The sequence below is a fragment of the Streptomyces sp. NPDC002851 genome, assembly GCF_053591935.1.
In genome coordinates this window covers 338,242-383,838 of sequence record NZ_JBSFUT010000001.1, presented here as the reverse complement: position 1 = coordinate 383,838, position 45,597 = coordinate 338,242, and the positions used below count along the sequence as shown (strand labels likewise).

The window sequence follows — 45,597 nt, the reverse complement described above, 5'->3', positions numbered from 1 at the left end:
GTCCTCGCCGTGGTGGGTGTCGAGGGCGCCGAGGACGTGGTCGCAGACGTCCTCGAGCGGACGCTTCTGTTCCGTTATGGCGCGGCGCAGCGCGCCCCGGGACACTCCCCTGGCCGGGTCGCTGCTCGGCACCCTCGCGGAGAGTGTCGCTCCGGTGGTAGGGGCCCGCGCCGTGATGGGGATCGGGACGGCGCTCGTGATGCCGCTCGGCCCGGCCGTGCCGCCCTCGCTGTTCCCGCCGCGTTCCCGCCGCACGAGCGCGCCCGGGCGATCTCGCTCGTCACCGCCGCCTCCACCGCCTCCGCGCTCGGCCTGCCGCTCGGGCCGATCCTCGGCGGCTGGCTGCGCCCGAGACCCGCGACCCGGCGACCCCGCGGGTCGACGCCGTCTCGACGGCGCTCACGGCCGTCGGCCTCGGCGTCCTGACGTACGGGATCATCGAGGCCCCTGCGCGCGGATGGGGTGACCCGCTGGTGGTCGGCGCGCTCGCGGCCGCCGTGCTCCTGATCGCCCCCCCTGGTCGCCGGGGAACCGGGCGCCCCCGGGCTCGCGGCCGCGCTGCTGCCCGGCGGACAGGCCCCGGACCGGGACGCCGAGCCGTCCTCGGGCTTGGCCGGGAGCACCGCAGATGCCCGACAATGACCTTCATGGCCGCACGCGACACCTCTGATCCGACGGATCCGACCGACAAGCGCCTCATGGACCTCGCCGGACTCGCCGGACTCGCCGACCTCGGCGCGGAGGAGCCCCGGCTCGGGCTGCGCGAGCGGAAGAAGCGCAAGACGCGCGAGGCGATCCGCCGGGCCACGTACCGGCTGATCGCCGAGCAGGGGTACGAGGCGACCAGCGTCGAGCAGATCGCCGAGGCCGCCGAGGTCTCGCCGAGCACGGTGTTCCGGTACTTCCCGACGAAGGAGGACATCGTCCTCACCGACGAGTACGACCCGGTGATGGTGGCCGCACTCCGCTCCCGCCCGGCCGACGAACCGCCCCTGGAATCCCTGCGGTTCGTGATGCACGCGGCGCTGCGGGCGATGCAGCAGTACGCGCCCGAGGAGATGGAGCAGCGCACCCGCCTGATGGTGGAGATCCCGGCGGTACGGGCCCGGATGACGCAAACGATGTCCGCCACGTCCGAACTCCTCGCGGGCGCCCTGGCGGAACGAACCCGCCGCGACCCCGGCGACCTCGAGGTCCGCGTCTTCACGGCGGCCCTGCTCGGCGGGTTGCGCGAGGCGACGCTCTACTGGGGCGAGCAGGGCTTCAAGGGGGACCTGGTGGAGCTGGTGGACCGTACGTTGGACATGTTCACGCGAGAGTTGACGCTGTAGGGGGCTGCTTGCCTGCGGCGCTTTCTCCCCGGCCCCGCCCCGCCCCTTCCCGTAACTGGGGGCCAAGCCCCCAGCCCCCCTTGTCCGCCCTGAACGGGCGTCGTCCTCAAGCGCCGGACGGGCTGTTCTTTGCCGCCTACGACAGCCGGGCCGCCAGCTCCTCCGGATCAACCGTCGGCGCGTCGCAGACGAACCCCCGGCACACGTACGCCGCCGGACGCCCGTCCACCAGCGGCCGGTCCGCCAGCAACGGCAGTTCATCGCCGCCGGGTTCGCCGGAGGCCACCACCGCGCCCGGGGCCGTCGCGAGCAGCGCCGTGCGGCGCAGCTCCGCCGTCGACGGGTCGTCCGCCGGCCCGACCACGGCGACCTCGCGCGGGCCGTCGAGCAGCGCCTCGGCCACCGCGAGGCCGTGCCCGATGAAGCGCGGGGCGCGCGGCCCGAGGGCCTGGACCACGCCCAACGCCCGCTCCGCCGCGGTCCGGTGGGGCTCCGCGCCAGTGTGGGCCGCATAGCCGAGCAGCGCGCCCGCCGCCGCGGACCAGCCGGACGGGGCCGCGTTGTCCGTCGGGTCCTGGGGCCGCCGGATCAGGGGCTCGGCGTCGTGGGCCGTGTCGTACAGGGCGCCGTCCTCGGCCACGAACTGGTCCAGGACGATGTCGAGCAGGAAGCCCGCGAACTCCAGCCAGACCCCCTCACCCGTCACCGACGCCAGCGTCACGAACCCCTCGGCGACATCCGCGTAGTCCTCGAGGACGCCCGCGTTCGCCCCGGCCCGGCCGTCCTTCGAGGTGCGCGAGAGCCGCGCGTCCGGGCCCATGTGCAGACGTACGAGAAGATCCGCCGCGCACAGAGCCGCGTCGATCAGGTCCGGGCGGTCGAAGTACGCGCCCGTCTCGGCCAGGGCCGCGATCGCCAGGCCGTTCCACGCCGCGACCACCTTGTCGTCCCGGCCCGGGCGCGGCCTCAGCTCGCGCGCCGCGAACAGCCGCTCCTTGATGGACGCGAGCCGCTCCGCGTCCACCGGCCCTTCGCCCTGCGGGAGTTGGAGCACCGAGGCGCCCTGCTCGAAGGTGCCCTCCTCGGTCACCCGGAAGTGCGCGGCGGCCAGTTCGGCGTCCGCCTCGCCGAGCACCTCGCGCAGCTGCGCGGGCGTCCAGACGTAGAAGACGCCTTCCCCGTGCCCGCCCTTGCCGTCATCGGAATCCGCGTCCAGGGCCGAGGCGAACCCGCCCTCGTTCGTACGGAGTTCGCGGACCATGAAGTCGGCCGTCTCCAGGGCGACCCGGCGGGCCAGGTCGCTGCCGGTGGCCCGCCACAGATGCGCGTACGCCCGGCAGAGCAGCGCGTTGTCGTACAGCATCTTCTCGAAGTGCGGGACCACCCACTGCCGGTCCACGGCATAGCGCGCGAAGCCGCCGCCCAGCTGGTCGTAGATACCGCCGCGGGCCATCCGCTCGCAGGTGTCGGCGGCCATCTGCAGCGCGCCCTCGGAGCCGGTACGGGCGTAGTGGCGGAGCAGGAACTCGATGACCATGGACGGCGGGAACTTCGGGGCGCCGCCGAAGCCGCCGTACGACGCGTCGTAGTCCCGGGTCAGACCGAGCAGCGCCTGACCGAGCTCGCTCTCGCCGGGCACGTCCGTGCCGCCGTACGCCAGGGTGCGCCCGGCCAGGTCCCGCACGATCTTCCCGGCCACCTCGGTGACCTCGTCGTGCCGGTCCCGCCAGGCGACGCTCACCCCTTCGAGGAGCTGCGGGAAGCCGGGCATGCCGTGCCGGGGCTCGGGCGGGAAGTAGGTGCCGAAGTAGAACGGCTCGGCGTCCGGCGTGAGGAAGACCGTCATCGGCCAGCCGCCCTGTCCGGTCGCCGCCTGCACCGCCTCCATGTAGACGGCGTCGACGTCGGGGCGCTCCTCGCGGTCGACCTTGATGTTCACGAAGTGCTCGTTCATGTACGCCGCCGTGGCGTCGTCCGCGAACGACTCGTGCGCCATCACATGACACCAATGACACGCGGCGTAGCCAACCGACAACAGTACGGGCACCTCGCGCCGCTTCGCCTCCTCGAAGGCCGCGTCCGACCAGGGCCACCAGTCGACGGGGTTGTCGGCGTGCTGAAGGAGGTACGGGGAGGTCTCTTGGGCCAGACGGTTCGCCATGCCCCCATCCTCGCGCACGGCCGGGGGCGATGCGTCCTACCCGCCGACTCCGCGTCGACTGACGAGACGGGACCGAGCGATCCCCGCCTGACGGAGGTTGTCATACCGCGGCGGACGCGAGCGGCCGGTGGGGATCCACCACGGGCAACTCCTGCTCCGCCCAGATCGTCTTGCCGGTAGGCGTATACCGCGTCCCCCACAACTGCGTCAGCTGAGCGACCAGGAACAGCCCCCGCCCACCCTCGTCATCACTGGCGGCCCGCCGCAGATGTGGCGAGGTGTGGCCGGTGTCGGAGACCTCGCAGATCAGGGTGCGGTCCCGGATGAGCCGGAGGTGGATCGGGCCGGACGCGTAGCGGACCGCGTTGGTGACCAGCTCACTGACGATCAACTCGGTGGTGAACGACAGCTCGGCCAAGCCCCACTCCTCCAGTTGCCCGGTGGCCAGCGCCCGCGCCCGGCCGACCATCGCGGGATCGGAGGTCAGCTCCCAGATCGCGACCTGGTGCGCGCCCAGCGTGCGGGTACGGGCAAGCAGCAGGGCGGCGTCGTCAAGGCGCCCGGGGCGGAGCGCACTGACCATCCGGTCGCACAACTCCTCCAGCGGAAGGGAGTTCTGGGCGGCGATCTGGCCAAGGCGCTCAAGGCGCAGCTCACTCTCGTCCGTGCCACCGGCATCTGTGGGGCCGATGAGACCCGTGGTGAACAGCACGATCAGACTGCCCTCGGGCAGCTCGATATCGGTCTTCTCGAAGGGCAGTCCGCCAAGGCCCAGCGGCGGACCGGGCGGAAGCTCCGGAAAAGTGGCCACCCCGCTGCCCGGAACGACCACCACGGGATGCAGCGTGCCGGCCCTGGCCAAGCTGCACTGCCGGGAGACCGGGTCGTAGACGGCGTAGACACAGGTCACGCCCAGCGCCTCGTCGCCCTGCGCCGCTGCGCCCTGGGATTCCGCTTCCTGCGGCTCCGCACCCGGCTCTCCATGGACGTCGCGCCAGTCCCGGGTGGCCTGACCGATGAGATCGTCAAGGCGGGAGAGGAGTTCGTCGGGAGAGAGGTCGAGCCGGCCAAGCGCGCGTACGGTCGTCCGCATCCGCCCCATGGTGGCGGCGGCCCGTACCCCGGACCCCACCACGTCACCGACGACCAACCCCACCCGGGTACCGGACAGCGGGATGACGTCGAACCAGTCCCCGCCCACCCCCGCCTGTGCGTCGGCGTGCAGATAGCGGTAGGCCACCTCGACCGCGGTCTGCGGCGGCACCACCCGGGGCAGCAGGCTGCGTTGGAGCGAAAGGGCCGCGTTCCGCTCGCGGTTGAACCGACGGGCGTTGTCCACGCAGACGGCGGTACGGGCGACCAGCTCATCGGCGAGGGACCGTTCACCGGCGTCGAAGGTCTCGCGGCCGCTCTCCCGCCGGAAGGTGACAAGACCCATGCCCACGTCACCCACCCGCAGCGGCACCACCAGGCACGAGCGGCCCTTCCCGGCCTCGAGCACGGGGCGGCCGGTGGCCAGACTTCGGCCCTGGGCGGAGAGCGCGGAGTAGTCCACCGTGGTGCCCTGCGCGGGCTCCGCACCCGCCGTGTCCGGGCGGCTTGCCACCCGTACCAGCGGCGGCGGGCCGGGGCCCGATCTCTCTCCCGGCGCCGCCCCCTCAAGGACCTCCTCCAGCAGATCGACAGTCACCCGGTCGGCGAACCGGGGTGCGGCCACCCCGGCGAGCTCCTCCGCCGTCTGTGTCACATCCAGACTGCGGCCGATCCGCGCCCCCGCCTCCACCAGCAGGGCGAGCCGCTGCTGCGCCAGATAGCGGTCGGTGATGTCGACCGCCTCCTCGCACACGCCCAGTACGTTCCCCTCGGTGTCCTGCAGCCGGTAGTAGGAGCAGGACCAGTAGCGCTCTTGTTCCGGATCGGCCGGCAGCGGGGAGCGGAAGTGCAGGTCCCGCACCGGCTCACCGGTGGTGAGCACCTCCCGCATGACGTCCTCCACCGAGTTGGGGCGCATCGGGGTCAGCACCTCGCCCACCGGGAACAACTCGTCCGCAAACCGTCCGACGTACTCCGAGGACGCCGTTCCCAACTCCTCATGCCCGGCCACATTGGTCCAGGCGAGCCGTAGCTCGGGGCTGTAGATGGTCAGGGTGACCGGCGACTGGGTGGCCAGCCCCCGCAGCATCGACTGATGCGTCTCCCAGGTGCGGAGCTCCTCAAGGTCCGCGGCCACAAGGAGCCATCCGGGACCGCTCGCCCCGCTGAGCGGGCACAGCATCGCCGCCATCCGCAGCATGCGCCCGTCCCGGTGCCGTACGTCGATGGCCTCGCCCCGCACACCGCTGAACCCCGGCCGACCGAACGGCCAGGGCTCCCCGTCGCCCTCACCGCGGGCCAACAGGGTGTCCGCATGGCGGCCGAGCGCCTCCTGCGGCGGATAGCCGAGCAGCTGCTCGGCCTGCGGGCTCCAGCCGACGATCACGCCTTCGGTGTCAAGGACCGCGGTGGCCGCTCGCGTGGCGTCGAGCGGACCACGGAAGCCGGCGTCGTCGGCCGTGTCCCATGTGCGCATGGCACCACCTTTGTCGCTCTTCCTCATGATCAGACCGGAGCTGCGGGTCCACAACCGCGCCGGACGGTCGCCGCGCCCGTTCGCGACGCGTGTGTCGCCCCGAAAAACGACGTCGCACCGACCACCTTGGGAAACACCGCGCCTCCACGCCACCGTGACCGCCGGGAGACCCCGTGAAACCTGACGACAGCACCGACGGGAACCCGCCCGCCGAATCGGACGTCCGTGCGTCCGACCTGCACGAGAAGGGCCTCCGGCATGGGGCCGTCGGACTACTGGCCAGTGTCGTCCTCAGCGTCTCCTCGGTCGCGCCGGTGTACGCGCTCACCGCGACCCTCGGCCCCACCGTGGGCGAGGTCGGCCTACGGATGCCGGCCGTGTTCCTGGCCGGCTTCGTCCCGATGTTCCTGGTCGCCTACGCCTACCGGGAGCTGAACCGGGCGATGCCGGACTGTGGCACGTCCTTCACCTGGACGGTCAAGGCGTTCGGCCCGCACATCGGCTGGATGTGCGGCTGGGGAGCGGTGGTGGCGACCATCATCGTGCTGTCCAACCTCGCCGGGGTCGCCGTCTCGTTTCTCTATCTGTTCCTGGCCGAGCTCTTCGACCGTCCCGATCTGGCGACCCTCGCCGACCACACCGCGATCAACGTACTGACCTGCCTGTTCTTCATCGCCCTCGCCACCCTGATCGCCTACCGGGGGGTCACGGTGACCAAGGAGGTGCAGTACGTCCTGGTAGGCGTCCAGATGGTGGTGCTTGCGGTGTTCACGGTGATGGCCCTGGTCAAGGCGGAGAGCGGCGACTCCGAGGTTGCCATCCCCTTCTCCTGGGAGTGGCTGGACCCGTTCGGAGTGGAGTCCTTCGGCGCCTTCACCGCCGGTATCTCACTCTCACTCTTCATCTACTGGGGCTGGGACACCTCACTGACGGTCAACGAGGAGACCAGCGGCAGCACGAGGACACCGGGCCGAGCGGCACTGCTCACCATGCTGGTGATCCTGACGACCTATCTGCTCGTCGCCGTCGCCGCCCAGCGCTTCGCGGGCATCGGCACCGAGGGGGTCGGCCTCGCCAATCCCGCCACCAGCGACAACGTCTTCGCCGCTCTGGCCCGTCCGGTCCTGGGCGGTGCGGCCATCACCCTGTTCCTCGCGGTACTGGCCAGCTCCGCGTCCAGCCTGCAGACCACCTTTCTGCCCTCGGCGAGGACCATGCTGGCCATGGGCTCCTACGACGCCGCCCCACGCCGCTTCGCCGCGGTGCACCCCCGCTTCCGCAGCCCCTCCTTCGCCACCCTGGTGGCGGGCGTCGGCACCAGCGTCTTCTATACCGTGATGACCCTGATCAGCGAGAACGTCCTCATCGACACCATCTTCGCGCTCGGCTTGATGATCAGCTTCTACTACGGCCTGACGTCCTTCGCCTGCGTCTGGTACTTCCGCAGGGAACTCACCGCCGGCGTCCGGGACTTCGTCTTCAAGGGACTCTTCCCCGGCATCGGCGGCGTGCTGATGACCCTGGTGTACGTCAACACCGCGGTGGACGCCTGGCAACCGGACTACGGCTTCGGCGGCTCGGTCTTCGGTGTCGGCACGGTCTTCCTGCTCGGCGTCGGCATGCTCGCCCTCGGAGTCGTCCTGATGTTCCTCCGGCAGCACCGCGCCCCCGCCTTCTTCCGAGGCGAAACCCTGCACCACCACACCCCACCACTCCGGAACACCGACCACCCCTGAACGCCCTGTACGCGTCCGTACCGGTGCTCCTTGGAAACATCCCAGTCCGACCAGGGCCCCGGGTCGGCCGGATCGACCTGGCCGTCGGGAATGTGCCGGATGACGGTGAGTTCCCCGGTGCCGGAGAACTCACCGCACATGCAAAGACTTGCGCGGCCATACACGTCGAGGATGAGGGAGACCACGACGATCAGGCCGGGAAACGCGTCTTATATGCCACTCCCACATTGAGGTGTGGGGTTCCCAGCGAATATCCGTCACGCTTTCCTGAACGGAGACCGACCGGCCAGAACACAGGCGGCGCGTGATCTCAGATCTTCGGGATCTTGGCGGGCGGGCATTCCCTTTGCCGCTGCCCGACGATGTCCCATGTGTTCATCACGGAAACACTGCCGTAGATGAGCTCGGTCGGGCGACCGCACACATTGACGTCGGGATTCTTGTTGATGAAGCCGAGACCGTAGGAAGGGTCGAGACCCGGCAGCAGGGCGACGCCGCCACCCTGTTGGGGGACGAGATACCACAGCAGGGCCTTCTTGTCGTTGCCTTCGACTTTCGTCGGGTCGACCCAGCGGATGCCATCGCCGACGTTGTCGGGGTTGACCGACATGTACAAAGCCGGTTCGGTCTCGTCCCTCGTTTCCAGGCTCTCGATGGAGTACAGGTTGTTGCCGGCGTGATTGGCGGCGACGTGCAGGCGGAAGAGATGCGCGTTGTCCGTGTTGTCCTTGAGCGGTTTGTTGACGACCTGGGCGTCACCCTGCTTCCTGACGTAGGTGCCGTTGAGTCGGTTCACGAACATCACCGACTCACCTCCGTATACCGAACTGGCAATGTCATCAAGCATGTTGGGCCACATGGCCATGCCTCGCTTTTCGCGCTGAGGGATTGAGTCGCCTCATGGAGGGGGCGGCCGGGCCCATCCGGTGGGCCCGCTTGCACCGATATGCCCACCCAACATTCGCCTAATTCAGTCATATGGATTGAACATTAGTGAAGAGTTGCATGCGCTACTTTGCGTGCCTCTACCGAGAGCGGGCGTACGCGGTCGTGCACCGTCTCCTCGGCCGTCCTCAATCGCCGGACCGGCTCTTTCTCGCCCTGCGCACGACCGCCTTCGCCACGTCCTTGGCGTTGTAATAAGCGTTCACGCCGTACGCCGTAACGCGCCCGCCCACGTGGCGCAGCCGCCCCGTCGGGCCCGCCCTGCACTCCAGGAGCTGCCGGAACAGTGCCTCGTACCGCGGGACGATCCGCGCCGGGTCGTAGCGGCTCCCCTTCTCCAGGGCGGCCCGGCCCATCCGCCTGCGCAGCTCCTCGTCGTCGATCAGCCGCAGCAGCGCATCCGCCAGGGCGTCCGGCTTGCGTCGCGGAACGAGCAGTCCGTCCACGCCGTGGTCGATGATCTCGCGCGGCCCGAGCGGGCAGTCGGTGCTCACCACCGGCAGGCCGACGCGCATCCCCTCGACGATGGTCATGCCGAAGGACTCCGTGTTGGAGGAGACGGCGAGCATGGAGCCCTTGGCCATCTCGGGTTCGATGGGCGCGACCGAGCCCATCAGGGTCACGCCGTCCTCGAGTTCCAGTCGCTTGACGAGCTTGGCCAGCTGGTCCCGCTGGGGTCCGAGGCCGTACAGCTTCAGCTCCCAGTCCGGCCGCTGGGCCCGTACTTTCGCGAAGGCCCGGATCAGGTCCGCGTACCGCTTCACGGGGGCGAGGCGGCCGACCGCGACCACGCATGTGGCGTCAAGGGTGCTGGGCGGAACCCCCGGATCCGGGATGCTGTTGGGGATCGCCTCGACGCGCACGCCCGGCAGCCGGAACTTGCGGCGGTAGCACGCCGCGTCGGCCTCCGTGACCGTGGTGATCGCGTCGAGCCGGGGGTATACGCGGCGCAGCTTGAGGTTCAGCCGGGTGGGGTGGACGTCGAGGGTGAGGTGTTCCTGGCCGATGCGGACCAGGCGGCGCGGGGCCGCGCGGGCGATGTGGACGTTGAGGCCGGGGCGGGTTCCGATCACGATCTCGCTGTCCAGGCGGGCGAGTTCGGCGGCGATCCGTTGGTCGGTCAGCTCGCTGTACTGGGTGTAGCGGCCGTCCTCGGGCGGGAAGACCTTCGAGGGCCGTTTGGCCAGGGGGAGGTTTCCCTCGTACGAATCGCTGTTCTTCCGCATGTCCACCAGGAAGCGCAGCCGTACCCGAGGGTCGAGAAGAAGCAGGGGCTCGGTCCGGTAGCGGAACACGGCGATGATCTCGACCTCGTGCCGCTCGGCAAGGGCGTTGGCCAGATTGAACGTGGAGCGAATGGTGCCGCCGATGCCGTCGGCGTGGTGGATCAGGAACGAAATGCGCATGGCCCCATGGTTCTGAGCGGGGTTCATAAAGCGAGCGTGACACGGTGCCCCAGGCCACAACAACCCGCAGGTGTTGCACCCCTGTGCCGCTCGCGTAGTCGCCTGCTACGCCGCACACTTGGGGCGGCAGGCGCACAGCGGAGGGGGACGTGTATGCGGATGCGGGACAGTCACCGGGGCGAGGCCGAGCGGCTCCTGGCGCGGGCCGTCGAGGAGGAGGTCAGGCGCTCCGGCGGCCGCACCGACGGGAACGTACTGCTCGGCCGGGCGCGCGGCGCCTTGGACGAGATGGCCCGGGCGGCGACCGAGGAGTACACGGCCTATCTGCGTGCTCTCGACGAGGCGGAGGCGGGCATCCGCACCTTCGGGGAGCGGCTGCGGGCCGACGGCCCGACTCCCGCCCTGGTGACCGCCGTCGCGGCACTCGCCGCCACCGTGGCCGACCTGGGGTTCGGCACCGGCGCCCCGACCGCGCTCGGCACCGGCGCGGCCGTCCTGACGGCGGGCGCGGTCGCCACGGTCGCCAAGGTGACCGCCGTGCACGTCCCGGCCGCGCACCGCCGCGCCGGGGCCCTGGGCCGCCCGGGCGGGCCCGAGCAGCTGCGGCTCCAGTGGCTGACCGCCCTCGAGGTACGGGGCATCCGCCCGTATCTGGACCAGCAGCGGCTGCTCACCGCGCGGAGCACCGGGACCGGGCGGGCGACGCGGCCGGTCCCGATGCGCGGCACCGACAAGAGCGCGGCGGCCCGGCGGCGCAGCGTCCTGGAGCGTTCCTTCGCCCAACTCCCGGAGGCCGAAGGGCCGTTCGCCGGGCGCCGGGCCGACCTCGCGCAGCTCACCCGGTGGGTGCACGCGGCCCGGGCCGCGACCGAGACCCGGCCGACGGTGGTGGTGCTGCACGGCGCGCCCGGCTCCGGCCGTACGACGCTCGCGGTGCGGGCGGCGCACGCGCTGCGGGACCAGTTCCGCGGCGCCTGCCTGGTGGATCTGCAGGGCAGCTCCGGGTCCGCCGCGCCCGTGTCGACCCGGCACGCCCTGCTTCACCTCCTGAACCGGCTCGGCGCGCCCCGCGAGCAGCTCCTCTTCCGTGAGCGCACCCCGCAGGAGCAGCAGGTGCGGCGGCTGACCGAGCTGTATCACCAGCATCTGACGGGCCTGCCGGTGACGGTCGTCCTGGACGACGCCGTCGACGCCGCGCAGGTGCGCACCCTGATCCCGGAGCGCTCCGACAGCCTGGTCCTGGTCACCGCGGAGCGCCCCCTCGACCTCGGCGACGACCTGCCCGCCTGGGTGCACCACCTGCCGGTCGAGCCCTTGGACGCGGCGGGCGCCGAGGAGCTGCTGCGGGCGGCCGCCGCGGATCCGGATCTGCCGTACGACGCCAAAGCGGCCGAAGAGATACGGGAGTTGTGCGGCGGGCTTCCACTGGCGCTGCGGGTCGCGGGCTCGGCCCTTTCTACGGAGCAGCCTGCTGCGACGGGGCAGGCGGCTGCGACGGGGCGGGCGCTCGCCGCCGACCTCGCCGCGTACAGCCCCGGGGCGGACGCGGACCCGGTGGAGCGGGTCCTGTGGCTGCGCTACACCGAACTCGCGGAGCCGGACCAGCGGCTCCTTCGGCGGCTCGCGCTCGCCGGGCGCGCCTCGCTGGGCGCGGCGGCCGCGGCAGCGCTGCTCGGCACCGACGCGCAGGAAGCGGAGCGGCAGCTGGCGGGGCTCGCCCGGGCCGGACTCGTCGACCACGTCCGCGGCACCCGCTACCGGCTGCACGACCTGGTCCGCCGCTTCGCCCGGGCCCGCCTCCTCGACGAGGAGGACCCGGCCGAGCGCACCGCCGCCCAGGAACGCCTCATCGTCTCCTACGCCGAGTTGGCCGACTCCGTGATCCGCCTGGTCGAGGGGAAGACCTCGACCCGCGCCGACCGGTTCGGGGCGCACGGCTTCACTTCGCTCGACGCGGCGCTGCGCTGGCTGGACGACGAGTCGAGCTTCATCACGGCGGCCCTGAAGCACGCGGAGGGCGTGGACCAACAGGCCGTACTGAACCTGCTCGGCGCGCTCTGCGACTACTGCCTGCTGCGCGGCGACCTCTACCGCCTGGGCGAGATCAGCGAGTTGACACAGGCCGTGGACCAGGGCCTGCTCGGCCGCTCGGTGCAGTGGCGTACCGGCATCGCGGCCCGCCAGCTCGGCGAGCTCGACAAGGCCCGTACGACCCTGTCCTCGGTGGTGGACCTGTACTTCGAGGCGCAGCACGAGGCGGGCGCCGCCCGCGCCCTGGGCTCGCTCGGCATCACGCTGCACCACCAGGGCCAGCTCGCCGAGGCCGCGGCGAAGCTGCGCGAGGCGCTGGACCTCCAGTCCGCGGCGGAACTGGCCGCCGACCGGGCGTGGACGCTGCACGCGCTCGCGGCCGTGGAGCGGGACCGGGCGCGGATCGCGGAGGCGCAGCGGCTGCTCGCCGAGGCGGTCGCGCTGCACGAGGAGAGCGAGTCGGTGCACGGCCAGGCGTGGGCGCACTTCCAGCTCGGCCAGGTCTGTCTGCGGCTCGGCGAGGTGGAGCGCGGGGAGCGGGAGTTGCGTACGGCGCTCGATCTGTACGGCCGCACCGGCGACCCGCGCGGCGCGGCCTGGGCGCTGACCCAGCTGGCCCGGGCGCGCCTGGTGGCCGGTGACCCGTCGGCGGCCGTGGACGCGCTGCGCCAGGCGGTCTCGCGACACCGCGACAACGAGGACGCGCGGGGCGAGGCGTGGAGCCTGTACTACCTCGGGCAGGCCCTGGAGGAGACCGGCAATCTCGACCAGGCGGTACGGGACCTGGAGCGGGCCCGCACGCTGTTCTCGCGGATGCGCGACGTGTACGGCCTGGCCTGCGCCCGGCACCATTCGGCGCGGGTCGCCCGGGATCTGCGCGCCGCCCAGACGGGGTCGCTGCGCAACTCGGGGTTCGCCCGGCAGCTCCTGGTGGACGCCCGGGCCGACTTCCGCCGGATCGGGGTGCCGCACGGCGAGGCGTGGACGTGTCTGGAGCTGGCGGTGGTGGACGCGGGGAACGCCCGCTGCGGTGCGGCGCTCACGCTCTGTGACGAGGCGACGGACCTGTTCTCCTCGTACGGCGACCGGCGCGGCGAGGACTGGGCCCGCTTCCTGCGCTGCACGCTCCTGCCGTACGCCTCACCGGGCGGCTCGGAGGTCGGCACGGCCGTCGCCCAGGAGGAACTGGCCCATCTCGCGGCAAGCGGCCACCCGGCCCGCGACAGCCGCCTCGGCGACATTCTGGAGGCGTACGCCCTGATCCTGGACCGCGGCATCGACCTGGACGCGGGCTGGCAGGCGTGGCGCCTGGGAATGGTCCCGAGGCGCCACGCGCGGGAGGTCATGGGCGTGCCGCAGTCGGGCTAGCCCTTCGGCTTCGCGTCCGCGTCCTTCGGCTTCGCGTCCGCCGCGTCGGAGTCCGTGCCGTCCTCAGCAGGCTCGGGCTCCCCGCCCTCGGGGGCCTCCTTGAAGTCCACCCGGGCCATGTGCCGGTTCATGGACTTCATCAGGAACCACACCCCCACCGCGAGGGCCGCAAAGACGATGAACCCGAGGACGCCGGGCGTCACCTTGTCCTTGTCCAGCTCCTTCGCCAGCGGTACGAGATGCGTCATGGCCAGATTGGCTGCGCTTGCGGTCATGTCAGGCATTGTCGCGGATGCCCGCGAAGAGGTCGTCCTCGGGGAGGGACGTATCGACGAGCGACTTCGCCAACTCGTACTCCTCGGTCGGCCAGACCTCCTTCTGGAGCTCCATCGGCACCCGGAACCACCCGCCGTCGGGGTCGATCTGCGTGCGGTGGGCGATCAGCGCCTTGTCGCGGACCTCGAAGAAGTCGGCGCACGGCACTTGCGTGGTCAGCGTCCGCTCGACCCGCTCGAACTCGGTCCAGCGCTTGAGCCACTCCCCGTACGGCGACTCCATGCCGCGGTCGAGCAGCGCCTGGTGCAGCGCCTCGGTGCGGGGACGGTTGAAGCCCTGGTTGTAGTAGAGCTTCAGCGGCTGGTAGACGGGCCCGAACTCGCTCTCGGGGTACTTCTCCGCGTCCGCCGCGCCATCGAAGGCCACCATCGTGATCTTGTGGGTCATGATGTGGTCGGGGTGCGGGTACCCGCCGTTCTCGTCGTACGTCGTGATGACCTGCGGGCGGAACGAGCGGATCTGCTTGACCAGCGCTCCGGCCGCCTTGTCCACGTCCTCGAGCGCGAAGCAGCCCTCGGGCAGCGGCGGCAGCGGGTCCCCCTCGGGCAGGCCGGAGTCGACGAAGCCGAGCCAGTCCTGCTTGACGCCCAGGATCTCGCGGGCCTCGTCCATCTCCTTGCGGCGTACCTCGTGGATGTTCTCCTCGATGTACTGATCGCCCTTGAGCCTGGGGTTGAGGATGGAGCCGCGCTCCCCGCCCGTGCAGGTCACGACGTGCACGTCCACCCCCTCGGACACGTACTTCGCCATGGTCGCCGCGCCCTTGCTCGACTCGTCGTCGGGGTGGGCATGCACGGCCATCAGTCGCAGCTGCTCAGTCAAGACTCGATCCTCAAGTAATCGCGGCGCCCCCGTGGGCAGCCCTCGGTGATTTTGCTAAGTGGTGCCGTCCCGTAGGGACGTCGTTCAGGGTGGTGGTCGGGAGACGGGCGGGCGGCTTCTATAGTGACCGAATCGGGGGCGGGATAATTCCCGGGTTCCCACACCGAGAGGACGATCATGAGTGCGGTGCGCGACGCCGGCACCGGCGCTTCCGCCGGGGGCGTGCCCGAGGGACGGTACGGCCGCTCCTCGGACGAGCGCGGCGACCGCCGTCTGAAGGCCGTCGGCGCGGTGCTCGGTGTGCTCTTTCTCGCCGTGGTCGGCTGGATCGGCTACGACTACATCGGCGCGAAGGCCGCGTTCAGCGGCGAGTTGATCACCTCGGACGTGGTGTCGGCCGAGAAGGCCGAGGCCCATCTGGAGATCCGTAAGGACGCGGCCGTGACGGGCGTGTGCACGGTGCGGGCGCTCGCCGAGAGCGGTGCCGAGGTGGGCCGCAAGGACTTCACCTTCGACCAGCGCGAGGCCGTGATCAAGGCCGATGTCTCGCTGCGGACGACGCAGCGCGCGACCGCCGTCGAGCTGGTCGGCTGCGACCGCCACTGACGTACGCCGGTCCGCGGCGCTCACCCGCCCGGGAACAACGTCCTCCCCCTTTTACGTCTGAATTGTTAGGCTCGTGGTTTCGCCCGTCCCTGAGGGAACAACCTTCTGGGTAGGGCGTGCTTTGTATTCCCAGTACCGACGAGGAGCACCTGTGACCCAGACCAGCGACAACGTCACCTGGCTGACCCAGGAGGCGTACGACCAGCTCAAGGCCGAGCTGGAGTATCTGTCTGGTCCCGCGCGCACCGAGATCGCCAAGAAGATCGCGGAGGCCCGCGAGGAGGGCGACCTGCGGGAGAACGGCGGGTATCACGCAGCCAAGGAGGAGCAGGGCAAGCAGGAGCTTCGCGTGCGCCAGCTCCAGCAGATGCTCGAGCACGCCAAGGTCGGCGAGGCGCCGACCGAGGAGGGCGTGGTCGCACCGGGAATGGTCGTGACGATCGCCTTCGACGGCGACAAGGACGACACCCTGACCTTCCTGCTCGCCTCCCGTGAGTACGCGTCGGCGGACATCGAGACGTACTCGCCGCAGTCCCCGCTCGGCTCCGGCGTGAGCGGCAAGAAGATCGGCGAGGAGGCCACGTACGAGCTGCCGAACGGCAAGTCGGCGATGGTCCAGATCCTCGAGGCCAAGCCGTACCAGAGCTGACGGCGCGCCCATCGACGACTGAGGCCCCCGGTTCCGCAGGTGCGGAGCCGGGGGCTTCGGTTTCGTACGGGTCAGGCGGTCGCGGAGCGGTACTTGCGGACCGCGAGAGTCCGGAAGACCACGATGATCACGACGGACCAGATGATCGAGGCGAGGATCGGGTGCTCCATCGGCCAGGCACCAGTGATCGACTTCGGCACGTTCGACATAGTGTTCCCGAAGAGCTCCCGGGCGCCCGCCACCGTGGCGCTGAAGGGGTTCCACTCGGCGACGTACTGCAGGAACGTCGGCATGCCCTTGACCGGTACGAAAGCGTTCGAGATGAACGTCAGCGGGAACAGCCAGATCAGGCCGCCGGAGGTCGCCGCCTCGGGCGTGCGCACCGAGAGGCCGATAAGCGCGCCGATCCACGAGAACGCGTAGCCGAGCAGGAGCAGCAGCAGGAATCCGAGGACCACCTTGCCGATGTTCTCGTGCGCCCGCCAGCCGACGATCAGGGCCACGCCCGCGAGCACCACGAGGGTCAGCGCGGTCTGTACCAGGTCAGCCAGGGTACGGCCGGTGAGAACCGCGCCACGGGCCATGGGTAGTGACCGGAAGCGGTCGATCAGACCCTTGTGCATGTCGTCGGCGATGCCCGCGCCCGCACCCGCGGTGGCGAAGGTAACGGTCTGCGCGAAGATGCCCGCCATCAGGAACTCTTTGTAGAGCTGCGGGCTGGTGGAGCCGCCGATGCTGATGGAGCCGCCGAACACGTACGTGAAGAGCACCACGAACATGATGGGCTGGATGAGCCCGAAGATCACCATCTCCGGGATCCGCATCATCCGGATCAGATTGCGTCGGGCAACGACCAGGGAGTCCCGGACGGACTGGCCGACGCCTCCCCCAGCCGCGGGTGCCGCGGGCCCGGGCTGCACGGTCTCGGTCACGGCACTCACTTCACGTCCTCCTTGATCGCACCGGCTGCTTCGGCGTCCGCCTCGCTCTGCTCGGCCGCATGCCCGGTCAGCGAGATGAACACGTCGTCGAGGGTCGGTCGGCGCAGCCCGATGTCGTCGATCTCCACGCCGCGGGCGTCGAGTTCGCGGATCACCTCGGCGAGCAGCTTGGCGCCGCCGGTGACGCCGACGGTGAGCTTGCGGGTGTGCTCCTCGACGCCGACCTCGCCCTTGCCGAAGCCGCCGAGTACCTCGCGGGCAGTCGCGATACGGTCGCGATCGTGCACGACGACCTCGACGCGCTCGCCGCCGGTGCGGGCCTTGAGCTGGTCCGAGGTGCCGCGGGCGATCACCCGGCCATGGTCGACGACGCAGATGTCATGCGCCAAGTGGTCTGCCTCTTCGAGGTATTGGGTGGTCAGGAGCAGCGTCGTACCGCCGCCGACGAGGTCCTGGATGACGTCCCACAGCGCTTGCCGGTTGCGCGGGTCGAGGCCAGTGGTCGGCTCGTCCATGAACATCACGGGCGGCTTGACGACCAGGGCCGCGGCCAGGTCGAGGCGGCGGCGCATGCCTCCCGAGTACGTCTTGGAGGGGCGGTCGGCCGCCTCGGCGAGGTTGAACCGGTCGAGCAGCTCGGCGGCCCGCTTCTTCGCGTCCCTGGCGCTCATCTGGTAGAGCTGGCCGACCATCTGCAGGTTCTCACGGCCCGTCAGATACTCGTCCACGGCGGCGAATTGGCCGGAGAGGCCGATGCTGCGCCGCACCTCGTTGGGGTGCTTCAGGACATCGATACCGGCCACCACCGCCCGGCCGCTGTCCGGCGTGAGCAGGGTGGTGAGACAGCGCACCGCGGTGGTCTTGCCCGCTCCGTTCGGACCGAGCAGGCCGAGGACGGTGCCTTCAGGGACATCGAGATCCACGCCGTCCAGAGCCTTGACGTCGCCGAAGTGCTTGACCAACCCTTCGGCATAGATGGCGCCTGGCATATGGGTTCCCCCAGTGGTCTTGGGTAAGTTCCTACGCAAATCTTAGGTATGCCGGACTTGTCCCGCCCGGCAGGGCCATTCGCAGTACCTCACTGTAACGCGATACATCGCGTCTTTCCAAGGGGTACTGCGTGAGATGCTGCGTACGCACGTAGCGCCGGGCAAAGCGATGGCACGAAAGGTCAGTCGCGCCATATCGCGAGCGATCAGGCCATCACGGTGTACCCGGCCCTGCGCAGCGCCGAAGCGACCTCCGCGCAGTGCTCCGGCCCCTTCGTCTCCAGATGCAGCTCGACCTCCGCCTCCGTGAGCCCGAGCCGTGGGTCGGTCCGGACGTGGCTCACGTCCAACACGTTGGCATCCACCACTGACAATTCGCCGAGGAGCGAAGCCAGGGCGCCCGGACGGTCGGTGAGACGCAGCCGCAGGGACAGATACCTGCCCGCCGCCGCCATCCCGTGGCGGAGGATCCGCTGCATCAGGAGCGGGTCCACGTTCCCCCCGGACAGCACCGCGACCACCGGCCCCTCGAACGACCCCGGGTCGCTGAGCAGCGCCGCCACCGGGCTGGCACCGGCGGGCTCCACCACGAGCTTGGCCCGCTCCAGGCAGAGCAACAGGGCGCTGGAGAGCGCGTCCTCGGAAACCGTACGGACCTCGTCGACCAGATCGCCAATGATTTTGAAGGGGACGTCGCCGGGGCGGCCCACCTTGATTCCGTCGGCCATCGTCGTCGGATTGTCGATCGCCACCGGGTGCCCCGCCGCCAGCGAGGGCGGGTACGCGGCCGCGCCCGCCGCCTGCACGCCGACCACCTTGACGTCCGGGCGCAGCGCCTTGACCACCACCGCGATCCCGGCCACGAGCCCGCCGCCACCGACGCCGACCACGACCGTCCGCACCTCGGGGCACTGTTCGAGCAGCTCGAGGCCCACCGTGCCCTGGCCCGCGATGATGTCCCGGTGGTCGAAGGGGTGGATGAACACGGCGCCCGTCTCGCGCGCGTACTCCTGCGCCGCGGCCAGGGTCTCGTCCACCACCTGCCCGTGCAGCCGCACCTCGGCGCCGTAGTCCCGGGTGGCCGCGACCTTCGGCAGCGGGGCTCCCTTGGGCATGAAGACCGTGGCACGCACCCCGAGCAGCGAGGAGGCGAGGGCGACGCCCTGCGCGTGGTTCCCGGCGCTGGCCGCGACCACCCCGGCCGCCCGCTGCTCGGCGCTCAGACCGGCGATCCTGACGTACGCGCCGCGCAGCTTGAAGGACCCGGTGCGCTGCAGGTTCTCGCACTTGAAGTGGACCGGCGCGCCCACCAGCTGGGACAGGTGCCGGCTGCCCTCCATGGCGGTCACCCGCGCCACCCCGGAGAGCATCTTCTGCGCGCCGCGCACGTCGTCGAGCGTCACCGTCGGCAAGGATCCAGCCGTGCTGTAGGTCATGCCGCAAGTCTCGCAGTACGGGCCCGGCGGGGCTCGGTCAGCCCTGGAGCGGGCCTGGACGGAGCCCGGGCCGGGTCTGGACGGAACCCGGAGCGGGCCTGGGCGGAGCCCTGGCCGGGTCTGGACTGGCCCTTGATTGCGCAGCGCCGGGTACGCCTCGGCCCGGGGCCGCGTACTCTGTCCCCCAACCCACCGACCACGCATGAAGTGAGCCCCCGGCCATGCCCACACATTCGGACATGACGACCGACAGCGCGCCCGCCGACCAGAGTGCCCCGAGTCTGCTCGAGCAGCTCCAGCACGAGGTCGCGGTCTTCGCCCGCCGCGCGGAGCAGACCCGCCTCGGCGGCGTCGGCCAGGCGCGCAACTCCATGGACCGCGCCGCGTATCTGTTGCTCAACCGCCTCGACAAGGAAGGCCCGATGGGCGTCAAGGCGCTGGCCGCGAGCATGGGCATCGACTCGTCCACGGTCACCCGGCAGGTCGCGCCGCTCGTCGAGTCCGGCCTGGTCAAGCGCACCTCGCACCCGGACGACGGCCGCGCCGTGGTGCTCCAGCTGTCGCCGCGCGGAAAGGCCCGCCTGGACGAAGTGCGCGCCTCGCGGCGCGAGTTGATGGCCCAGCTGACGGAGAACTGGGAACCGGAGGAGCGCGAGGCCTTCTGCACACTCCTCACGCGCTTCAATGCCGCCCTCTCGGCCCGCCAGGCGGGGATCACCGGGCCCGCGGAGGACATTCCGCCCGCGAACTCGTAGCAGCCCGGGTCCGGGAGCCAGGGCCCGCGAGCCAGGGCTCCCGTAGGGGTCCAGGGCGCCGGAGATCCCGCAAGATCCCTGGGAACCGATGTTCCCCCATGCCCTTGACCGTAGGCCCGTCCTGGCCTGATATGTGAGCTGGGTCCCCGTCCTACGGGAGGCACAGTGCGCGAGCGGTCGACGGTTCAGCAGGTGCGCCGGGCCCGGGAGTTCGAGTCCTTCGTGGCGGGCGCGGCGGGGCGGCTGCTGCATGCCGCGACGCTGCTCACCGGCGAGCCGCCCGGGGACAATCCCCGCGCCCGCCGACTCCTGACCGCCGCGCTCGCCCGGACGTACGCTTCCTGGGACCAGCTGCGCGGCGAGGACCCGTACGACCGCACCCGCCAGGAGCTCGCGGCCCGCTTCGCCCGCGCGGCCTGGCGCTCACACAGGGGCCGGGGAAGGGGCCGGAGGGGAAGGGGCAGGGGCCGGGGCGGCGATGGCGTCATTTCCCGGCTCTCTCCGCAGGAGCGACTGATTCTGGTGCTCCGGGTGCATGAAGGCGTGGCCGAGGAACAGACCGCGGCGCAGCTCGGCCTGCCCGTGGAACGGGTCCGGGCGATCTGCGCCCGCGCGACGGCCGCGGCGCTCAGCGCGCCGCGCGGTGGGGACGCCGCCCCGGCGGTGGAGGCGGTCTCCCCATGAACCCGCCGAGGGTCCCGTTGAACCCGCCGAGGATCCCGTCATGACCCCGTCCGAGCGCGCTCAGGCCCGGGTCCGGGAGCTGCTCGACGGTCCGCTGCCCGCCGTGCCCGCGGAGCTGTGCGCGGAGGCGGTACGGCGCGGGGCACGGATCGCACGGCGCCGTACCGCGCTGCGGCGGCTGCTGTGGGCGGTGCTGTTCGGGGGCGTGGTGGCCTTCGCGGTATGGGCGTCGGTGGCCCAACCGTGGGCGCCGCCACCGGCGGAGACGACGCCGCCGCTGGACGGTTGGTGAGTGGGGTACGGATGCCACGGAGATACGGACGCCACGGAGATACGGAGGTACGGAGCACGGAAGGGATCAACTCCCGTACCCGGCCCCGTACCCCCATCCGTACCCCTAGAGGAACCGTCAGCTAAAGGAACCGTCAGCCGAGCGCCTGCCGCAGGTCCGCGATTAGGTCGTCCGCCGATTCGATGCCTACAGAGAGACGGACGAGATCGGCGGGGACCTCCAGGGCCGAGCCCGCCGCGGAGGCGTGCGTCATCCGGCCCGGGTGCTCGATCAGCGACTCGACGCCGCCCAGGGACTCGCCGAGCGTGAAGACCCGGGCCCGGTTGCAGACCTCGACGGCCGCCTCCTCGCCGCCCTCGACGCGGAACGACACCATGCCGCCGTACGCCCGCATCTGCTTGGCGGCGACCTCGTGCCCGGGGTGGTCGGCCAGGCCCGGGTAGAGCACCTGCCGCACGCGCGCGTGGGCACCGAGCATCTCCGCGATCCGGGTCGCGTTCTCGCTGTGCCGGTCCATCCGTACCGCCAGGGTCTTGATGCCGCGCAGGACCAGCCAGGCGTCGAAGGGCCCTGCCACGGCGCCCATCGCGTTCTGGTGGTACGCCAACTCCGCGCCGAGGTCCGGGTCGTTGACGACGAGGGCGCCGCCGACGACGTCCGAGTGGCCGCCCATGTACTTGGTGGTGGAGTGCACCACCACGTCGGCGCCGAGCGCGAGCGGCTGCTGCAGGTAGGGGCTGGCGAAGGTGTTGTCGACGACCAGCTTCACCCCGGCCGAGCGGGCCACGGCGGCGAGCGCCGCGATGTCGCTGATGCCGAGCAGCGGGTTGGAGGGGGTCTCCACCCAGATCGCCTTCGTACGGTCGGTCAGCGCGGCCCGCACCGCGTCCGGGTCGCTGGTGTCGGCGACCGAGAAGGAGACGCCCCAGCGCGAGACGACCTTGTCGAAGAGCCGGAACGTGCCGCCGTACGCGTCGTTCGGGATCACTACGTGATCCCCGGGGACGAGCAGCGTCCGCAGCAGGCAGTCCTCGGCGGCGAGCCCGGAGGCGAACGCGAGCCCGCGCCGCCCGCCCTCGAGCGCGGCCAGATTCTCCTCCAGGGCGGTCCGGGTCGGATTGGCGCTGCGGCTGTACTCGTAGCCGCCGCGCAGCCCGCCCACGCCGTCCTGCTTGTACGTCGACACCTGGTAGATGGGCGGGACGACGGCGCCGGTCAGCGGGTCGGCGGTGTTGCCCGCGTGGATGGCGACGGTCTCGAAGCCGCGCTGTTCGCGCTGCTCATCGCCGCTCTCGCTCTCACTGTGACTGCTGCTGTTCCACTCGCTCATGGGGCGAGCGTAACCGCGCGGGGACATGGGATCCGTCGCTGATCCGGAACTTGATCCGGAACTTGATCCGGAACTTGGTTCGCGCTTTGTCACAGGCGTCTGGTTCGCTTGGAGGCATGGAGATTCTCTGGGCCCTGATGGCACTGGTCATGTTGGGGGCGGTGCTCGGTCCGATCCTGCGGCGCAGGCGCGGCGGCATCCGCCTCACGGTTCCCGGCGCACCCGACGCCGCGGACCCGGCGAATTACGGCTTCCTGCCCCAGGAAGAGCTCGACATCCGGATGCCGGGCCCCGACCAGGACCTCATGGACGTCCTGGACGTGGTGCAGAGCACCCAGGACTGGAAGTACGCGGCGCAGCTGCTCGCCGGCACCGAGAAGGAGAGCGAGGTGCGCTGGCAGCGCGTGCAGGCCTTCGCCGGCGCGGCATCGCTCGAGCTCGCGCAGCGCCCCGGCGAGGATTTCGGCACCCCCGGAGGGCAGTGGCTGCGGGCGTGGCGGGCCGAGGCGCCGAAGGACCCGGGCGGCGCGGCGGTGCACGCGGAGTTCCTGGTGCAGCAGGCGTTCCGCACGGCGACGCCGGGCACGGACGAGTACCGCATCATCCTGGAGGAGGCCAAGGCCGCCTGCGCGGAAGCGGCTCTCCTGGCACCCGGGGACCCGATCCCGTACATCATCGAACTGGCCGTGGCCCGCGGACTGGCGTACTCCCGCGAGGAGTTCGACCAGGTATGGCTGAAGATCCTGGACCGCGCGCCGCAGCACATGGGGGCGCACCTGGCGGCGCTGCACTACGCGAGCGACAAGTGGCACGGCTCGCGCGAGCAGGCGTACGAGTTCGCCGAGGCCGCGGCCGCGCGCGCCCCGCAGGGTTCCCTGCTCGCCGCGCTCCCGCTCTTCGCGGTCTACGACCACCTGCCGGAGGTGAACCTGGTGAGCGGGTTCTGGCAGAGCGAGGTGGTGCTCAAGGCCGTGGAGGGCGCGCAGTTCGCGGTGCACTCGGCCCGCTCGGACGACCCGATGCAGGCCCACGTCCGGCACCTGCTGGTCTTCTTCCTGGTCAGCTCGGAGCGCTGGGGCGAGGCCATGCACCACCTGGTGGCGGTCGACGGCCACGTGGGCGCCCTGCCGTGGACGCTGTCCCCGGACCCGGCGGCGGAGTACACGATATTCCGCAACCTGGCGGTCGGCGGCTACGAGGCCAACGGCGGCAGCCCGGCAACGCTGCCGCACTAGGAATCTCCGGACGCCGAGGAACGTTGACGAACTGAAGCTCTCCACACTCCCGCCCCACCCCGCCCGAGGAGGCCCGATGCTCTACGGCCGTACGCCCGTCCTGCCGGCGCCCGAGGAGGCCCTGTCCGGCCGCCCCGAGCCGGCCTTCACGGTCCCGGAGCGCCACACGGTCCTCGGCAACCCGCTCCTCGGCCCCTACCCCGAGGGCCTCGAGATCGCCGATTTCGGACTCGGCTGCTTCTGGGGCGCGGAACGCAAGTTCTGGCAGACGCCAGGGGTCTGGACGACCCTGGTCGGCTACCAGGGCGGCTTCACGCCCCACCCGACATACGAAGAGGTCTGCTCGGGCCTGACCGGCCACACGGAGGCGGTCCGCGTCGTCTTCGACCCGTCAACGGTCTCGTACGCGACCCTCCTGAAGCTCTTCTGGGAGTCCCACAACCCCACCCAGGGCTTCCGCCAGGGCAACGACGTAGGCACCCAGTACCGCTCAGCCATCTACACCCACACCCCCACCCAGGCCGCGGCGGCCGAGGCCTCCCGAGACGCCTACCAAAAGGTCCTGACGTCCTCCGGCTACGGCACGATCACCACAGAACTCCTCCCGGCAGAAGGCCGCCCGTTCTACCCGGCGGAGGCGTACCACCAGCAGTACTTGGACAAGAACCCCGCGGGGTACTGCGGGATCGGGGGGACGGGCGTTACCTGTCCGATCGGTGTCGCGCAGGCTGACGGGTGAGCGGTGGGGTCACCCCGGTACTGCTGGCGAGGCTGTGGCAGGCACGGCGCCCGTCGGGTCCTCCCCTCGCCCACACGTTCCGCAGTACGTACGCGGACCGCTGGGTGCGCTTCCACAGCCTCCCCGACTCGAAGCGCTACCCCGAGTCCGAGGACGAGTACGCGATCGTGCTGGACAGGTACAACACGGTCCTCGACGAACTGTTCGCGGGCACGGACGTGTTCGTGGTGACCATGGACTGGTCGGACACACCGACCGGGCCCGCGTGCTACCCGACGCCACGAGAAACACTGCACCCGGACGGCACCCGCTGGTGGACCGAGTCCGAGCAGGACGATCCCGACCCGGAGTTCCACACCCACACACGTCTGTACGCCGACCGGCGCCCGTGGGAACGCGGCTGCGGCGATGAACTGCTGCGCGCCGTCGCGGACGAGGCGCTCGTCGAAGTGTTCTGCACCGATACGGAACTTCGACGCATCCACCATCCATATGACGGCGGCGCAGACGTCATCCTCGCCACGCCTGAGGAGCGGGACCGACTGCACGGCCAGTACACCGACTGGCTCTCCAGCCACCCGGCCTGCCTCTGACAGAAAAGCGGGTACGAAAATCAGTGGCTGCCTGAACCGGCCGCCCCCCACGCTGTACGCCATGGAACAACCGCAACGCGGGATCCGTGCGGCTTATACGGACTCCACGGTCACCGTCTACCAGGCGTACTCCCCGGAAATCGGCCTGCCCGCCGTCCACGAGGGCCGTTTTCCCACCGCGTGGAAGCGCGACAGGATGACGTGGATCAAGCCGTCGTTCCTGTGGATGATGTACCGGTGCGGCTGGGCCGCCAAGGCGGGGCAGGAAATCGTCCTGGCTGTCGAGATCAACCGTGACGGCTTCGAGTGGGCGCTGCAGCACGCGTGTCTGTCGAGCTATGTGCGCGGGATACACCCCGACCGAGCAAGCTGGCAGCGTCAGTTGAAGCGTGCGCCCGCTCGCGTGCAGTGGGACCCCGAGCGGGACCTGCACCTACAGCCCCTGCCCTACCGATCCCTGCAACTCGGCCTCTCCGGTGAGGCGGCACGACGCTACGCGGACGAATGGACGGTCGCCATCCGCGACGTGACTCCACTCGCCCACGAGGTGCACGCCCTCGTCGGCAGTGGTGACCTGGACTCCGCGACCCGACTGCTGCCGCAGGAACGCCCCTATCCCGTGGGAGACGAACTCCTTGCCCACCTGCGCGGATGACGGCCTACTTCACGCGGCAAGCCGACTGCGGGCCCGGTGAGCGGCCCCGAAGCGGCTGTCTCAGGCCGGGTCGGTGGCGAAGAGTTCCAGGTGGCCGCACTTGGGGCAGCGGTGGGCGTCGATCTGGCGGCGGGGCGGCCCAGGCGGCGGGCGCCGCCGAGCGGGCCGCGTTCCAGGGCTCCGGCTATCCAGCGGGAGAAGCCCCGGGCGCCTTGGCCCAGATCCTCGATGAAGCCCGGCTCGAGGCCGACGGTGCCGCACTGGGCGCACGTGAGAGAGGTCATCGAGGGAGTTTATGTCCGGGGTCCCGGGGCCTGGCCGTCACGGTCGTAGCGCCGCCGAAGGGCCGTCGTGGTGTTTTCCTCAGGCCCCGGCCCCGCTGCCGTAAGGCCGCGTGAGGATTTCCATGGCGTGGCCGTTGGGGTCGCGGAAGTAGGTGCCGCGACCGCCGTCGTTCGTGTTGATCTCGCCCTTGTGCTGGAAGGCCGGGTCGGCGTAGTAGTCGACGCCCGCGGCCTGGATGCGGGCGAAGATCTCGGTGAATTCGTCCTCCGAGACGAGGAAGGCGTAGTGCTGTGGGGTGATCGGCTGCCCGCCCGTCTCGAGGTAGTCGAGCGTGACGCCGTTGTCGGTCTCGACCGGGATGAACGGGCCGTACGGCGGGCCGACTTCGAGACCGAGGAGGTCCGCGAGGAACTCGGCGGAAGCCTTCTTGTCGTGGGCGTTGACGATGGTGTGGTTCAGGTCGATGGGCATGACTTCACGTTATGGCGGGGTCACGGAACGCACCATCGGTAATCCGGCTTAGGGCCCCGGGCCCAGGCCCCCCATGCCCGGCCCGGGGTCCCCCGGCGGTCACGCTCGCTCAGATCGTCGCCGTGTCGATCACGAAGCGGTAGCGGACGTCACTCGCGAGGACGCGCTCGTATGCCTCGTTGATCTGGTCGCCGGAGATCAGCTCGATCTCCGCGCCGAAGCCGTGCCCCGCGCAGAAGTCGAGCATCTCCTGGGTCTCCGCGATGCCGCCGATCATCGAACCGGCCAGGACCTTGTTGCCGCCGATGAGCGAGAACATGTTGAGGGAGTTGGGCTCCTCGGGTGCGCCCACGTTCACGAAGGCGCCGTTGACCTTGAGCAGGCTCATGTAGGCGTCCATGTCGAGCGGCGCCGACACCGTGGAGACGATCAGGTCGAAGGTGCCCGCCAGCTTCTCGAAGGTCTCCGGGTCGCTGGTCGCGTAGTAGTGGTCGGCGCCCAGGCGCAGGCCGTCGTCCTTCTTGCGCAGCGACTGCGAGAGCACGGTCACCTCGGCGCCGAGGGCGTGGGCGATCTTCACGCCCATGTGGCCGAGGCCGCCGAGGCCGAGGATCGCGACCTTCTTGCCGGGGCCCGCGTTCCAGTGCCGCAGCGGCGAGTAGAGCGTGATCCCGGCGCACAGCAGCGGGGCCGCGACGTCGAGGGCGAGGCCCTCGGGGATGCGTACGGCGTAGTTCTCGTCGACGACGAGGTGGGTGGAGTAGCCGCCGTAGGTGGGCTCGCCGTTCTTGTCGAGCGCGTTGTACGTGCCGGTCATGCCCTTGACGCAGTGCTGCTCCTGGCCCTGCTTGCAGTACGCGCACTCGCGGCAGGAGTCGACGAAGCAGCCGACGCCCACCCGGTCGCCTGCCTGGTACTTGGTGACGCCCGGGCCGACCTCGCTGACCACACCGGCGATCTCGTGCCCCGGCACCATCGGGAAGATGCCCTCGCCCCAGCCGTCGCGGGCCTGGTGGATGTCCGAGTGGCAGATGCCCGCGTACTTGATGTCGATCAGGATGTCGAACTCGCCGACCGGGCGGCGCGGCACGGTGGTGCGCTCCAGCGGGGCCTTGGGGGCGGGCGCGGCGTAGGCGGCGACGGTGCGGGAGTTACCCGGGTTAGCGGTGGTACGAGAGTCAGTTGCTGCGGTTGTCATGGCTGAAAGCGTGCCGCAGCTCGGCGCCGCCACCCAGACCTCCGTTGTGCCTACGACCGGCGTTCCTACCCATGGCGTTCCTACCACTGGCAAGGTCAGGATCACCGGCGTACCGGCGAAACCGTGGCGCGATACTGGGGCCATGGAGCCCATGGACGGTCAGTCGGCGGAAGCCCAGCTCAGCGAGTTCCTGCGGTCCCGCAGGGCGCGCCTCAAGCCCGCGGACGTAGGACTGCCCGACTACGGGCGGCACCGCCGGGTGCCGGGGCTGCGGCGCGAGGAGCTGGCCCAGCTGGCCGGGGTCTCGGTGGCGTACTACACCCGGCTCGAACAGGGCCAGGGCCGCAATGTGTCCGCGGAGGTGCTCGACGCCATCGCCCGGGCGCTGCGCCTGACCGACACCGAGCACGCGCATCTGACGCACCTCGCGCACCCGAAGCAGGCCAAGAAGCGGAAGCGGTTCGGCGACGGCTGCGGGCCCCAGCCCCAGCGGGTGCGGGTGCAGCTGCAGCAGCTGATCGACGCGATGGACGGTGTTCCGGCGTACATCGTGGGGCGGCGGCTCGATGTGCTCGCCCAGAACCGGCTGGCCCGCGCGCTCTTCGGCGATCTCGCGGCCGTGGCCCCGGCCGACCGCAATCTGGCCCGGTACACCTTCCTCGACCCGGCCGCCCGGGACTTCCATGTCGAATGGGAGGACAAGGCCAGGGAGGTCGTGAGCCTGCTGCGCCTTGAGGCGGGCTTCTGCCCGGACGACCCGCAGCTGTCCGCGCTCGTCGGTGAGCTCTCCGTCAAGAGCGAGGACTTCCGCCGTCTCTGGGCCGCGCACACCGTGGCGCAGAAGGGCCACGGCACCAAGCGGATCCGGCACCCGGAGGTGGGCGAGCTGACGCTGGCGTACGAGACGCTGACGCTGCCCGACACGCACGACCAGTCCCTGGTGGCCTTCCACGCGGAGCCCGGCTCACCGTCGGAGGAGTCGCTGCGGCTGCTCGCCTCGTGGTCGGCGCCGACGCGCGAGGGCGCCGCCACCCGCTCCCGTACGGAATCCCGTACGGAATCCCGTACGGAGGCGGACGACGGCGCCCGTTAGCGCGTAAGCAGCCGGGGCCGGGCCGAGGCCCGTGGATCAGACCGCGGAACCGGCCTTCCACTCCGTCCAGCTCATGTTCCAGCCGTTGAGGCCGTTGTCCGGCTGGATCTGCTTGTCCGGGGAGTTCTGCACGACCACGACGTCACCGACCATCGAGTTCTCGTAGAACCAGGCACCCGGCTTGCCCTTGTCGTCCGCACCCTTGGCGTCCTCGAGGCCCACGCAGCCGTGGCTGGTGTTGGCCGAGCCGAAGATCGACTTGGCGCCCCAGTAGTTGCCGTGAATGAAGGTGCCGGAGCTGGACAGGCGCATGGCGTGCGGCACGTCCTTGATGTCGTACTCGCCCTTGCCGTCGTCGTCCGTGAAGCCGACCGTCGCACCGTTCATCCGGGTCTCCTTGAACATCTCGGAGATCACCATCTGGCCGTTGTACGTCGGGTTCTCCGGGGAGCCCGCGGAGATCGGGATGGTCTTGACCGTCTTGCCGTCCCGCGTGACCTTCATGGTCTTGGTCTTCACGTCGACCGTGGAGACCTGGTTGCGGCCGATCTGGAAGCTGACGGTCTTCTGCTGCACGCCGTAGACGCCCTCGGCGCCCTCCACGCCGTCGAGGTTCAGCTTCAGCGTGACGGTCGAACCGGCCTTCCAGTACTCCTCGGGGCGGAAGTCCAGGCGGTTGTTGCCGAACCAGTGGCCGACGACCTCCTGGCCGCTGCTGGAGGAGACGGTGATGCCCTTCTGGACGGCCGTCTTGTTGGTGATCCCCTTGTCGAAGTTGATCGACACGGGCATGCCGACACCGACGGTCTTGCCCTCGTCGGGCGTGTACGTACCGATGAAGCTGTTCGAGGGCGAGACGGTGGTGAACTTGGCGTTCTCGTGCGCCTTGCGGCCCTCGGAGTCCTTGGCCTCCGCCTGCACCTTGTACGAGGTCGCGCGCTCCAGCTGGGCGTCGGGCTTCCAGCTCATCTTGTCGGCCGCGAGCGTGCCGGGCACCTCGGTGCCCTCCGCGGTCTTCATGGAGACCTCGGTCAGGGTGCCGTGGGTGACGGTGACCCGCGCGGCGTTGTTGATGCTGGCCCGCTGCTCACCGTTCTTCGGCGTGATCTTTATTCGGGCCTTCGACGTCTCCTTGGCGGCCGCCTCGTCCGCCTGGTTCTGCTGCTTCTTGCCGGTGCCGCCCCCCTCGTCGCCGCCCTCGCCGCCGGTGCAGGCCGAGAGCACCAGGACGCCGCCGAGCAGCGCGGACAGGGCCGCCAAGCCCCGGCGCTGCTTACTGACCGTTATCACACGCTTCTCCATAGTCGCCGAATCCCCGTCGCTTCCCGCCGATGCCCGGCGATTCCCGGTTCCCGCTTCCCGATCCCTGGTTCCCGAATCCCGGTTCCCGTCGAATCGTCGAATCGTCGGATCCGTCGAATCCCGTCACCGAGCCCGATGCCCCCGCATCCCCTACACCCCGCCCCCTTAAAGAACCCCCATAGCGGTTCACCCGGTTCCATATCCGGGCCAGATGTGGGGAAGGCCACGCCGCCCCGCCGTCCGCGCACCGTCCGTCGCTGTCCGTCCTCGTGCGGTGCCGCCGTAGCCGGGCTTCGTACGGTATCCGGAGCGCGAGAACCCCGGGCGGCCGAGCCGTCCGGGGTTCCGGGGTCCGCGGGTACTGAGGTTACGCCCCGCTGCTGAGCGGCTGATAGGAGCCGTCCTCCTCCCATACGTCGTCCGGGTCCGCCGGGTCCGCGCCTTGGTCTTCGTCCTGGTCCTCGTCCTCGTCCCAGGCGTCGTCCTCGTCGGCCAGGCCGCCGTCGGCGGGCTCGCTGCTCCACGAGGCCTGGGTGAGCTCCACGCCGGGCACATCGGCGACGAGGTCGACCGGGTCGACGAGATACGCCAGGGCTTCCGCCGCGTCGTCCCGCACGGCGTCGGCGGCGTGGCCGCGCTCCTCGTCGGGCAGGGCGTCGTCGGCGGCGATCAGGTCGAGCGCGGCGCCGGTCAGGGCGGCGGAGTCCGTGACGTCCAGGACCAGTTCCACGCGCATTCGTACGTAACGGGATGTCTCAGGAGTGCTCATATGACGGAGCGTAAGGCGCAGCCCGCCCCCGCCTTTCCCGCGACCCGCGGCTTTCACTAGCATCGAGTCACACCTGCTCCCACCTGCTCACACGGCCAAGTCGCCAGCACCACAAGGGGGATCGATCCCGTGTCGCCCGCACGTCGTCCGCTGCTCACCGCCACAGCCGCCGCCTCCGTCCTCGGCGCCCTGTGGTTCGTCCCCTCCGCGAACGCGACGGACGACCGTTCCGAAGCGGCGAAGCGGGCGGCCGAGCATCAGGCGAGGTCCGGTAAGGGGGCACAGGACGTGCGGCTCGCGGAGACGGGCGCGGTGAGTACGACCCCGTACCTGGTCGGCGGCTCCCTCTTCCTGGCGGCCGGGGCGGGGTGCGTGGCGTACTCGATGCGGCGGGGGGCCACCGCGTAGGCAGCCCCCCGCCTCGCGCTGCTTACTCCAGCGGCCCGGTGACCGCCTCCACGGCCTCGACCAGCGCTCCACTCCGTACGAACTCCTCTGCCGCCGCAAGATCCGGCGAGAGGAAGCGGTCGGGTCCGGGCCCCCCGACGCCCGCGGCGCGCGCGGCGTCGATCACGGCGCGGGAGGCGGGCGCGGCCACCAGCCCCTCGCCCTCGCGGAGCGAGATCGCACGGGCCGCCGCGTACAGCTCGACGGCCACGATCCGCGCCAGGTTGTCCACGGCCGTACGCAGCTTGCGCGCCGCCGACCAGCCCATGGAGACGTGGTCCTCCTGCATCGCGGAGGACGGGATGGAGTCAGCCGAGGCCGGTACGGCGAGCCGCTTGAGCTCACTCACCAGCGCGGCCTGGGTGTACTGGGCGATCATCAGGCCCGAGTCGACGCCCGCGTCGTCCGCGAGGAACGGCGGCAGGCCGTGCGAGCGGTTCTTGTCGAGCAGCCGGTCGGTGCGGCGCTCGGCGATCGAGCCGAGGTCGGCCGCGGCGACGGCGAGGAAGTCCAGGACGTACGCGACCGGGGCGCCGTGGAAGTTGCCATTGGACTCGACCCGGCCGTCGGGCAGGACCACGGGATTGTCGACGGCGGCGGCCAACTCCCGCTCCGCGACGGTACGGGCGTGCGCGATGGTGTCCCGGCCCGCGCCCGCGACCTGCGGCGCGCACCGCACCGAGTAGGCGTCCTGGACCCGCGGCGCCTCGTCCTGGTGGTGGCCGGTGAGGCCCGAACCGGCCAGCACCTTCAGCATGTTGGCGGCCGCGGCGGCCTGACCCGGGTGCGGGCGGATGGCGTGCAGCTCGGCCGCGAGCACCTTGTCGGTGCCGAGCAGGGCTTCGAGGGAGAGCGCGGCGGTGACGTCGGCGCTCTGGTACAGCCGGTCCAGATCGGCAAGGGCCATGATCAGCATGCCGAGCATGCCGTCGGTGCCGTTGAGCAGCGCGAGGCCCTCCTTCTCGCGCAATTCGACGGGCTTGATGCCGTGCGCGGCGAGGAGTTCACCGGCCGGTCGTACGGTCCCGTTCCGGTCCTCGGCCTCGCCCTCCCCCATGAGTGTCAGGGCACAGTGCGAGAGCGGCGCGAGGTCGCCGGAGCAGCCGAGCGAACCGTACTCGTGGACGACCGGCGTGATCCCGGCGTTGAGCAGATCCGCCATGGTCTGCGCGACCTCGGGACGTACGCCGGTGTGCCCGGAGCAGACGGTCTTCAGCCGCAGGAACATCAGCGCGCGCACGACCTCCCGCTCCACGCGCGGGCCCATCCCTGCGGCGTGCGAGCGGACGATGTTGCGCTGAAGCTGCGCGCGGAGGTCGGGGCTGATGTGCCGGGTGGCGAGGGCGCCGAACCCGGTCGAGACGCCGTAGACGGGGTCGGGTTTGGCGGCCAGCGCGTCGACGATCTCCCGTGCGGCGGCCAGCGCGGACCGCGCCTCGTCGGAGAGCTCGACCCGCGCGTTCCCCCGCGCCACGGCAATGACATCCGCCGCGGTCGCCCCACTCGAACCGAGGACCACGGTGTCCACGCAGCCCTCGCTGCCCACAGTGTGCATACTCATATTCAGCAGCGTACGGACTGAATCGACCGCTGTCACGGCCGGGGTCGGGCACTGTCACGGCCGGGGCCGAGGGCCGCCCGGTGAGCCCGGCAAGGAGGGCCCAGCCGGAACCGCCACCCGAAGGCTTACTGGGCCTATCGGCGAACCGCCGCCCGCAGCCTTACCGGACCCACCGACGAAACCGCCGCCCGCAGCCTTACCGGACCTACCGACGAAACCGCCGCGTCGCAGGCCTACCGGACCTAGCGACGGAACCGCCGCCCGCACGCTTACCGGACCTACCGGCGGAACCGTCGCCCGCACGATTACCGGACCTACCGGCGGAACCGTCGCCGCTCCCCGGCCGGCAGGCGCTCCGGCGGGTGGTCGGCCAGGCGTACCACCGGGTCGTCCGGGCCCTCCCGGCCCGCGACCACCGGTTTCTCGGCGCGGGCCGCCTTCGCCCGGTACTGGGCGGCGTCCGCGAGGCGGAACAGCCGACGGGCCGACCGCACCGGCCCGATCGGATCACCGGTGGAGGCCACCCCACAGGCGACCCCCTCACCGAGCTCCAACTCCGCCGCCCGTACGCAGAGTTCATCCGCCACCCGGACCACCTCGTCGGCCGACGGCCCCACCGACAGCAGACAGAACTCATCCCCACCGAGCCGAGCCGCCAAGGTCTCCGGCAACATCGCACCGCACAGCGAGAGCACCGAGCCGAACCGCTCGAGCAGCCGGTCACCGACGGCGTGCCCTCGGGTGTCGTTGACGTGCTTGAGCCCGTTCACGTCGCAGACGACGAGCGAGACCACGGGGCCCGCCCCCCTCCCTCCCCCTCCATCCTCGCCCGCTCCTTCGCTTGCGGCCCGATGGCGCTCGATCGCCTCGTCCAAGCGGGCGTCGACGGCCCGACGGTTGGCGAGTCCGGTCAGGGCGTCGGTGTAGGCGAGGCGGCGGGCCTCCTCCAGGCGCTCGGTCTGGGCGAGCCCGGCGGCGACCACGGAGGCCAGAACCGTGGCGAAGTCCGCGTCGTCCAGGTCGAACACCGGCTGCCCGGCCCGCCGCGCCACGTACAGCTCGCCCCAGGCCCGCCCGAACAGCACGATCGGCGCGACCACACAGCAGCCCCGGCCCCGGCGGCGCAGCGCGGCCACCCGCTGATGGCAGTACCCGGCGGCGCCGACGCGCGGCCCCTCGGCCGTCTCGACCCAGGCATGGGGCTCCCCGCCACCGGCCCACCGCTCGTGCAGAAACTCCACGATCTCCGGAAACTGATGCACCGGGTACGCCTCGTCCTCGGGGAACTCCACCTCCCCCGGGGCCAGTTCGCCCACATTGACCAGAACCCGAAGCCGCCCGAGCTCCCGCTCCCAGACGGAGAGCGCCGCAAAGCTCCCGGAAAGCGCCCAACAGCCTCCCTGCGCCGCGGCCCGCCAGGTCTCATGGGGGCTGCGCGCGGCGGCCATGTCCTGAGCGAGAGCCACAACGGCCCGCAGCCGCTCATCCTCTGCCATCTCTAAAGGCTAGGCGGCTTCGCCCAAATTTGCTCCGGAATGTCACTCTCGGTGCACCCTGCGGCCCGCCCGGCGATGGCTTCACGGACTTCGCGCAGCGCAGTGACACCGTCCGAAGCGAGGAAATGACCGGTTCCGGGGACCACCTGTGCCCGGACTCCGAGCAAGTCGGCAAGGCGGTCGGTGTGGCCAGGCGGTACGTACGGGTCTGCGTCCGACCGGATGACCGTGAGTCGATCGATGTGCTCGCTGAGCCCTGCCACGTCACAGCCGTCTCCGATGTTTCCGATGTAAGCGTTCAGCCCCGGAAGCGCGGGGAGTTGGTCGACGAACCCGGAGACCAGCACGAGGGTGCCAAGGCGCCAGGGTCTCGGAAGTGAGCGCAGATGGCACAGCACGGTCAGGCAGCCCAGGCTGTGCGCGACGACGATCGCGTGCTCGTTCACCGATCCCAGTTCCGCGCGTACGGCTTCCGTCCACTGCACGGGATCCGGGTCCTGTGGGTTCGGAAGAGTCGGGATCGTGCTCGGGATGCCGTCCGCCTGGAGTTGCCCGGCCAGCCAGCCGTACCAGTGATCTTCGGGGGTCGCGCCGTAACCGTGGATGATCGAGGCACGCCGCTGGGTTGTTCCCTGTGTCATGCCGCAGGACGGTATGCGTTCACGTCAGCGTGAAGGTCAAGCCGATGAGGAGGAATCGACGGTGCTGATCAGCGAACTCGCCAAGCTGACCGGGGTGAGCGCGCGTGCACTACGCCACTACGAGGACCGAGGGCTCTTGGTCCCGGTTCGTAACAGCAGTGGGTACCGGGACTACTCCGAGTCCGATGTCACGCTCGTGGCCCAGATCCGGACGATGATCTCCGCTGGTTTGGGAACCTCGACCATCCGGCGCTACCTCGACTGCGCTCGCACCGGCGATCACGGCATCTCGCTCGAGATGTGCCCGGACCTGCGAGCCGAACTGGACGCCTTGGCCAGGCGCCTCAACGCCGAGCAGGCCGAACTCCGCGAGACACAGCAGCGATTGAGCGAACTCGCCTCATCTGGTTGAGGCGCGTCAACCACGCCCCCTCCCCTTCCGCTCCCCTGCCGCCTAAACCCCCGGCCACCGCGGCCTCCGCTTCTCGTTGAAGGCCGCCACCCCCTCCGCCCGGTCCCCCGAGAACGCCACCGTGCGCCATGCCGCGTCCTCCACCTCGAGGCCGGCCCGCAGGTCGAGGCCGTGGCCCAGGCGGAGGGCTCGCTTGGCGGCGCGCAGGCCGACCGGGGAGTTGGCGGCGATGCGGGCCGCGAGCTCCAGGGCGCCCGCCCGGGCGTCCTCGACCAGGGCGTCCACCAGGCCCAGCTCCCGTGCCTCATCGGCCGCCACCCGCCGCGCCGTGAACACCAGCTCGGCCGCCCGCGCCGCCCCCACCCGGCGCGGCAGCAGCTGCGTACCGCCACCCCCGGGGATGACGCCGACCGACACCTCGGGCAGCCCCACCACGGCGGTGCCGTCGGCCACGATCAGGTCGCAGGCCAGCGCCAGCTCGAAGCCGCCGCCCAGGGCGAAGCCGTGGACCGCGGCGACCGTCGGCATGGGCAGGTCCAGGATGCCCGTGTACGCGGCCCGCGCTGTGGGGCGCTGGGCCACCAACTCCGCGTCGGAGAGCGAGTTCCGCTCCTTCAGGTCGGCGCCGACGCAGAACGCCCGGTCGTTGCTGGAGCTCAGTACCACGACCCGGGCGGACGGGTCGTCGCCGAGCGCCTGGCAGGCCGATGCGATGCTGCGGGCCATGTCGGACGAGACGGCGTTCATGGCCTTCGGCCGGTCGAGCAGGAACTCGACGACTCCGTCCGCGTGTCGCCGTAGCGCCACGAACTCCCCGAAACGCAGCTCGTGCCCGGCTCCTGCCCCCGTTCCGGCCCCTGCGACGCCTGCGCCCGCGACTGTTCCTGCCGCCCCTGCGCCTGTCCCTGTTCCCGTTGCTTTCTCTGCCATGACGCTTCGCCCCTCGATCCGTTGTTAACGACCGTTACCTCGTCAGCAGGATCATGGCCCGGGCCCGGGCAGCGTTCAACCCCCGCCCTCCGTCTGTGGATAACTCCCTGTGGATAACCCGCGTCAGCCCTGTTCCCGCCGCGTCAACAGCCACGGCTCGACCACTCCGAGGCCGCGTACCGGGCGCTGCCACATCGGCTGGAGGGCGAAGCGGTAGCTCGGGGCCTCCTCGCCCGCCGCGGCCGCCTTTTCCGCCTCCGCCGCTGCCTCCGCCTCGGAGGACGGGGCGTCCCCGGCCCGGGTCAGGTCCTCCGCGAGCGCCCCGTCGACCAGGACGGCGTCCTTGGGCGCTATTGACGTCAGACGGCTCGCCAGGTTGACGGTCGTGCCGAAGACATCGCCCATACGGGTCGTCACCGTGCCGAAGGCGATGCCGACGCGCAGTTCCGGCATGGTCTCGTCGTTGGCCATCGTCTCGATGAGGCGCAGCGCGATCTCGGCCGCCGTGCCCGCCTCGTCCGCGGAGAACAGGACCTCGTCGCCCAGGGTCTTGATGAGCCGGCCGCCGCGCGCCGCCACCAGGTCGGCCGCCGTGGTCTCGAACGCCTCGACCAGTTCGCCGAGTTCCTCCTCCTCCATACGGCGCGTGAGCCGCGTAAAGCCGACGAGGTCCGCGAAGCCGACGGCGAGGCGCCGGTCGACCATCTCCTCGTCGTCCCCGGCCTGCACGACCCGGCTGGTGGCCGCGGCGAGCTGGCGCCGCCAGACGTAGACGAGGAATTCCTCCAGCTCCGGAAGGAGCAGTTCCACCAGGGGGTACGTCACCTCGGTGCGGGTCATTCCGGGCTCGGGCGGCTCGGTCAGGCCCTCCAGGAAAGAGTCGATCTGCCAATCGGCCAGACGGGCGGTGGTCTGGCCGGTGGAGCGGGCCACCTGCACCGCCATCGCCTCGCTGAGCAGCCCCGCCTCGACGAGTCCGGCGAGGCGGCGGAGCGCGAGCACGTCCGCCTCGGTGAGCGCCTTGGCCTGGCCGATGTCGGGGAAGCCCATGGCCCGCCAGAAGCGGGACGCCAGCTCCATGGAGACGCCCGCCGTGCGGGCCGCCTGGAAGGCCGTGTAGCGGCGCTCGGCGCCGAGAATCAGCTGCTCGAGGCGGAGGGCCAAGGGGTCGCCCTCGTGGTCGGCCGCGCTGTCGCCGCTGCGGTCGACGCCTCGGTCCGGGCCACGGTCCGGGCCACGGTCCGGGCCACGCTCCGACCTGGGGTCGGCACCGCGGTGCGCCCCCTGGTCGGCACCGCGGTCGGCGTCGCGATCGGCAGCGGGGTCGTCGGCGTGCCGGGAGGCGGGGGGTGTGCCCGCGCCTGAGCCGGAGTCATCGACGGTCACTCGTGCTGCCCTTCCGATCTGTCACGGCCATATAACGACTAACGACCGGCCTCAACGATACGGCAGGTGTGCGTCACCTCACGTATGTACGGAATCGGGTGCGGCCGACGCACAGAGACGGATGCGGCCGTCGGGTGCGGCCGTGGAGGGAGACGGAGGCGGAGCCGGGCCGGTTGCACGGAGCCGCCGAGCCGGTTGCGCGGAGCCTTCGGTTCCAGCCACCCGCGCCCGGCCCTCACCTGGCCCTCGCCCGGCCTGGGCCACGGTCGGGCCCGGGCACCCTGCCGCCGCACCTCCAGCCCTCGGCGTACGGCCGGGCACCCGCTCGTACCCACCGGGGCTCACCCACCGGGCCCCACCCACCGGACCGCACCTACCGGATCACCGCCTCACCCCTACTCCGCCCGCACATGCACGATGTCCCCCGCACTCACCGCCTCCCGGCCACCGCCCTCCGTAGCGATGACGAGGCGCCCTTCGCCGTCGAGGGCGACCGCCTCGCCGTGCACCGAGCGCTCGCCGGGCAGCTCGGCGCGGACCCGGCGGCCCAGGGTCGCGCAGCCCGCGGCGTACGCCTCCTGGAGCCGGGAAGCGGCCGGGTCGCCCTTGGCCCCGCGCCACACGCCGTACCACTTCTCCAGGGAGCGCAGTACGGAGCGCAGCAGCGTGTCCCGGTCGGTCACCTCGGCTCCGGCGAGGGCCAGGGAGCCCGCCTCGGGTACGGGCAGTTCGTCGGCGCGCAGCGTGACGTTGATGCCGATGCCGATCACGACCGCGCCGCCGCCGTCGGTGTCCGGGTCCCCGGCCCGCTCGGCGAGGATCCCGGCGGCCTTGCGCTCCTCGCCGTCGATCGTGACGAGGACGTCGTTGGGCCACTTCAGAGCGGTGTCGATGCCCGCGACCCGGGACAGGCCGGTCGCGGTGGCGACTCCGGCGAGCAGCGGCAGCCATCCCCAGCGCTCGACCGGTACGTCGGTGGGCTTGAGGAGTACGGAGAAGAAGAGGCCGGAGCGCGCGGGCGCCGTCCACGTCCGGTCGAGGCGGCCGCGCCCCGCGGTCTGCTCCTCGGCGATCAGCACCGCGCCCTCGGGACCTCCGGCCAGGGCGGCGAGATCGGAGTTGGTGGAGCCGGTGGCGGGCACCACCTCAACAGAGGTGTACAGACCGCCGCCCTCGCCGACGAGGCCCCGGCGGAGCGCGTCGGCGTTCAGGGGCGGCCGTTCAAGATCGGAGAAACGGCCCGAACCAGAAGAACCCGGGGGCGAAGAGGGCGAACTGGCCGCAGCAGGGCCCTCGGAGAACCGGTTCGAGTCGGACGAAGAGGATCCAGGTGGCGTCATGCAAGACAGCCTAGGTGTGGTAAACGCCGCACTGCCGAGGCGTGGCCGCGCCGATACGCTACGGGTCAGTAGCTCACCGTCCCCATCACCGCCCCTCACCGTCCCCATCCACCCGTGACCAGGCAGGGAGCCGCATCCCGATGTCCGAGCCGGAAGAGCGCACCGTGTCCGAGACACCCACCGTGTCCGAGACGCCGGCGCCAGAGATCGACATCCACACCACCGCGGGCAAGATCGCGGATCTGCAGCGCCGTATCGGCGAGGCGACGCACGCCGGCTCCGCCCGTGCCGTGGAAAAGCAGCATGCGAAGGGGAAGTTGACGGCGCGCGAGCGGATCGATCTCCTCCTGGACGAGGGTTCGTTCATCGAGCTCGACGAGTTCGCCCGGCACCGCTCCACGGACTTCGGCCTGGACGCGACGCGGCCGTACGGCGACGGCGTGGTCACCGGCTACGGCACGGTGGACGGCCGTCCGGTCGCGGTGTTCTCGCAGGACTTCACGGTCTTCGGCGGGGCGCTCGGCGAAGTCTTCGGGCAGAAGATCATGAAGGTGATGGACTTCGCCCTGAAGACCGGCTGCCCGGTCGTCGGCATCAACGACTCGGGCGGCGCCCGGATCCAGGAGGGCGTCATGGCCCTCGGGATGTACGGCGAGATCTTCCGCCGCAACACCCATGCCTCCGGCGTGATCCCGCAGATCTCGCTGGTCGTGGGCCCGTGCGCGGGCGGCGCGGTCTACTCCCCCGCGATCACCGACTTCACGATCATGGTCGACCAGACCTCGCACATGTTCATCACCGGGCCCGACGTCATCAAGACGGTCACGGGCGAGGACGTCGGCTTCGAGGCGCTCGGCGGTGCCCGTACCCACAACGCCACCTCGGGCGTGGCCCACCACATGGCGGGCGACGAGAAGGACGCGATCGAGTACGTCAAGTCGCTCCTGTCGTACCTGCCGTCGAACAACCTCTCCGAGCCGCCCGCCTTCCCGGAGGAGGCGGACCTGACGGTCTCCGACGAGGACCGCGAGCTGGACACGCTGATCCCGGACAGCGCGAACCAGCCGTACGACATGCACACGATCGTCGAACACCTCCTGGACGACGGGGAGTTCTTCGAGACGCAGGCCCTGTTCGCGCCGAACATCCTGACCGGCTTCGGCCGGGTCGAGGGCCACCCGGTGGGCATCGTCGCCAACCAGCCGATGCAGTTCGCCGGTTGCCTCGACATCGACGCGTCCGAGAAGGCCGCGCGCTTCGTGCGCACCTGCGACGCCTTCAACCTGCCGGTCCTGACCTTCGTGGACGTGCCCGGCTTCCTGCCCGGTGTCGAGCAGGAGTACGGCGGCATCATCCGCCGCGGCGCCAAGCTGATCTACGCGTACGCGGAGGCCACGGTCCCGCTGATCACGATCATCACGCGGAAGGCCTTCGGCGGGGCGTACGACGTGATGGGCTCCAAGCACCTCGGCGCGGACCTCAACCTCGCCTGGCCCACCGCCCAGATCGCGGTGATGGGCGCGCAGGGCGCGGTCAACATCCTGCACCGCAGGACCATCGCGGCGGCCTCGGACGAGGAGCGCGAGGACGTTCGGGCGCAGCTGATCCAGGAGTACGAGGACACGCTCCTGAATCCGTACACGGCGGCCGAGCGCGGCTACATCGACGCCGTCGTGATGCCGTCCGAGACGCGCCGCCAGATCGTCCGCGGCCTGCGCCAGCTGCGCACCAAGCGCGAATCCCTGCCGCCGAAGAAGCACGGCAACATCCCCCTGTAGGAGGGCCGATGATCAAGGTTGTACGGGGCAACCCGACGCCGGAGGAGCTGGCCGCCGCCCTGGCGGTGGTTCAGGCCCGCGCCGCGGGGCTGGCCGCCGCGGCGCCCGGCGAGCCCCCGGTCCCGGACGCCTGGGCAGACCCTTCCCGGGTGGCCCGCCACCGCCTCCCGGCCCCGGGCCCACAGTCATGGGCCCGGACGTACTGGCCGGGCTAGGGAGTTCTTTCCCACTTCGGGGCTCCGCCCCAGTGACGGGAAGGGGCGGGGCTGGGGAACCTGAGTACGCGTACTCAGGCGTTCCCACCCCCGCCTCCGAGACCATCGAAGGATGCTCTGGTCCGACCCCGAGAATCGCCCGCCCAAGGAACTCCGGGACGTGCAGGCGATGTTGAGACGGGCGGGGGTGCTGATGGCCGTGGCGATGCTGGTCGCGTTACTCTCCTTCGGCTTCCGCTGACACGTGTCCGCGTACCGCCTCCTGCCTCGTACCGCTGAACACCGCCCCCGTAACCCGTCCCGTGTGACCCATCCCGTGTGACGCGTACTGGCGCAACCGTCACCCCCCGCCGCTCGTCCTACTTGACTGAAGCGGTCGAATGGACGCGGATGGGACGAGGACGAACGATGGACGAAGGGGAGGGCCGGAGCCGGTGAACCGACCACTGCGCCATATAGCCGTGTTCTGTGGGCTGCTCGTGCTCGCGCTGCTGATCCGCGCCAACTGGGTGCAGTACGCGCAGAGCGAGCCACTCGCCAAGCACGAGAAGAACCGCCGGGTGTCCATCGAGCGCTACGCACAGCCACGCGGCAACATCATCGTCGGCGACAAGCCCATCACCGGCTCCGTGCCCGTCGACGGCGCGGACTTCAAGTACAAGCGGACGTTCAAGGACGGCCCGATGTACGCCCCGATCACGGGGTACTCGTCCCAGGCGTTCGGCGCCAACAGCCTGGAGAAGCTCAACGACGAGCTGCTCTCCGGCACCGACGACCGGCTGTTCATCAAGAACACCCTGAACATGTTCACCGGCGAGAAGCAGCGCGGCGGCGACGTCGTCACGACCATCGACCCGAAGGCCCAGAAGGCCGCCTTCGAGGGCCTCGGCAACCTCAAGGGTGGTGTCGCCGCGATCGAGCCGGACACCGGCCGGATCCTCGCCCTCGCCTCCACGCCCTCGTACGACCCGTCCAGCTTCGCGGGCATGTCGGCGAAGGACGAGGAGAACTGGAAGAAGCTCAACGCCGCCAAGAGCAAGCCGCTCCTCAACCGGGCCCTGAAGGAGACCTACCCGCCCGGCTCCACCTTCAAGGTGCTCACCGCGGCCGCCGCCATCGAGGCCGGCAAGGTCAGCGACATCGACGCCGCCACGGACACGCCCGAGCCGTGGACCCTGCCGGACACCAGGACGCAGCTGCCGAACCTGAACAAGAGCGGCGTGTGCAAGAACGCCTCGCTCAAGGTCGCCATGCAGTACTCCTGCAACACGGTCTTCGGCAAGCTCGCCGCGGAGATCGGCAAGGACAAGATGCGGGAGGTCGCCGAGAAGTTCGGCTTCAACGACGGCGAGGTGGACACCCCGGTGCGGGCCGGTAAGTCCATCTACCCCTCCGACATCAACAAGCCGCAGACCGCGCTCACCGGCATCGGCCAGGGCTCGCTGACGTCCAGCCCGTTGCAGATCGCGATGATCGCGGCCGGTATCGCCAACGACGGCGTCCTGATGAAGCCGCAGATGGTCGAGTCGCTGCGCAGCCCCGACACGGACACCCTCAAGAAGTACGACCCCGTCGAGATGTCCCGGCCGATCTCCGCGGAGACCGCCCAGAAGGTCCAAGAGGCGATGAAGTTCACCGCCGAGGAGGGCTCCGGCAAGCCGGCCCTGATCGACGGCATCGAGGTGGGCGCCAAGACCGGTACGGCACAGCACGGCGTCGACAACAAGCTGCCGCCTTACGCCTGGTTCATCTCGTACGGCAAGAATTCCGAGGGCAAGTCGGTCGCGGTCGCCGTCTTCATCGACCCGGGCCAGGACATCCCCCGCGACCAGATCGCGGGCGGCACGCTCGCGGGACCGATCGCCAAGGCGGTCATGCAGGCGGTGCTACAGAAGTAGCGCGGCGGCGCCAGGGCCTGAGGGCGCGGTGCTACAGAAGTAGCGCGGCGGCGCCGGGGCCGGAGGGCTCGACCCGGGCGCCCCGTGGACCCCTTCGCTCGGGGAAGGGGCTCATGGGGCGCCCGTTACGCTTTCCGCATGACCTCCGCCGCACCCTCTTCGCACTCGCCCTCGCACGCGCCGCGCCGCCTCGTCCTCGCCTCCCAGTCCCCGGCCCGGCTCGGGCTGCTCCGGCAGGCCGGGCTCGACCCCGAGGTGATCGTCAGCGGGGTCGACGAGGACGCGCTGACCGCCCCGACGCCCGGCGAGCTTGCCCGGGTCCTGGCCGAGGCGAAGGCCGAGGCCGTCGCGGGCCGCCCGGAGGCCGCGGGCGCGCTCGTCGTCGGCTGCGACTCGGTCCTCGAACTCGACGGCCAGGCGCTCGGCAAGCCCGCCGACGCCGAGGAGGCCGTCGCCCGCTGGAAGTCCATGCGCGGCCGCGCGGGCGTGCTCCGCACCGGCCACTGCCTCATCGATACGTCGACGGGCCGCGGCACCTCCGCGGTCGCCTCGACGACGGTACGGTTCGGCGAACCGACGGACGCCGAGATCGCCGCGTACGTAGCGAGCGGTGAACCCCTCTACGTCGCCGGCGCGTTCACCCTCGACGGCCGCTCGGCCCCCTTCATCGAAGGCATCGAGGGCGACCACGGCAACGTCATCGGCATCTCCCTGCCCCTGCTGCGCAGGCTGCTTGGGGATCTTGGGGTCGGCATCACGGAGCTGTGGGTGGCGGCCGGTTGAGCTCGTCCGGAGGGTCTGGGCCTGTCCGGCAGCAACTCAGCCCGTCCGGCGCTTGAGGACGAGCGCGTTCAGCGCGATATCTGCGGCGGGGTCCGGGGCGGCAGCCCCGAAGCTGCTGCAAGCTTTCGGGAAGGGGCGGGGCGGGGAGTAAAACCCCTCCGCCGATACCATGCGCGGGCCACACTCAACAGCGCACGCCACCCGGGGGACCCACCATGAGCAACGCGTTCGGCCCGCCACCCGAGGGCCAGTTCGGCCCACCCCAGGGACCCCCGCCGCAAGGCCCACCCCAGGGCCCGCCGCAACCCCCGCCCGGCGCCCCCCAGTTCGGCCAGCCCATGCCCCCGGGCCCGGCCGTCCCCCCGGGCCAGCAGATACCCCCCGGCGCCCCCTTCCCGCCCCCACCACCGCAGCGCAACAGCGCCGCCCCGGTCATCCTGGCGGTAGGCATCGGCGGCACCCTGGTCCTCGCCCTCATAGCCGCCGCCATCTTCGCCTTCAGCACCGGCTTCTTCGCGTCGTCCTCCAACGAGGCGGGCGGCAGCGGCTCCCCCGGCGTCTCCGCGGGGCCCAGCGACGACAGCGGAACCGACAGCAGCAGCGGAACCGACAGCGGCAGCGGTACGGATGACGAGCCGGGCGTCGGCGGCGTCGAGCCCACGGAGACCCCGGACCCCACCGCGTCCGCCTTCAACGACCTCTCCTCGGGCGACTGCCTGCCCGTCTGGGACACCGGCCACGGCGGCACCACCCCCAAGTGGAGCCACGAGACGCCCCCGGACACCGTCTCCTGCAACAGCAAGGACGCTCTCCTCCAGGTGACCGCCGTCCAGACCGACGGCGGCAGCTGCCCAAGGGACACCGGCCAGGCCACCTGGCGCTACTCCTCGCCGGCCCAGGGCACCACCGACGTGTGCGTGACCCGGATCTACCACACCGGCGGCTGCCTGCTCGCCCAGCAGAAGGGCAACAAGATCACCGGCCTCGGGCCGATGACCGCCGTGGACTGCGACGCCAAGAAGATCCCGGTCGCGTACCAGCAGATCCTGCACATCACCGGCGTCTACCGGGCGGGCGGGAGCACCACCGCCGACAGCTGCCGCCGCGCCCAGGGCGACCAGACGCAGTACTGGGCCTGGAAGGTCAACAACAACAAGACCCTGCTCTGCACGATGGTCTACCAGGGCTGATCGGTTACCTACCGGGGCCGATGGCCCACCAGGACTGATGGCGACCAGAGCCGAAGGGGCCGTCCGCCAGGACTAGGAGGCGGCCCCCGAAGCGGCCTGCCCCCGTGGAACCGCCTCGTCCGGACGACCCCCGGCCCCACGCTCGTACGCCATTAGCGTGAGCACGATCAGCCCGAGCACCACCATCATCAGCCCGAAAGCGAACCAGCCGACCAGACCCACCGAGAAGGCCCCGAGCACCCCGTGCACCACGGCCGCGCTGATCAACAGGATCCGGGCGAAGCCGCCGGGCGCCCGGTCGCGTACGGCGATACGCAGCAACAGCAGGGCGCAGAACGCGAGATAGAGCCCGAACAGGACACCGGCCGCCCACGAGCCGACAGTCATGGCGTGCGGGTCGAGCCCGGCGAGGGACATCTGCTGGTTGTCGACGACGAGCCCGAGAATCCAGTTGAGCACGGCGATGCCGACCGCCTCCGCAAGGAGCACGATCGCGGCCACCACGGCCACCGGTCTGCGCGCCACGGCACCCCACCCACTTCCGCGTTACCCCGTTTGCCCCACGCCGGTTACCCCGCGTACGTGCCGAACAGGCCGAACGCTACTAACCGGTAAACCCTGGGACAAGACTCCGGACGAAGGCAAAGAATGGTTGCGCCATTCGTAGGGACTCCACAAAGAAACCTCGGTCCCGGCTGGCCCCACGGACAGAGACCTGTGCCACACCCGGCCGTTACTGTGCCGTCAAGGAACCCGGCGTACCGTGGTGCGACAAGGGATTTCGCGGATCGAG

At 70.8% G+C, this 45,597-nt stretch carries 42 protein-coding genes and 2 pseudogenes; 22 read left to right on the top strand and 22 right to left on the bottom strand.

Annotation, left to right across the window (positions count from 1 at the left end; translation table 11 throughout):
• Window positions 1-109 precede the first annotated feature (109 nt).
• Window positions 110-512 (top strand): annotated as a pseudogene (locus ACWD10_RS01850) (MFS transporter); the annotation flags it as partial.
• A 186-nt stretch (window positions 513-698) separates the two neighbouring features.
• Complete coding sequence (locus ACWD10_RS01845; protein ID WP_451085901.1) at window positions 699-1,331, top strand: TetR/AcrR family transcriptional regulator; 633 nt, start codon at window positions 699-701, stop codon at window positions 1,329-1,331.
• Between the two features lie 136 nt (window positions 1,332-1,467).
• On the opposite strand, the gene ACWD10_RS01840 is transcribed toward ACWD10_RS01845, so the two are convergent.
• Window positions 1,468-3,492 (bottom strand): thioredoxin domain-containing protein, encoded by a 2,025-nt coding sequence (locus tag ACWD10_RS01840; RefSeq protein ID WP_451085855.1) that lies wholly within the window; start codon window positions 3,490-3,492, stop codon window positions 1,468-1,470.
• 100 nt (window positions 3,493-3,592) lie between these two features.
• Window positions 3,593-6,061 (bottom strand): SpoIIE family protein phosphatase, encoded by a 2,469-nt coding sequence (locus ACWD10_RS01835; RefSeq protein WP_451085853.1) that lies wholly within the window; start codon window positions 6,059-6,061, stop codon window positions 3,593-3,595.
• A gap of 173 nt (window positions 6,062-6,234) precedes the next feature.
• Here ACWD10_RS01835 and ACWD10_RS01830 point away from each other — a divergent pair, with 173 nt between their 5' ends.
• On the top strand, window positions 6,235-7,797 hold the full coding sequence (locus tag ACWD10_RS01830) for an APC family permease (RefSeq protein WP_451085851.1): 1,563 nt from the start codon (window positions 6,235-6,237) through the stop codon (window positions 7,795-7,797).
• 310 nt (window positions 7,798-8,107) lie between these two features.
• On the opposite strand, the gene ACWD10_RS01825 is transcribed toward ACWD10_RS01830, so the two are convergent.
• The gene (locus ACWD10_RS01825; protein WP_451085849.1) at window positions 8,108-8,602 is read right to left on the bottom strand and encodes a hypothetical protein; all 495 of its coding nucleotides are present in this window, start codon (window positions 8,600-8,602) and stop codon (window positions 8,108-8,110) included.
• A 268-nt stretch (window positions 8,603-8,870) separates the two neighbouring features.
• Window positions 8,871-10,148 carry a glycosyltransferase family 4 protein gene (locus tag ACWD10_RS01820; protein WP_451085847.1) on the bottom strand — a complete coding sequence of 426 codons (1,278 nt, stop codon included), beginning with the start codon at window positions 10,146-10,148 and terminating at the stop codon, window positions 8,871-8,873.
• Window positions 10,149-10,307: 159 nt separating this feature from the next.
• Between ACWD10_RS01820 and ACWD10_RS01815 the strand changes: the two genes are divergently transcribed.
• On the top strand, window positions 10,308-13,547 hold the full coding sequence (locus ACWD10_RS01815; protein ID WP_451085845.1) for a tetratricopeptide repeat protein: 3,240 nt from the start codon (window positions 10,308-10,310) through the stop codon (window positions 13,545-13,547).
• Here the strand turns inward: ACWD10_RS01815 and ACWD10_RS01810 are convergent.
• Window positions 13,544-13,831, bottom strand: a complete 288-nt coding sequence (locus tag ACWD10_RS01810; RefSeq protein ID WP_451085843.1) for a hypothetical protein — start codon at window positions 13,829-13,831, stop codon at window positions 13,544-13,546. The two genes, ACWD10_RS01815 and ACWD10_RS01810, sit on opposite strands and share 4 nt — an antisense overlap.
• Window positions 13,824-14,705, bottom strand: coding sequence for a mycothiol conjugate amidase Mca (mca, locus tag ACWD10_RS01805; RefSeq protein WP_451085841.1), 882 nt, complete (start codon window positions 14,703-14,705; stop codon window positions 13,824-13,826). Before mca ends, ACWD10_RS01810 begins: the two co-directional genes overlap by 8 nt.
• A gap of 177 nt (window positions 14,706-14,882) precedes the next feature.
• On the opposite strand from mca, the gene ACWD10_RS01800 reads away from it, so the two are divergent.
• Entirely contained in the window at window positions 14,883-15,311 is a 429-nt protein-coding gene (locus ACWD10_RS01800; protein ID WP_451085839.1) for a DUF4307 domain-containing protein, read from the top strand.
• A gap of 151 nt (window positions 15,312-15,462) precedes the next feature.
• Window positions 15,463-15,960 carry a transcription elongation factor GreA gene (gene greA, locus ACWD10_RS01795; RefSeq protein ID WP_451085837.1) on the top strand — a complete coding sequence of 166 codons (498 nt, stop codon included), beginning with the start codon at window positions 15,463-15,465 and terminating at the stop codon, window positions 15,958-15,960.
• Window positions 15,961-16,031: 71 nt separating this feature from the next.
• Here greA and ACWD10_RS01790 read toward each other — a convergent pair whose 3' ends face one another.
• From ACWD10_RS01790 to ilvA, 3 genes are all read right to left on the bottom strand, one after another.
• A complete protein-coding gene (locus ACWD10_RS01790) occupies window positions 16,032-16,901 on the bottom strand; it encodes an ABC transporter permease (RefSeq protein ID WP_451085835.1) in 870 nt (289 codons plus the stop codon).
• Complete coding sequence (locus ACWD10_RS01785; protein WP_451085833.1) at window positions 16,898-17,890, bottom strand: ATP-binding cassette domain-containing protein; 993 nt, start codon at window positions 17,888-17,890, stop codon at window positions 16,898-16,900. The genes ACWD10_RS01790 and ACWD10_RS01785 overlap by 4 nt, the downstream gene beginning before the upstream one ends.
• A gap of 206 nt (window positions 17,891-18,096) precedes the next feature.
• Complete coding sequence (gene ilvA, locus ACWD10_RS01780; RefSeq protein WP_451085831.1) at window positions 18,097-19,326, bottom strand: threonine ammonia-lyase; 1,230 nt, start codon at window positions 19,324-19,326, stop codon at window positions 18,097-18,099.
• 221 nt (window positions 19,327-19,547) lie between these two features.
• Between ilvA and ACWD10_RS01775 the strand changes: the two genes are divergently transcribed.
• The 3 genes from ACWD10_RS01775 (at window position 19,548) to ACWD10_RS01765 (ending at window position 21,057) form a co-directional block, all read left to right on the top strand.
• Window positions 19,548-20,081: a MarR family winged helix-turn-helix transcriptional regulator gene (locus ACWD10_RS01775; RefSeq protein ID WP_451085829.1), complete on the top strand. Its 534-nt coding sequence runs from the start codon at window positions 19,548-19,550 to the stop codon at window positions 20,079-20,081.
• Between the two features lie 165 nt (window positions 20,082-20,246).
• Window positions 20,247-20,765, top strand: a complete 519-nt coding sequence (locus tag ACWD10_RS01770) for a sigma factor-like helix-turn-helix DNA-binding protein (RefSeq protein WP_451085827.1) — start codon at window positions 20,247-20,249, stop codon at window positions 20,763-20,765.
• Between the two features lie 40 nt (window positions 20,766-20,805).
• Window positions 20,806-21,057, top strand: a complete 252-nt coding sequence (locus ACWD10_RS01765; RefSeq protein ID WP_451085825.1) for a hypothetical protein — start codon at window positions 20,806-20,808, stop codon at window positions 21,055-21,057.
• A 133-nt stretch (window positions 21,058-21,190) separates the two neighbouring features.
• Here ACWD10_RS01765 and ACWD10_RS01760 read toward each other — a convergent pair whose 3' ends face one another.
• Window positions 21,191-22,387: a cystathionine gamma-synthase gene (locus ACWD10_RS01760; protein ID WP_451085823.1), complete on the bottom strand. Its 1,197-nt coding sequence runs from the start codon at window positions 22,385-22,387 to the stop codon at window positions 21,191-21,193.
• Window positions 22,388-22,503: 116 nt separating this feature from the next.
• On the opposite strand from ACWD10_RS01760, the gene ACWD10_RS01755 reads away from it, so the two are divergent.
• The 4 genes from ACWD10_RS01755 to ACWD10_RS01740 all read left to right on the top strand — a co-directional run bounded on the left by ACWD10_RS01755 (window position 22,504) and on the right by ACWD10_RS01740 (window position 25,609).
• Window positions 22,504-23,622: a hypothetical protein gene (locus ACWD10_RS01755; protein ID WP_451085821.1), complete on the top strand. Its 1,119-nt coding sequence runs from the start codon at window positions 22,504-22,506 to the stop codon at window positions 23,620-23,622.
• A gap of 76 nt (window positions 23,623-23,698) precedes the next feature.
• Window positions 23,699-24,361, top strand: a complete 663-nt coding sequence (gene msrA / locus ACWD10_RS01750) for a peptide-methionine (S)-S-oxide reductase MsrA (RefSeq protein ID WP_451085819.1) — start codon at window positions 23,699-23,701, stop codon at window positions 24,359-24,361.
• The gene (locus tag ACWD10_RS01745) at window positions 24,358-24,954 is read left to right on the top strand and encodes a DUF3885 domain-containing protein (protein ID WP_451085817.1); all 597 of its coding nucleotides are present in this window, start codon (window positions 24,358-24,360) and stop codon (window positions 24,952-24,954) included. Before msrA ends, ACWD10_RS01745 begins: the two co-directional genes overlap by 4 nt.
• Before the next feature lie 61 nt (window positions 24,955-25,015).
• Window positions 25,016-25,609 carry a DUF4291 domain-containing protein gene (locus tag ACWD10_RS01740; RefSeq protein ID WP_451085815.1) on the top strand — a complete coding sequence of 198 codons (594 nt, stop codon included), beginning with the start codon at window positions 25,016-25,018 and terminating at the stop codon, window positions 25,607-25,609.
• Window positions 25,610-25,669: 60 nt separating this feature from the next.
• On the opposite strand, the pseudogene ACWD10_RS01735 reads toward ACWD10_RS01740, so the two are convergent.
• From ACWD10_RS01735 to ACWD10_RS01725, 3 genes and pseudogenes are all read right to left on the bottom strand, one after another.
• Window positions 25,670-25,893, bottom strand: a pseudogene (locus tag ACWD10_RS01735) (hypothetical protein).
• A 79-nt stretch (window positions 25,894-25,972) separates the two neighbouring features.
• Window positions 25,973-26,365: a VOC family protein gene (locus ACWD10_RS01730; protein ID WP_451085813.1), complete on the bottom strand. Its 393-nt coding sequence runs from the start codon at window positions 26,363-26,365 to the stop codon at window positions 25,973-25,975.
• A 109-nt stretch (window positions 26,366-26,474) separates the two neighbouring features.
• Entirely contained in the window at window positions 26,475-27,563 is a 1,089-nt protein-coding gene (locus ACWD10_RS01725) for an NAD(P)-dependent alcohol dehydrogenase (RefSeq protein ID WP_451085811.1), read from the bottom strand.
• 142 nt (window positions 27,564-27,705) lie between these two features.
• Here ACWD10_RS01725 and ACWD10_RS01720 point away from each other — a divergent pair, with 142 nt between their 5' ends.
• Complete coding sequence (locus ACWD10_RS01720; RefSeq protein WP_451085809.1) at window positions 27,706-28,656, top strand: helix-turn-helix domain-containing protein; 951 nt, start codon at window positions 27,706-27,708, stop codon at window positions 28,654-28,656.
• A gap of 36 nt (window positions 28,657-28,692) precedes the next feature.
• Here the strand turns inward: ACWD10_RS01720 and ACWD10_RS01715 are convergent, their stop codons facing one another.
• Together ACWD10_RS01715 and ACWD10_RS01710 are read right to left on the bottom strand one after the other, a co-directional pair.
• Window positions 28,693-29,958, bottom strand: coding sequence for a L,D-transpeptidase (locus ACWD10_RS01715; protein WP_451085807.1), 1,266 nt, complete (start codon window positions 29,956-29,958; stop codon window positions 28,693-28,695).
• A 367-nt stretch (window positions 29,959-30,325) separates the two neighbouring features.
• On the bottom strand, window positions 30,326-30,727 hold the full coding sequence (locus tag ACWD10_RS01710) for a hypothetical protein (RefSeq protein ID WP_451085805.1): 402 nt from the start codon (window positions 30,725-30,727) through the stop codon (window positions 30,326-30,328).
• 129 nt (window positions 30,728-30,856) lie between these two features.
• On the opposite strand from ACWD10_RS01710, the gene ACWD10_RS01705 reads away from it, so the two are divergent.
• The gene (locus ACWD10_RS01705) at window positions 30,857-31,135 is read left to right on the top strand and encodes an LAETG motif-containing sortase-dependent surface protein (RefSeq protein ID WP_451085803.1); all 279 of its coding nucleotides are present in this window, start codon (window positions 30,857-30,859) and stop codon (window positions 31,133-31,135) included.
• Between the two features lie 22 nt (window positions 31,136-31,157).
• On the opposite strand, the gene hutH is transcribed toward ACWD10_RS01705, so the two are convergent.
• The 3 genes from hutH to ACWD10_RS01690 all read right to left on the bottom strand — a co-directional run bounded on the left by hutH (window position 31,158) and on the right by ACWD10_RS01690 (window position 34,872).
• Entirely contained in the window at window positions 31,158-32,702 is a 1,545-nt protein-coding gene (gene hutH, locus ACWD10_RS01700) for a histidine ammonia-lyase (protein WP_451085899.1), read from the bottom strand.
• Between the two features lie 347 nt (window positions 32,703-33,049).
• The gene (locus ACWD10_RS01695; protein ID WP_451085801.1) at window positions 33,050-34,231 is read right to left on the bottom strand and encodes a diguanylate cyclase domain-containing protein; all 1,182 of its coding nucleotides are present in this window, start codon (window positions 34,229-34,231) and stop codon (window positions 33,050-33,052) included.
• Between the two features lie 2 nt (window positions 34,232-34,233).
• Window positions 34,234-34,872 carry an RBBP9/YdeN family alpha/beta hydrolase gene (locus ACWD10_RS01690; RefSeq protein ID WP_451085799.1) on the bottom strand — a complete coding sequence of 213 codons (639 nt, stop codon included), beginning with the start codon at window positions 34,870-34,872 and terminating at the stop codon, window positions 34,234-34,236.
• 61 nt (window positions 34,873-34,933) lie between these two features.
• Here ACWD10_RS01690 and ACWD10_RS01685 point away from each other — a divergent pair, with 61 nt between their 5' ends.
• The gene (locus tag ACWD10_RS01685) at window positions 34,934-35,284 is read left to right on the top strand and encodes a MerR family transcriptional regulator (RefSeq protein WP_451085797.1); all 351 of its coding nucleotides are present in this window, start codon (window positions 34,934-34,936) and stop codon (window positions 35,282-35,284) included.
• 42 nt (window positions 35,285-35,326) lie between these two features.
• Here the strand turns inward: ACWD10_RS01685 and ACWD10_RS01680 are convergent, their stop codons facing one another.
• The 3 genes from ACWD10_RS01680 to ACWD10_RS01670 all read right to left on the bottom strand — a co-directional run bounded on the left by ACWD10_RS01680 (window position 35,327) and on the right by ACWD10_RS01670 (window position 38,940).
• Window positions 35,327-36,214 (bottom strand): enoyl-CoA hydratase/isomerase family protein, encoded by an 888-nt coding sequence (locus ACWD10_RS01680; protein WP_451085795.1) that lies wholly within the window; start codon window positions 36,212-36,214, stop codon window positions 35,327-35,329.
• A gap of 123 nt (window positions 36,215-36,337) precedes the next feature.
• On the bottom strand, window positions 36,338-37,600 hold the full coding sequence (locus ACWD10_RS01675; RefSeq protein ID WP_451085793.1) for an adenylate/guanylate cyclase domain-containing protein: 1,263 nt from the start codon (window positions 37,598-37,600) through the stop codon (window positions 36,338-36,340).
• 395 nt (window positions 37,601-37,995) lie between these two features.
• Complete coding sequence (locus ACWD10_RS01670; protein ID WP_451085791.1) at window positions 37,996-38,940, bottom strand: biotin--[acetyl-CoA-carboxylase] ligase; 945 nt, start codon at window positions 38,938-38,940, stop codon at window positions 37,996-37,998.
• 140 nt (window positions 38,941-39,080) lie between these two features.
• Here ACWD10_RS01670 and ACWD10_RS01665 point away from each other — a divergent pair, with 140 nt between their 5' ends.
• The 6 genes from ACWD10_RS01665 to ACWD10_RS01640 all read left to right on the top strand — a co-directional run bounded on the left by ACWD10_RS01665 (window position 39,081) and on the right by ACWD10_RS01640 (window position 44,804).
• Window positions 39,081-40,718, top strand: coding sequence for an acyl-CoA carboxylase subunit beta (locus ACWD10_RS01665; RefSeq protein ID WP_451085789.1), 1,638 nt, complete (start codon window positions 39,081-39,083; stop codon window positions 40,716-40,718).
• 8 nt (window positions 40,719-40,726) lie between these two features.
• Window positions 40,727-40,933, top strand: a complete 207-nt coding sequence (locus tag ACWD10_RS01660; protein WP_451085787.1) for an acyl-CoA carboxylase epsilon subunit — start codon at window positions 40,727-40,729, stop codon at window positions 40,931-40,933.
• 112 nt (window positions 40,934-41,045) lie between these two features.
• On the top strand, window positions 41,046-41,174 hold the full coding sequence (gene mmpB / locus ACWD10_RS01655; protein ID WP_451085785.1) for a morphogenic membrane protein MmpB: 129 nt from the start codon (window positions 41,046-41,048) through the stop codon (window positions 41,172-41,174).
• A 193-nt stretch (window positions 41,175-41,367) separates the two neighbouring features.
• Complete coding sequence (locus ACWD10_RS01650) at window positions 41,368-42,831, top strand: peptidoglycan D,D-transpeptidase FtsI family protein (protein WP_451085783.1); 1,464 nt, start codon at window positions 41,368-41,370, stop codon at window positions 42,829-42,831.
• Between the two features lie 138 nt (window positions 42,832-42,969).
• Window positions 42,970-43,614: a Maf family protein gene (locus tag ACWD10_RS01645; protein ID WP_451085781.1), complete on the top strand. Its 645-nt coding sequence runs from the start codon at window positions 42,970-42,972 to the stop codon at window positions 43,612-43,614.
• A gap of 215 nt (window positions 43,615-43,829) precedes the next feature.
• Window positions 43,830-44,804 carry a hypothetical protein gene (locus ACWD10_RS01640; protein ID WP_451085779.1) on the top strand — a complete coding sequence of 325 codons (975 nt, stop codon included), beginning with the start codon at window positions 43,830-43,832 and terminating at the stop codon, window positions 44,802-44,804.
• Between the two features lie 72 nt (window positions 44,805-44,876).
• Here ACWD10_RS01640 and ACWD10_RS01635 read toward each other — a convergent pair whose 3' ends face one another.
• Window positions 44,877-45,329: a hypothetical protein gene (locus ACWD10_RS01635; RefSeq protein ID WP_451085777.1), complete on the bottom strand. Its 453-nt coding sequence runs from the start codon at window positions 45,327-45,329 to the stop codon at window positions 44,877-44,879.
• Window positions 45,330-45,597: the final 268 nt, after the last annotated feature.

Bases quoted from the DNA above. Each gene is read 5' to 3' on its own strand.
- ACWD10_RS01695 (WP_451085801.1), bottom strand. From the start codon at position 34,231: ATGGCAGAGGATGAGCGGCTGCGGGCCGTTGTGGCTCTCGCTCAGGAC.
- mmpB (WP_451085785.1), top strand. From the start codon at position 41,046: ATGCTCTGGTCCGACCCCGAGAATCGCCCGCCCAAGGAACTCCGGGAC.
- ACWD10_RS01815 (WP_451085845.1), top strand. From the start codon at position 10,308: ATGCGGGACAGTCACCGGGGCGAGGCCGAGCGGCTCCTGGCGCGGGCC.
- ACWD10_RS01690 (WP_451085799.1), bottom strand. From the start codon at position 34,872: ATGACACAGGGAACAACCCAGCGGCGTGCCTCGATCATCCACGGTTAC.
- ACWD10_RS01645 (WP_451085781.1), top strand. From the start codon at position 42,970: ATGACCTCCGCCGCACCCTCTTCGCACTCGCCCTCGCACGCGCCGCGC.
- ACWD10_RS01755 (WP_451085821.1), top strand. From the start codon at position 22,504: ATGGAGATTCTCTGGGCCCTGATGGCACTGGTCATGTTGGGGGCGGTG.
- ACWD10_RS01670 (WP_451085791.1), bottom strand. From the start codon at position 38,940: ATGACGCCACCTGGATCCTCTTCGTCCGACTCGAACCGGTTCTCCGAG.
- ACWD10_RS01835 (WP_451085853.1), bottom strand. From the start codon at position 6,061: ATGCGCACATGGGACACGGCCGACGACGCCGGCTTCCGTGGTCCGCTC.
- msrA (WP_451085819.1), top strand. From the start codon at position 23,699: ATGCTCTACGGCCGTACGCCCGTCCTGCCGGCGCCCGAGGAGGCCCTG.
- ACWD10_RS01845 (WP_451085901.1), top strand. From the start codon at position 699: ATGGACCTCGCCGGACTCGCCGGACTCGCCGACCTCGGCGCGGAGGAG.
- ACWD10_RS01785 (WP_451085833.1), bottom strand. From the start codon at position 17,890: ATGCCAGGCGCCATCTATGCCGAAGGGTTGGTCAAGCACTTCGGCGAC.
- ilvA (WP_451085831.1), bottom strand. From the start codon at position 19,326: ATGACCTACAGCACGGCTGGATCCTTGCCGACGGTGACGCTCGACGAC.
- ACWD10_RS01730 (WP_451085813.1), bottom strand. From the start codon at position 26,365: ATGCCCATCGACCTGAACCACACCATCGTCAACGCCCACGACAAGAAG.
- ACWD10_RS01765 (WP_451085825.1), top strand. From the start codon at position 20,806: ATGACCCCGTCCGAGCGCGCTCAGGCCCGGGTCCGGGAGCTGCTCGAC.
- ACWD10_RS01710 (WP_451085805.1), bottom strand. From the start codon at position 30,727: ATGAGCACTCCTGAGACATCCCGTTACGTACGAATGCGCGTGGAACTG.
- ACWD10_RS01775 (WP_451085829.1), top strand. From the start codon at position 19,548: ATGCCCACACATTCGGACATGACGACCGACAGCGCGCCCGCCGACCAG.
- ACWD10_RS01760 (WP_451085823.1), bottom strand. From the start codon at position 22,387: ATGAGCGAGTGGAACAGCAGCAGTCACAGTGAGAGCGAGAGCGGCGAT.
- ACWD10_RS01660 (WP_451085787.1), top strand. From the start codon at position 40,727: ATGATCAAGGTTGTACGGGGCAACCCGACGCCGGAGGAGCTGGCCGCC.
- ACWD10_RS01800 (WP_451085839.1), top strand. From the start codon at position 14,883: ATGAGTGCGGTGCGCGACGCCGGCACCGGCGCTTCCGCCGGGGGCGTG.
- ACWD10_RS01725 (WP_451085811.1), bottom strand. From the start codon at position 27,563: ATGACAACCGCAGCAACTGACTCTCGTACCACCGCTAACCCGGGTAAC.
- ACWD10_RS01720 (WP_451085809.1), top strand. From the start codon at position 27,706: ATGGAGCCCATGGACGGTCAGTCGGCGGAAGCCCAGCTCAGCGAGTTC.
- ACWD10_RS01715 (WP_451085807.1), bottom strand. From the start codon at position 29,958: ATGGAGAAGCGTGTGATAACGGTCAGTAAGCAGCGCCGGGGCTTGGCG.
- ACWD10_RS01740 (WP_451085815.1), top strand. From the start codon at position 25,016: ATGGAACAACCGCAACGCGGGATCCGTGCGGCTTATACGGACTCCACG.
- ACWD10_RS01820 (WP_451085847.1), bottom strand. From the start codon at position 10,148: ATGCGCATTTCGTTCCTGATCCACCACGCCGACGGCATCGGCGGCACC.
- ACWD10_RS01640 (WP_451085779.1), top strand. From the start codon at position 43,830: ATGAGCAACGCGTTCGGCCCGCCACCCGAGGGCCAGTTCGGCCCACCC.
- ACWD10_RS01665 (WP_451085789.1), top strand. From the start codon at position 39,081: ATGTCCGAGCCGGAAGAGCGCACCGTGTCCGAGACACCCACCGTGTCC.
- ACWD10_RS01810 (WP_451085843.1), bottom strand. From the start codon at position 13,831: ATGCCTGACATGACCGCAAGCGCAGCCAATCTGGCCATGACGCATCTC.
- ACWD10_RS01680 (WP_451085795.1), bottom strand. From the start codon at position 36,214: ATGGCAGAGAAAGCAACGGGAACAGGGACAGGCGCAGGGGCGGCAGGA.
- ACWD10_RS01840 (WP_451085855.1), bottom strand. From the start codon at position 3,492: ATGGCGAACCGTCTGGCCCAAGAGACCTCCCCGTACCTCCTTCAGCAC.